Origin of the sequence: Aestuariivita sp. (assembly GCF_049276915.1) — a bacterium.
Lineage (GTDB): Bacteria > Pseudomonadota > Alphaproteobacteria > Rhodobacterales > Rhodobacteraceae > Aestuariivita.
Genome location: NZ_JBASXK010000134.1, coordinates 1 through 55,305, shown reverse-complemented (window position 1 = coordinate 55,305; position 55,305 = coordinate 1). Strand labels below are relative to the sequence as shown.

The window sequence follows — 55,305 nt, the reverse complement described above, 5'->3', positions numbered from 1 at the left end:
ATTGTCGGCCCTGGATGCCGTCGGCCCGGATGAATTGCGCATCCCCCGCCTGCGGGACCGCGTCGCGACAGAAGGGATCACCGAAGTCATCCTTGCGCTGAATGCAACTGTGGATGGGCTGACCACGGCGCATTACATCGCCGATCAGTTGAATGGTCAGTGTCGCCTCACGTCTCTGGCGCAGGGCGTACCCATCGGTGGCGAACTTGACTACCTTGATGATGGCACGATCAGCGCCGCCCTGCGCGCGCGCAAGGACTTGTGACACGGGCTGAGACCATGACCGCCCTGCGCGCAGGGCTTTCATATTTTGCGCTGATCTTTGCTGCAGGCTTTATGCTTGGCACGCTGCGCGTGCTGGTGCTGGAACCCGCCCTTGGCCGCCAGATCGCGGTTGTGATCGAACTGCCGGTCATGCTGGCTTTGTCCTGGTGGGCGGCCGGTTTTCTGACCCGCGGAAAGGACAGGCTTGGCACGCCGACCGCGCGCCTGAAAATGGGCGCGACCGGGTTCGTGTTGCTGATTGCCGGGGAAATCGGGCTGACCCTCATACTGGGGGGAACACTGTCATCCTTCGCCTCGGAGCTTTTTACCCCGCCGGGGCTGACAGGTCTGAGCGGACAGGTGGTGTTCGCCCTGACGCCATGGCTGCGTCTGCTCATCACGCGCCGCCAGACCGGCTGATCCCGGTCATTTCAGCCTCCGTCGCCTGCCCCTCCCAAAGCAGGCGACGTGCCTTCAACTCACAGAACGATGACGTCCAGTGGTGGAAAGCCATTGAAGCCCACAGAGGCATAGGTCGTGGTGTAGGCTCCGCAGTTGCGGATCACGATCCTGTCCCCGGCGCGCAGGTTCAGCGGCAGATTCACCGGGCGCTTTTCGTAAAGCACATCGGCACTGTCACAGGACGGGCCTGCCAGGATGCAGGGGCCCGTATCCCCTCCGTCATGGGCGGTATCAAAGCGATAGCGGATCGCCTCATCCATGGTTTCCGCCAGCCCCGAGAACTTGCCAATGTCCAGATAGACCCAGCGATGCAGATCATCGTCCGATTTGCGCGACACCAGCAGAACTTCGGCGGCAATATGTCCGGCCTCTGCCACCATCCCGCGCCCCGGCTCGGCCATCACGTCGATCCCGCTAAAACGCGCGCGCACCTGCGCCATGACCCCGGCCGCATAGGCCCGTGGCGCTTCGACCGGCTGGTCGTAAAACGCCGGGAACCCACCACCAATATTGAGCAGCGTCAGATCGTGACCTGACGCGCGCGCGCGGTCCCAAAGCTGTACCATCTGGTCCAGAACCGGGGCCCAGAATGCCGACTCGCGGGTCTGGCTTCCCACATGAAACGACAGCCCCACGGGACGCAGCCCCAAGGCGACGGACATGTCCAGCAACTCGGGCAGCATCGAGGGCGCGCATCCGAATTTGCGTGACAGCGGCCAGTCTGCCAGCTGGCTTTCCACCAGCACGCGCAGATAGACCTGAGCACCCGGCGCATGCGCTGCGATCTTCTCAAGCTCGGCAGCGGCATCCGCCGCGAACAGGCGCACACCCATTGCCCAGGCAAAGGCGATATCGCTGGGTTTTTTCACCGTGTTGCCAAAGGAAATCTTTTCCGGGCGGGCACCTTGGGCCAGGCACAGCTCGATCTCGGCGCGGCTTGCGGCATCAAAGCCAGACCCGCGCTGGACCAGCAGGCGGATGATCTCGGGTGCCGGGTTGGCTTTGACCGCATAGTGAATATGCGCATCGGCCAGACCCGCACTGAGCGCGTCATACTGCTCGCCAACCCGAGCGCTATCGATCACCAGCGTCGGGCGCTCAAAGCTGTTCTGAGCGATGTAATCAAGGGCAGAGTCACGGGAAGGCACCGCGCTGAAAGCGCCGCCAGCAAAAGCGTTCATGGTCATCTCCAAAAGAACCGCCCATCAAAGGGTAGGGTTAAACAATCAGAGACGTTACCGTCGCTACATAAACGCGAAGACCGAAGGCTTGGCCAGAGGCGCGTGCGTTGGCGTCTGTGAGGCGCCATTTGGGCTCAAACGATGAGTCGTGCAAGAGTTAATTTCAACGTGATGAAAAATTTGCAACGCCGGCCAACAAGCGTCATTTTGATCACAGATGGCAGACCCGTTTCACCCAGAGCTGATCGTGCAAAACGCGCCCCTGGCACCCGGTTTTTTCGACGGGTTCCAGGAGCGATTGATCGCGCTCGACCAAGGCGAAATATTCTGCCGCATCGCCGGCTCGGGTCCGCCCCTGCTCCTGCTTCATGGCTATCCGCAAACCAGTGCCATGTGGCACCGCCTGGCACCTGCCCTTGCGCAGGAGTTCACGGTGATCGCAGCCGATCTGCGTGGCTATGGCCGGTCGTTCAAACCCGAAAGCACTCCTGATCACGCCCCCTATTCCAAACGCGCCATGGCAACCGACATGGTCGAGGTGATGGCAGCCCTTGGATACCCGCGCTTTGTGATCGGTGCCCATGATCGCGGCGCGCGCGTGGCCCATCGCCTTGCCGCCGATCACCCCGAACGGGTCGCCGCGCTCGCCATTCTGGATATCGCACCCACGCGTGAGATGTACGCGCAAGCAGGCACCGCCTTTGCCACGGCCTATTGGCACTGGTACTGGCTGATCCAGCCCGCGCCCTTTCCCGAAAAGCTGATCCAGGCCGACCCGGATTGGTTCTGGTGCAAGAAATGCTGTTCGGGCTTGGCAGGCGCGACGCCCTTCGCCAGACAGGCGCTGGAGGAATATCTTTCTGCCTTCCGCGACCCTGCCAGCATACATGCCACATGCGAAGACTACAGGGCCGCGGCCAGCATGGATATCGCGCAGGATGATGCGGACCCGTCAAAGCTCAGCATGCCCCTTCTTGCCCTCTGGGGCCGGAACGGCGCGATCGAGGCGCATTTTGACTGTCTTGCGCTCTGGCGCTTGCGGGCAAGCAAGGTGGACGGACACGCATTGCCCGGAGGGCACTACCTTGCCGAAGAATGCCCCGAGCAGGTGCTGTCCGAGTGGTTGCCGTTCTTGCGGACCCACGCAGCCGCTGTTTGAGCGACACAGGCCGGATCACACATGATACCGCGCGGTCACAAAAAACCCCGGCGCTGCCACTGGCAGGCCGGGGTCAAACCGGTCAATGAACCGACAGGTCAAATGTCGTCATCATCCTCGTCATCATGCCTGCCACCCTTGGGCAGGTTAAAGAGGCTCTCAGCATCCGCAATCGCCGCTTCAGGCTCGGGCTCATAGTCGGTCGAGCCACTCAACGTGAAGGTTTCCAGCCCTTCGATCGCGCTTGGAATCTTGGGTTCCGTATCCATGCCAAGGCTCTGCTCGGTCGAGACCAGCATGCGGCGTTCGTCATCGCTCATGACCACGCCTTCCTTGGCTTTCTTGGCCGCGGCCTTCTGCACGGCCGCATCCAGCTCGGATTGTTTGCACAGGCCCAGAGCCACAGGATCGATCGGCTGAATGTTCGAGATGTTCCAATGCGTGCGTTCGCGGATCGCCTGGATCGTCGGCTTGGTCGTCCCGACCAGCTTCGAGATCTGGGCATCCGTCAGCTCGGGATGGAACTTGACCAGCCAGAGGATCGATGCAGGGCGGTCCTGACGCTTGGACAGGGGCGTATAGCGCGGACCGCGACGCTTTTCCTCACCAACAGCCGATGCATTGAACTTCAGCTTGAGAACATGAAGAGGATCGGCCTCGGCCGCATCAATCTCGTCCTGCGTAAGCTGGTTGTTGGCGATCGGGTCAAACCCTTTCACGCCAACGGCAACATCGCCATCGGCAATGCCCTGGATCTCCAGCTCATGCATTTCGACGAAATCCGCGATCTGTTTGAAACTCAGAGTCGTGTTGTCCACCAGCCAAACAGCAGTTGCCTTGGCCATCAACGGTTTTGCCATGTCGCGTCTCCTTTGCGCAAATCTCTCCCGTCGCCTGGAATTGGCTGTCCTGCGAGGCAGAACGGTTTCCATTGTCGGGGAACTTGGCCGCTGTATAGTCAGCCAGACGCCAGAAGGAAAGAGAGAATGCGCGCCGCGGTACTGACACTCTGGGCAAGCCTGTTGATCGCCCTGCCCCTTGGCGGGCGCGCGGATGATACCGCGGGGCAGTTCGACTACTATGTGCTGGCGCTCAGCTGGTCACCCAACTGGTGCGCCCTTGAAGGTGACGCGCGCGGCTCGGATCAATGCGACGCGCGCCACGATCACGGCTGGATCCTGCATGGGCTCTGGCCTCAATATCACCGCGGCTGGCCGGCCTTCTGCCAAACCGCCGAGCGCCCGCCCCCCCGCGCCATGACGGCAGCGATGGCCGATATCATGGGCACCGCCGGTCTTGCCTGGTACCAGTGGAAAAAGCACGGCAGCTGCTCGGGACTGTCGGCGGCGGAATACTATGCCCTGTCACGCGAAGCCTACGGTCGGGTCACCCGCCCCGAAATCTTCCGCCGGCTTGATCGCACCGTAAAACTCCCGGCCTCTGTCGTCGAAGAGGCGTTCCTCAAGGAAAACACCGGGATGGAACCAGACGGCATCACCATCACCTGCAAAGACGGGCACATACAAGAGGCCCGCCTCTGCTTGTCACGTGATCTCGACCCGGTCCCTTGCGGACAGGACGTGGTGCGCGACTGCACCCTCAGGGATGCGGTGTTCACCCCGGTGCGTTAAGGCAAAAGCACCGTCGATCCGGTGGTCTGACGCCCTTCCAAGGCGCGATGCGCGTCGGCCACCTGATCCAGCGCAAAACGCTGATCTATGCGGATCGTCACATCCCCTTTCAGCACCTTGTCAAACAGATGCCGCGCCATCGCCTGGCAATCCTCGTGCTTGGCAATATGCGTGAACAGCGTCGGACGGGTGACCTTCAACGAGCCCTTCCCCCCCAGAATACCCAGGTTGAACGGTGCCACCGGGCCGGATGCGTTGCCAAAGGAAATCAACATCCCCAGAGGCTTGAGGCAATCCAGAGACCCGTCGAACGTATCCGCACCAACGGCATCCATCACCACATCAACGCCCGCACCATCGGTGAGTTCGCGCACCCGCGCGACAAAATCCTCACTGCGATAATTGATGCAATGCGTGGCACCATGTTCCAGTGCCAACCGGCATTTCTCGTCCGTTCCCGCCGTCCCGATCAGCGTGATCCCTTCCGAGCGCGCCCATTGGCAGGCGATCAGGCCAACACCACCGGCGGCTGCATGAAACAGAACCGTATCTCCGGCTTTCAAGGGGGTCGTGCGGTGAAACAGATATTCCACCGTCATCCCCTTGAGCATCATCGCCGCCGCGGTCTCCAGGGCGATCCCGTCCGGCACCGGGCAGACCTGCGCGGCGGGCATCACGCGCGCCTCGCAGTAAGCTCCCGGAGGGGTCGCCGCATAGGCCGCGCGATCCCCTGCCTTCAGATGGGTCACACCGTCCCCCACGGCCTCGACGATCCCCGCGGCTTCCATGCCAAGGGCATGGGGAAACTGCATCGGATACAGGCCGCTGCGCTGATAGACATCGATATAGTTCAGCCCCACGGCTTCATGGCGAATCCGAAGCTCGCCGGGCCCCGGCTCTCCAACCTCACGATCCACCAGCTTGAACGCCTCCGGCCCACCGGCCGCTTCAATGATTGCTGTCTTGGCCATTCTCGCTCTCCCCTGCTTCTTTCTGGTTCAAAATACCCAAATTCACCCGCCAGCCACTTCGAGAACGATCTTCCCGATATGACCCGAACCTTCCATGCGCGCATGCGCCGCTGACGCCTCGGCCAGCGGGAACTCGGAATCCATGATCGGGCGCACCCGTCCCGCCTCCAGCAGAGGCCAGACCGCCTCGCGCAGATCCTGCGCAATACGCGCCTTGGCCAGGTCCGACTGGGGCCGCAATGTACTGCCCGTCATTGTCAGGCGGCGCATCATCAGCTGGGCAAAGTTCAACTCGACCTTGGGCCCCTGCAGGAATGCGATCTGCACCAGCCGCCCGTCATCGGCCAGGGCATTGATATTGCGCGGGATATAGTCTGCGCCAACCATATCGAGGATCAGATCGGCACCGCCCTCGGCCTTCAGCACCTCGACGAAATCCTCATCACGGTAATTGATGGCCCGCTCGGCCCCGAGCGCCAGGCAGGCGGCGCATTTTTCATCCGACCCGGCGGTGACGAACACACGCGCACCGAAGGCATGGGCCAGTTGAATCGCCGTGGTGCCGATGCCGCTGGATCCGCCATGGATCAGGAACCGCTCTCCGGCTTTCAGACCGCCCCGGGTGAACACGTTGGAAAACACGGTGAAGCAGGTCTCGGGCAGACAGGCCGCCTCTTTCAGCGACAGGCCCTTGGGCACCGGCAGACAATGGCTGGCCGTTGTCGCCACATATTCGGCATATCCTCCACCGGGCAGAAGCGCGCAGACATGATCGCCCACCGCCCAGTCCGAGACGCCGGCCCCGAGGGCGACGATCTCGCCCGCGGCCTCGAGACCCGGCAGATCACTGGCCCCCGGTGGGGGCGCATAGGCCCCTGCGCGTTGCAACGCATCGGGTCGGTTCACCCCGGCCCAGGCCACCTTGATGACCACCTGGCCGAATGCCGGCTTTGGAATCGGGCGCCGGGTCAGCTGCAAAACATCCGGTCCACCCGGTTTGGTGATTTCGACGGCGTGCATCATCTCGGTCATGTCATGTTCCTTATCTTCCGGCTCTGCGTATCACCGTAAAACCCGCACGAAAAGCACCCTGTGCGGTTATGCGAATATCTCTGCATTGTCGCTCTATCGGTGATGAAACGGCCCAATCCCCGGCCAAGCTCAGAGCTGGCCTGCCAAGCGGGCTCGAAACTGTCCCGACCGGGCAAGATGCGCGGCAGATGATTCAGTCGCGCGGCGCGGCCCAGCTTCCGGGCAAGTCGGATGGCGGCCTGCGCCCCGGTGCCTTGACCCGACTCGCCAGCCAGGTCGGACCGGCCAGTATCTTCGAGAGAACCGGCGATTTGCGCACCTGCGCCTTGATCTGTTCGATCTGCATCACGTTGTCGATCCGGCGATCCAGAAAGTCCCAGGTCGCCTGATGATCCACGCTGTCATCGCCCAGCCAGTACAGCACCGTCGAAGAATACACCCCCGACAGGGTGGCCCGTTTAGTGTACCAGTTTATGTCATCCGAACTGTCACCAAGAGCTGTCCAGATGGCATCGCACGTGCCCCAGATCAGCTTGGCCCCCTCGGGCGCATGATGGGGCAGCGAGAACAGCGTTGTGCCCCGTCGCACCGCTTCCTTGTCGTCGATGGCCTGCAGACGAAACCGCACAGCCGCCGCGATCTTGTCGCGAAACCGCATGCCCGACATGTCTTCGGTGGCGATGCGTTCCAGCATCCAGGCATCACCGCGCTTGTGATAGGCCACCGCAAGATCCAGCGCGCCGCGCGGGCACGCAGCGCGGGCGGCGGTCATGTCCGCGCCCAGATCCGCCACAGCCGCACGAAACGCCGCCTCGGACCAGCCGTCGAACGGGACATGCATCAGCGCCGCGTCCAAAAGCTGTGTTTTCAGTTCGGTCATGTCTGGCTCCAATTTCTGCAACGCGTCATACTAGACAACATAGGGGACCTTTGCTATACGGCCACTTCCTGCAAATCCTTGCAACCCAACTTAGAAAGGTGGTGAAAACCACATGCAGGTTAGTGTTCGCGACAACAATGTCGATCAGGCCCTTCGGGCTCTGAAGAAAAAGCTGCAGCGTGAAGGCGTCTTCCGCGAAATGAAGCTCAAGCAACATTTCGAGAAGCCGTCCGTGAAGAAAGCACGCGAGAAAGCCGAAGCGGTTCGGCGTGCCCGCAAGCTGGCTCGCAAAAAAGCGCAACGCGAAGGGATGATGTAAGTCACCTTTCCCGGCTTTGCCGACACGAAAACAGATCGACCCCCGAGGCCTTGCCTGCGGGGGTTTTTCTTTGCGGTTTGGAAGGCGTGGCGTCTGCGTGTCGCGGTTTGGGTAAGCCCGTCACCTCCCTCAGAGGTGTCAAATGGCAGATGGGTCAACGAGGTCAGCTTTCGCCAACCAAGGTTTATCGCGCGAAGCGCGGCGGCGCTAATCTGGATCAACGCGCAAAACTGCCAGCATGGTAAGCAAAGAACAAGTTGAGGGCGATTTGGCTGATCGCCCTCAGGAGTCTTTCCTGAGCACAACGCATAGAGGTCAGAATGAGAAACTACTTTCCCTCGATGCCAGAAGGGTCCGCACGCGTTTACAGCGTGATCGCCGGTGGTGCGGCCACGGCCAAAGACCATGAATCCGCCACCCCGGCACCGCCCGGAGCGACGGCGCCCGATACGATCCAGTGCCGGTTTGGCGGCTTTCCGCACAAAGCGTCTTGGAGAACCAGCTCGTCCATATCCATGCCGACGCAGAGATAACCGCGACCTACGACATTCCTGTCCTCGATCGCTGCAAACGGCACGAGATGTTGCAGCTTTGATTTCAAAGATCAGCCACGTCCTGGCCCCGCCTTGGACGTTCGAGAGCCAGGATCAAATCGCCTTTCGAAATGGGGCCACCAAACGGAGATGAAAATGAGAAATCTTTTGAGTACAGCCGCTGTTTTCACAGCGATGGTAACGACAACAGCCCCGGCATTTGCCGGCAATCTGAACGAGGCTGTGGTTGAACCTGCGCCTGCTGTGGCGGTAGCGGCACCCGTCCGAACCGGTGGCGACTGGACCGGTTTTTATGCGGGTGGTCAGTTTGGATACTTGGACGTGACAGGCAAAAGTCTTGCGACTGGCACCGATGGCGATGACTACACCTACGGTGTGCATGCAGGTTACAACTATGACTTTGGCCTCTGGGTGATCGGTGCCGAGCTTGACTATGATTGGACAATCACCGACCTGGTGGCCGCTGGTGTAACGGTCGGGTCACTCGATTCCGTCTGGCGCGCCAAGCTGCGTGGTGGTTACGATTTCGGCAACACGCTTCTCTATGCCACAGTCGGTTATGCTGAACTCGACTCGTCATTGGGTGGTGCATCGGGCGATTTCTGGGGTCTTGGTCTATCCTACAAACTGACAGATCAGTTCATATTGAGCGGCGAATACCTGATGCACAGCTTTGATGACATTGGCAACGCAGCCGGTGTGGATGCGGATGCGGATACCTTCACGATCCGTGCATCCTATCAATTCTGATTTGGATTTCTGACGTAACGGGCCTGGCAGAGTTCAACCTCTCTGCCGGGCTTTTCGTCAAACTGCGGCGCTACCTTAACCTCGCCAACAGTCGATACGGCCAGCCCGCCTGCCTGGCTTGGTGATTGGCTGACCGGCACCCTGGCCCAGAGGGCGCGACAGCGCAGGGTTTGCACTCCGGTTTTGACGGCAGCGCCAAGAAACGTCCGGCTGGCAGACCGGGCGTTTGCGCCCTTCGCATGCGAAAATCGCTGGCCGCTCAGCCCTGCGCGAATACGCCGCCGGCGGCAGTGGAACTCATGGTCATGGGCAAATCGTCAGCCGCCTTGGCCCGGATTTCCGCGATCCTGTCTTGGGCCGCATTTGCAGCGGCTTCGTCCGCGTATTCGGTTATGACGCTGAAGCTGTGGCCGCCCGTACGGACCATCTGCACCCGCGAAGCACCGACACCCATGATGAGCGGGACGAACTTGTCTCGCGCGATAGCTTCCAGTTCATCATTCCACTCAGTCGTGGTCCAATTCGAGATACTCGAATAAGTCATCAGTTCCTCCGATTTTTATTGTTGTAAGGTCAGCTACAATAGCAGGCCCGGCTTGGATGGCGCTGACCCAGATCAGCCAGGCACTGCGACACCTGCTTTGGCCCCGAACACGCCATTGCGTCTGATGCGGTTTCGCGCAAACAGGCTTGGCCGGGCTTCTGTGCAGCCGGTGACTGTCGCATTTTTCTGCCCGAAAGGATTGTCCCGCGTCGTCACGCCTACACTTCCCGGCGCAAGGCTTTATGTTGCCATCCAACGCAAGCCCTTAAGGAACACCAAAATGAGCGATACATACACGCCCCCCAAAGTCTGGACATGGGATCAAAGCAGCGGCGGCAGGTTCGCCTCGATCAACCGTCCCATTGCGGGCGCGACCAGCGAGAAAGAGCTGTCGGTCGGCAAACACCCACTTCAGCTTTATTCGCTGGCCACGCCCAACGGGGTCAAGGTGACCGTGATGCTGGAAGAGCTTCTGGCGCTGGGACATGGCGGCGCGGAATACGACGCCTGGCTGATCAATATTGGCGATGGAGATCAGTTCGGCTCGGGGTTTGTGGCGGCCAATCCAAACTCCAAGATCCCGGCGTTGATGGATCATTCGACCACGCCGCCCACCCGCGTGTTCGAAAGCGGTTCGATCCTGCTTTATCTGGCCGAGAAGTTCGGAGCCTTCCTGCCTGTAGATCAACCGGCGCGCACCGAATGCATGAACTGGTTGTTCTGGCAGATGGGCAGCGCGCCCTATCTGGGCGGCGGCTTTGGTCATTTCTATGCCTATGCTCCGGAAAAATGGGAGTATCCGATCAACCGCTTTGCGATGGAAACCAAGCGCCAGCTTGACGTTCTTGACCGGCACCTGGCCGAAAACCGGATGATGGCTGGGGATGAATATTCGATCGCGGATATGGCGATCTGGGCCTGGTATGGCCAGCTGGTGCTGGGTCGTCTTTATGAGGCGGCCGAATTCCTTGACGTGAAAAGCTATGAGAATGTCATGCGCTGGGCCAAGGAGATCGATGCCCGCCCCGCCGTCAGCCGGGGCCGGATGGTGAACCGTGCCTTTGGCGAGTTGCACACGCAGCTGCGCGAGCGCCATGACGCGTCGGACTTTGAGACCCGCACGCAAGACAAGCTGGAAGGCGACGCATCCTGACACCGGATCCGGGCGGTTTTCCCGGATGACCGCCCTCCCCTGCACCTGCGATTTTTCCAAAAATCGCGGGTGTTGAGGGCCAAGACCTAGGAAATCTGGCGCGACTGCCCCTCCCAGAACGGTTTGCGCAATTCGGTCTTGAGCACCTTGTTCGCCCCTGACAGCGGGAATGGCTGGGTGCGAAACTCGATGCTGCGCGGGCATTTGTAACCTGCGATCAGCGTGTGACAATGCGCCTGCAACGCCTCGGCCGTCACCTCGGCACCGGGGTGCAGGATGACGATGGCGTGCACGCTTTCGCCCCATTGATCGCTTGGAATGCCGATGACCGCGCTGGTTGCCACGGCGGGGTGTTGACCAATCGCATTCTCGACCTCGGCGGAATAGACATTCTCTCCGCCCGACACGATCATGTCCTTCACCCGGTCCATCAGAAAAACAAACCCGTCCGCGTCCATGTAGCCTGCATCGCCGGTCAGAACCCAACCGTTGCGGATCGTCTCGGCCGTCGCCTCGGGCTTGTTCCAATAGCCCAGCATCGTGATCGGCCCCTTGACTGCGATCTGGCCAACCTCACCGCGCGGCAGCTCGACGCAGTTTTCGTCGACCACGCGGATCTCACAGACCCGCGTCGGTCGCCCTGCGGCGCGCAGCTTGCCTGCCTTTGGCCCGTCCAGAACATGATAATCCGTGGGCAGGAAGGTCGCGACCGGGCTCAGCTCGGTCTGCCCGAAGGCCTGAATGAACGAGACGTTGGGGAATTTCTCGAACGCATCGATCAATACCGCTTCGGTGACCGGGGAGGCACCATAGGCAATCTGGCGCAAGGACGAGATATCGGTGCTGGCCAGCTTGTCGCTCTGCAACACCATTTGCAACATGACCGGCACCAGCAAGGTCTGGCGCGGGCGATGGGACTCGATCGCGGCCAGCGTCCCATCAGGCGTGAACATCGGGATCACCACATGGGTACCTGCCATGAAGGTGATCGCACTGAACCAGATCAGATCCGCGATATGGAACATCGGGGCGGCGTGCAGATAGATCTCGCCGTCCTTCATGTTCAGCTCATGCGCATTGGAAATCCCGCCGACATAGAAATTCGTATGCGACAGCATCACGCCCTTGGGAAAGCCCGTGGTCCCGCCGGTGTAAAAGATGCCCGCCAGATCATCGCCACCGCGCCCTGCATCCTCGACCCCCTCGGCGGCGGCCAGAATCTCTTCGTAATTCAGCATGGCTTCGGGCGTGTCTCCATCACCGCAATAGATCAGCGTTTTCAGCCCCGCGACCTGAGATTTCACGTCAAGTGCAATGCCCTTGAAGGCCTCATCCACGATCAGGATCTCTGCTCCGGCATCGCTGAGCGCATAGGCGCATTCCGGCGCTGCCCAGCGAATGTTCATCGGCATCATCGCACCGCCGCCCCAGACGACCGCAAAGAAATACTCGATGAACCGGTCGGAATTCAGCGACAGCAAGGCCACGCGATCCCCCGGCTTCATTCCAAGTGCCTGAAGTGCGCCTGCCAGCCGCGCAACCCGGTCCAGCATCTGGCTCCAGCTTTGCTGGCGATCCTGAAAGATCGTTGCGACCCCGTTCGGATTTATCTGAGCGGCCCGTCTGAGCATGGCGGATATCTGCATGGAGAAGACCCTTTCGCGATTGTCCTGTCTCAATGTCGATATAGGAGCGTTCCGCCTTGGGCTGTCAACTGCGCGACCGGTGCCGCGATTGCCTGTCAGCTTTCTGCGGTTTTGGCCAGGTTTGCCATTGGGTCCGGGTCAGCATCGAGCGGTTTCAGGCGTGACGCCCCCAGACGCGGATGCAGTTGCCCCGCAAGCCCCCAGGCCAGAAGACAGGCGACCCCGGTGGCGGCAAAGATGCCCGAGATCGGCGCGACCAGCAGAACCAGCCATGCGATCCCCGGTGTGGCGATCCCGGAAACATCGCGGAACGAGGAATAGATCGCCGACATCTCGGTACGCTCGGAGGGTTTCACCGCCATCAGAAACGGCAGCCCGCCACAGATATCCAGCAGGATCAGAAAGAAGCTTGCGACAAACAAAGCGGCAATCGCAGGCCATGGCGCAATCTCTCCGACACCGGCGAAGGTGAACAGGACGGCGCAGGCCAGAAAGCCGATCCTGACCGAATAGCGGATCGAACTGGCCTGAATGAAGCGCAACATCACCGGCGACAGGAACAAGGCCGCGTTGGTGATCGACAACAACACGCCGCCCAGTTGTTCGCCAAAGCCGTTTTCAACGGCGAAGATCGGCAGATAGACGACATAGGCCCACCACCCGCAAGACCGGATCACCGCAAACAGCCAGCCCGCCACCAGCCGCGGTTGCTGGAAGAACCGGCCCAGAAAGGCAATCGGATTGGGCGGAGGTGCCTTGGCCCGCGTGATCAGCTTGCCATTGCCAAGCCGCAGATAGAGGAACACGACAAGCATGATCGCCGCTGAAAAGGCCGAGACGAGAAACGGGGCCGGGGGCCACCAGGTCCAGAGAGACACGCCCAGAACCGGGCCGACCGTCCAGCCCGCCGCCGAATAGACCATGCGCAGGGTTTCGCATTTCCCCAGTTCGATCCGGGCGATGTAGTCCAGAACATAGGCGTTGAAACACACGAAGGTGGTCACCGTCGCCATCGAGTTCAACAGCAGCGCCAGAACCAGCGTTTCGGGGGTTCCGATCATGGCGCATGTGCAGCCGGTGACAAATCCCAAAGCGCCGAACGAATAAAGCCAGCGCCGGGGCACATAGCGCGCCAGAAACGGGATCAGCAATCCGGTGATCAGGGACAGGATGCCGATGATGAAATAGATGAAACTGATCCGGGCGGCGTCCTGAAGCGCTTGGTACATGGCGACGGGAAAGACCGAAATCAGCATCCCCCGGGTGATCGCTTCGAACCCGGCCATAGTGGCAAAACCCCTTACAGAGGGGGCGGGCGCATGGCGCAGCCATTCGGGGATACGACGTTCAAACATATTGGGTCGCCAGATACTTCGGGGGCACTCTTACGCGGCTTTGATTGCCGGTCCACTCAACGCGCGGCACGCAAAGTGCGAATGCGACACGGGTTTATTGCCAAGCGGTGAGGGGCAGGGTTGCGCTCTGGCGCGGTTCAGCGCGCACCGGCGAGCGTGGCAAGCATGCTAGCCGCGCGCATCCTCAAGGATCATGTCCGAGGCCTTTTCGGCAATCATGATCGTCGGTGAGTTGGTGTTGCCGCTGGTGATGCGCGGCATCACGCTTGCATCAACCACGCGCAGCCCGCCCAGCCCCTTCAGTCGCAAGGCAGCGTCCAGCGGAGCGCCATCATCCATGCCCATCCGCACTGTGCAGGTCGGATGGAAGATCGTCGTGCCGATATCTCCTGCGGCCTGCGTCAGCGCCTCGTCGCTGTCTCCCACCGGGCCGGGCAGGATCTCTTGCGGGGCGTAGCGCTGCATCGCGCCTTGCGCCATGATCGCGCGGGCCTGACGGATGGCCTGAACCGCGACACGGCGGTCGGCGGGATGTTCGAGGTAGTTCGGAGAAATGTCGGGGGCCTCGCGCGGGTCGCGCGACGTGATGCGCACTGACCCACGGCTTTGCGGGCGCAGGTTGCACACACTGGCGGTGATGGCGGGAAAATCATGCAGCGGCTGGCCGAAGGCATCCAGCGACAGCGGCTGAACATGATATTGCAGATCCGGCGTGTCGACATCCTGAGACGAGCGCGCAAAGGCCCCCAGCTGCGAGGGTGACATCGACATCGGCCCCGAGCGCGTCAGCGCGTATTCCAATCCGATGCGCGCCTTGCCCCAGAAGGAATTCGCCAGGGTGTTGAGCGTCTTTGCCCCCGTCAGGCGCCACGCGCAGCGCAGTTGCAGATGATCCTGCAGGTTCTGGCCGATGGCGGGACAGTCACGGATCACGTCGATACCCAGATCCCGCAGATGTTCTGGATCGCCGATCCCGGAGAGCTGCAGCAGTTGCGGGCTGCCGATCGCTCCGGCGCAGAGGATCACCTCGCGTCTTGCCCGCGCCGTCTTGCGGTTGTTCCCGACGTGGTCATATTCGACCCCGACCGCGCGGCCTTGCTCGATGATCACCCGACGGGCCAGGGCCTGTGTTTCGACCTTGAGACCCGGTGCCCTGGCCGTGCGCAAGAACGCCTTGGCGGTGTTCATCCGCCAGCCGTTCTTCTGGTTCACACGGAAATATCCGACACCCTCGTTGTCGCCGGTGTTGAAATCCCTGGTTGCGGGCAGACCCCAGGCCTGTGCGGCATCTGCCCAATGGTCCAGAACGTCCCAGTGCAGGCGCTGGTTGTCCACGCGCCACTCACCTCCGGCACCATGCATCTCGGATGGGCCGTCGACGTAATCCTCGGACTTCATGAAATAGGGCAGCACGTCGTCCCAGCCCCAGCCGGTCAGACCCATCTGCCGCCACCCGTCGTAATCCGCCGCCTGCCCCCTGATATAGAGCATCCCGTTGATCGACGAGCACCCACCCAGAACCTTGCCGCGCGGATAGAGCAGAGAGCGCCCGTTCAGACCCGATTGGGCCGTGGTGCGAAACATCCAGTCGGTGCGCGGATTGCCGATGCAATAGAGATAGCCCATCGGGATATGCACCCAATGATACCGGTCCGCGCCGCCAAATTCGAGCAGCAGCACCTTGTGCCCCGCTTCTCCCAACCGCTTGGCCAGAACGCAGCCCGCGCTGCCCGCACCGACGATGATGTAATCCCAATCCATGCCCGGACATTCGTTGACGCGGCCGGACTGTGCAAGCCGGTAAAGCGATCCGGGCGGCAGGCGGCGCTCAGACCGGCAGGGCCGTGGTCTTGAATACCGTGCGCAAGGCAAAGGACGACTGCATCTGGGCCACACCGGGCAGGCGCGACAGGTGCTGGCGATGGATGCGGGCGAAATCATCGGTATTCTCGGCCACGATCTTCAGAATGTAATCCGCCGCCCCCGCCATGAGGTGACATTCCAGAACATCCGGTATCCGTGCCACTGCCTTTTCGAAGGCATCCAGAACTTCGTCGGTCTGACCCTGCAACGTGATCTCGACGAAAACGGTTGTCGGCACCCGCATCTTGCGCGCATCCAGCAGCGCCACATAGTCGCGAATATAGCCATCCGCCTCGAGCCGCTGCACGCGCCGATGGCAGGCCGAGGGGGAGAGGTTCACCTGATCGGACAGCTCGGCATTGGACATCCGCCCGCTTTTCTGCAGAGCAGCCAGAATCCGACGATCTATGGCATCAAGGCTCATACGCGCACATCCTTTGCGTTCAAATGCAGAAACTTCGAATTTTCTTTCAATATGTCAACCTTCTGCAGTGCACAATATCAAGCACATTGCACATTCATTTCGCCATGCTGGGGCCAGCCCAAGGAGGACATGCGTCATGAAAATCGGTTGCCCCACAGAGATCAAACCCCAGGAGTTCCGCGTCGGCCTGACACCCAACGCCGCCCGCGAAGCCACCGCACATGGCCATACCGTTCTTGTTCAGGCCGGTGCCGGGGCAGGGGCGGGCTTTGACGATGCCGCCTATGTCGAGGCTGGTGCCCGGATCATCGACACGGCTGCGGAAATCTTTGCCAGCGCGGATATGATCGTGAAGGTGAAAGAGCCTCAGTCCGTTGAACGCAAGATGCTGCGCGAGGGGCAGGTCCTGTTCACCTATCTCCACCTGGCCCCCGACCCCGAGCAGACCCGCGACCTGATCGCCTCGGGTTGCACGGCGATTGCCTATGAAACCGTGACCGACGCGCAGGGCGGCCTGCCCCTTCTTGCGCCCATGTCCGAGGTTGCCGGCCGCCTTGCCCCGCAGGTCGGTGCCTGGACGCTGCAAAAGGCCAATGGCGGGCGCGGCGTTCTGATGGGCGGCGTACCCGGCGTTGGCCCGGCCCGCGTTCTGGTGATCGGCGGCGGTGTGGTCGGCACCCATGCGGCGCGCATCGCGGCAGGCATGGGCGCTGAGGTAGCCGTTCTAGACCGGTCCCTGCCCCGCTTGCGCTATCTTGACGATGTGTTCGGACAACAGTTCCGCACGGGCTATTCCTCGGCCGGGTTGCTGGCGGAACATCTGGGAAGTGCCGATATGGTCATTGGTGCCGTGCTGATCCCCGGTGCCGAAGCGCCAAAGCTGGTGAAACGGGCGCAGTTTGCGGACATGAAGCCCGGGGCCGCGCTTGTGGATGTGGCGATTGATCAGGGCGGCTGCTTTGAGACATCGCGCGCCACCACCCATGCCGATCCGATCTATGAGGTGGATGGGATCATGCATTATTGCGTGGCCAACATGCCGGGGGCCGTGGCGCGCACCTCGACCATTGCTTTGGGCAATGCGACGATGCCCTTCATGCTGGCTCTGGCTGACAAGGGCTGGCGTGCGGCCTGCGAGGCAGATCCGCATCTTCTGAACGGTCTGAACGTACATGCCGGAAAGCTGACCTATTATGCGGTCGGCAAGGCGCTTGGCATTGACGTGATGTCACCCACTCTGGCCCTGAAGGCCTGACAAAAGGGACGGTCACACCGGCGCGGCGCGGCGCATCTGCGCGCGGCTCAGACCGGATAGGTCAGGTCACAGAAGGCCCGCGCATCCACGGGCCTTCAAGCGATCAGGATGCGTTCTGACGCTGCATCGCATCGCGGATTTCCATCAGGATATCCAGCTCGGTCGGGCCGGCGGGTGCTTCTGGGGCGGCGGCGGCTTCTTCCTTGGCCAGGGCCGCGTCTTTCACGCGGTTAACCATCTTGACGAGCATGAACACCACGAATGCGATGATCAGAAAGTTGATCACAGCCATGATGAACGCCCCATACGCAAAGATCGACGCTCCCGCTTCGCGCGCGGCGTCCAGGCTGGCTCCAGCAGGCACTTCGCCACCAAGAACAGCATAGTTATTGGTGAAATCGACGCCGCCGCTGACCAGTCCGATCAACGGGTTGATCAGGTCACCCACCAGAGATGTGACGATCGCGGTGAAGGCCGCACCGATGATGATGCCGACGGCCATGTCCATGACATTGCCTTTGGCGATAAAATCCTTGAACTCTTGAATCATGCCATTTCCCTTACATTTGGCTACTCGGACTGCGCGGTTCTTGTTCTATGCGCAGCCCGATACTCGTTAACATATGAGCTAACCCAGCGCCGACTGTTTTTTTGAGAGCCTGCGCGGTGCGTTGCGGACAGGCATCTGTCGCGCTCAAAGACGGGACAGACCTGTGAGGCCCATCGCCTCCCGCAATCGCAAGAACAGGTCTAGGCCGGGGTCTGGCCAAGGGTCGATCCGCGCATCCCGGCTGCGATCTTTTCGGCCATCATGATCGTCGGAGCATTGGTGTTTCCCCCGATCAGGCGGGGCATCAGCGAGGCATCGACAACACGCAGGTTCTGCACACCGTGCACACGCCCCCGGGGGTCGGTCACGGACATCTCATCCCGCCCCATCGCACAGGTTCCGACCGGGTGATAGATCGTGTCGGCGCGATTGCGGATATCGGCCTCGAGCCCGGCGTCACTGCCGTCATGCGGATAAAGCCGCTTGGCGCGCCACGGGTTCAGGGGTTCGCCCTGCAGGATCGTCTCCATTCTGCGCGCACCTGTCATCAGCAGGTCAAGATCGCGCGGATCAGACAGATAGCCCGGATCAATGCGCGGCGGCTTGTCCGGGCGCGCCGAGTGCAACCCGACATGGCCGCGACTGTGCGGGCGCAAGACGCAGACATGGCAGGAATAGCCGAACTTGAGATGAATCTTGCGCATATGGTCATCCACGATGCCCACCACGAAATGCAACTGAAGATCTGGCTTGTCCACTTCCGGTGCGGATTTCAGGAACGCGCCCCCTTCGGCAAATGGTGAGGCGAACAGGCCCGAGCCATCCTTGCGCCAACGCAACCCGGCCCGCGCAAGGTTTGCCAGCCCCTTTGGTCCAAGCCCGACAACGTCGTCGCGTTTCGAATGATAGGTCAGGATATAGTCCAGATGATCCTGCAGGTTCTGCCCCACGCCGGGCAATTCATGCACCACATTGATCTTGTGAGCCGCCAGTTCTTCGCGCGGACCGATCCCCGAAAGCAGCAGCATATGCGGAGAACCGAAAGCCCCGGCCGACAGGATCACCTCGCGGTTGGCCTCGACGATCATCCGCTTGCCCTTGTGCTGGATTTCAACGCCTGTCGCGCGTGTGCCGTCCATGACCACACGGCGCGCCTGGGTCTTGGTCATGATCATCAGGTTCGAGCGCTTCATTGCCCCAAAAAGATAAGCCTCGGCCGCAGAACATCTTTCGCCTTTGCGGGCACCCTTGTGGAATTGGGTCACCTGATAAAGACCCACCCCCTCTTGTTCGGGGCCATTGAAATCCGTGGTCTGGCGGATCTGCTGCCGGGTCGCGGCCTCGACAAATGCATGGGTGATCGGGCGGGGCTCGGATTGTTCGGCCACCTGCAAGGGGCCATCATCGCCATGCAGCGCATCGCCCCCCCGCACATTGCCTTCAGAGGCTTTGAAATAGGGCAGAACGCTCTGCCAGTCCCACCCATCGCAGCCAAGATTGGCCCATTCGTCATAATCCGACGGATGTCCGCGCACATAGAGCATCGCGTTGATCGCACTGGAGCCGCCCAGCGCCTTGCCGCGTGGCTGAAACCCGCGCCGCCCGTTCAGCCCCGGTTGGGGTTCGGTGTGAAAGGCCCAGTTGTTGATCTTGGGTCGCCCCGAGATCATGCCCGCCACCAGAGCCGGCGCACGGATGAACAGGTCACGACCGCTGCCGCCTGCTTCGATCAGGCAGACGCTGACCGTCGGATCCTCGCTCAGACGCGCGGCCATCACACAGCCCGACGATCCTCCGCCGACAATCACATAGTCGAATGCCATGTCCTCAGCCCCCCTGTCCCCTGCTGCACGCTAGGGCCTGCAGGGCGGATCGGGCAAGAGTTTCGTGACAACAAATGGTATCAGGCGGGAAGCTGCCCGGTCAGGACATAGCGCAGAACCTGCACCACCTGTGCCGGCTCCTGAGCCACGGCCAATGCGGCGGCATGCACTTCCTTGAGCGCATGCTGATGCTCGGGCGGATTGAGCACGATCAGCGATTTTCCAAGCGCAGCGGCATAGCCCGCGTCGAATGCGGCATTCCACTGCTTGTACTTGTCGCCGAAACGGACCACGACGATATCGGCATCCGACAGCCCCTTGCGTGTGCGGATCGCGTTGACCATCGCGCCCTTGTGGTCATGCCAGAACTTGTCGGGTTCCTGCCCCAGAATGGTGACACCGCAATCATCACTGGCCTCGTGATCCGTCACAGGGCTGTTGAAGGTGACATCCAGCCCCTTGGCGCCTTCAATGATCTGCTCACGCCAATCCGTGTGAATTTCTCCTGAGAGATATACGCTGAGTGTCATCTTTCGTCCTTCCTGCATGTTCAAACCGAGGTGGGCGCGACCGGAAAACCCTTCGCTCAGCCTCTGAGCGTACCGCCCGTGGCCTTGGCCACCTTGTCGACGATCTTTGCGCTCACAGCTTCGATATCGGCCTCTTTCAAGGTGGCATCACGGGGTTGCAGACGCACGGTCACGGCGATGGATTTCTTGCCCTTTCCCAGACTGCCGCCAATGAATTCGTCAAACACGCGCACGTCCTCGATCAGCGCCTTGTCGGCCCCTGCGGCGGCATTCACCAGCGTCAGCGCCTCGACACCGGCATCCACCACAAAGGCGAAGTCGCGTTCCACCGCCTGCAGATCGCTGATGTCGAGCGCGGGGCGCGTGGCACCGGATTTGCGCGGCATCGGCACTTCGTCTGGCCAGATGGTAAAGGCCATGGCGGGCCCTTTGATGTCCATCGCGCTCAGGATCTTCGGGTGCAACTCACCGAAAATGCCAAGCACCTTCTTGGGGCCAAGGCAGATCTTGCCGTGACGCCCCGGGTGCCACCATGCTTCGGCGTCGCGCAGGATCTGCACCTTGGCAGGTGCGCCGATGGCGGCCAGAACCGCTTCGGCATCCGCCTTGACGTCAAACACATCCACACCGCGCGATGATCCGTGCACATCCTTGGCAGCGGTGCGCCCCACCAGCAGGCCGGTCACGAGATTATGCTGTTCGCCCGGCTCGCCGCCATGGAAGGCAGGACCGACTTCGAACAGGGCCAGATCCATGAATCCCCGCGCCTGGTTGCGGGCCGCCGCCTGCAAGAGACCCGGCAACAGAGCCGGGCGCATATGGCTCATCTCGGACGAGATCGGGTTTTCCAGCATCGTCGCATCATCACCGCCGCCAAACAGAGCAGCCGAGGCCTGATCGATGAAGGAATAGGTCACGCATTCATTATATCCCAGCGCCGCACAGGTCCGGCGCGCTGCCGCCTCGCGCAGTTGTTTGGGCGTCATGACCGGTTTGGGCACGCCATCGGTCAGCCGCGGCAGCGGGCGGCCTTTCAGCTTGGTCAGCGATGCGATGCGCGCGACTTCCTCGACCAGATCCGCGTCGCCCTGCACGTCCGGCCGCCAGCTTGGCACATGGGCAAGCGAGCCTTCCAGCCGAAAGCCCAGCGCCGTGAGCGTCTGGCGCTGTTCGCTTTCGGGAATATCCATGCCGACAAGGGATTGCACCCGCGCCGGGTCCAGTTTGAAAGCACGGGCGTGATCGGGCACCGCACCGGCGATCACGACCTCGGATGCTTCGCCGCCGCACAGATCAAGGATCATCTGGGTTGCCGCTTCCAGTCCGGGCAATGTGAACTCGGGATCCACGCCGCGCTCGAACCGGTAGCGCGCGTCGGAATTGATCCTGAGCGCGCGCCCGGCCAATGCGATCTGGACATGATCCCAATAGGCGCTTTCGAGGAAGACGTTGACCGTCTCGTCGCTGACCCCGGTGGGATCGCCCCCCATGATACCGGCGATGCTTTCGGGTCCGCTCTCATCCGAGATCACCATCATTCCGGGCTGGAACGTGTATTCCTTGTCATCCAGAGCCAGAAGGGTCTCCCCACCCAACGCGCGGTGGATGCGCAGCCCGCCCTTGACCTTGTCCGCGTCAAACACGTGCAGGGGGCGGTTCTGATCATAGGTGAAGAAGTTGGTGATATCGACCAGCGCCGAGATCGGCCGCAACCCGATCGCGCGCAGTTGATCCTGCAGCCACTGCGGAGAATGCCCGTTCTTCACACCCCGGATCACACGGCCCGCGAACAGGGGGCAGCCATCCAGCGTATCCTCGTCGATCTGCACCGAAATCGGGCAGGCGAAGCTGCCGGGGACCGGCGTGATCTCGACCGGTTTCAGCCGGCCCAGGCCGCGTGCCGCCAGATCCCGCGCGATCCCTGCCACGGCCAGCGCATCGGGGCGGTTGGGGGTGATCGCAATCTCGATCACCGGGTCCACCTTGGACGGATCATTTTCCGCCAGCCAGTCGATGAACCGATCGCCGACCTCGCCCGAGGGCAGTTCGATGATGCCGTCATGTTCCTCGGACAGCTCCATCTCGCGTTCGGAAGCCATCATGCCAAAGCTTTCGATGCCGCGGATCTTGCCCACGCCAATGGTGGTATCAATGCCCGGCACGTAAACGCCCGGCTTGGCCACGACCACGGTAATGCCTGCGCGCGCATTGGGCGCACCGCAGATGATCTGCTTGGTGCCTTCATCGGTTGCGACCTGGCAGACGCGCAAACGGTCCGCATCCGGATGCGGTTCGGCGCTCAGCACCTTGCCGATGACAAATTCTGAAAGACGCGCGGCGGGGTTCGAGATCTCTTCGACCTCGAGTCCCAGATCGGTCAATGCCTCGGCAATCTCATCGACGCTTGCGGTCGTATCGAGATGGTCTTTCAGCCAGGAAAACGTGAACTTCATCGGCGCGGCCTTTGGTTTGAACTGTCGCACAGAGGCAATGGCAAAGATTGCGCCAAGGTTCAAGCACACAAGGGCGCGGGAATGGGCCCGGCCGTGCAGGTGAACCGCGTCCGCGACCTCGCGCAGCACGAAGGCCGCGCGCAGAGGTGGCGGGAAGCATCGCATTTTCAAGTGATCGCCTGTTCATCTGTTTCAGGCGGTAAGTTGGCGCGACCCAACCTGTCCGAACAAAGCCGGGGTCCGCTGTGCAATCCGCAGGCCGAAGGCCGATCACTCCTCGCGATTGCGCCTCCTGGTGGAGTCAAGCCAGCGGTTCACCAGAAAGATCGGCGCGAACACGATGGTCCAGCCGATGGCATTGAGGGTCGTGAAGGTCAGTTTCGCCTCGGTCGGCATGGCCGAACGCCACAAAAACACGTGGGCGACGACGATCAAGCCGATCATTCCAGCCACCAGCCATTTGGTCATCCGCCACCTCCACAACGGGAGATAGGCCGCAAGCATGGGTTTGAAAGCTCTGAACGCCTGCGCCGCGCCTAAACAGGAAGCGTCAGACGCAATCGTTTGAAGATGGCCAGCACGTCTTCGGCCGATGCCGCCTCGGCTTTGCCCTGGGCGACCATCTCACGCGACCACATCCAGGATCGTGCGGGATCATCGCGCATGGCCCATTCGGGAAACAGCCGCTCCTTGATGTCGCTCCGGCGCACGGCGCGGATGTCCGTATGGCGATCATCGCGCCGGATACGTTGATAGGTCGCCTCGACCAGCTTTGCCGGCCCTTCAAGCAACTGAAGATAGATGTCCTGTCGCACGATCAGCGCCCCGGTCACGCCGTCGCGCGCGTTGCAGCGGCGCGCATCCAGCAAAATTCCGGACAGCATCGGATCGTCGAACCCGAACGGATGAGAGGCATAGGTAAGTTGTATCAGGGACAAGCGGGAAGCTCCTTTCGGGTCAGCCTATCGGAAATCACCCGGTCTGTCGCAAAAATAGCTGCGCTTGCGGCGATTTCGGCGCGCAACATCGCGATTCGGGATGAAATCAGATGCAGATGGCATCAGCCCTGAATCATCCGCGCCATGATCCACTTGTGAAAGCCGTGGATTTCGAACTCCTGTGGCATCAACCGGGCGGTCGTGAACTTTGATGAGCGCAAACCGCGCTGGTTCATTTCACAGGCCGCACCATCCTGAAACAGCACAGTTTGCGCAAAGTCCGTGACGGACGTCAGATCGAAACCGGGCTGGGCCAGCGTTTCGGGCAGGAACAGCCATTCCGCGCGCAGCCGTGTGCGCTCGGGGCCAAGCGGGATCAGCCGGACCGAGCGGACGTAATCGACATGCGCAACGACAAACATCGACGGGTAGACCGTCACGAAATTATGCGCGGTATCGCGCTCGGCCTGTGTCAGGTTCGGAAACTCCGGACCACAGGGCTGGCCCGTCACCGACCAGGTCCGCGCCCCCTCTTTGAGGCTATGCCCGGCAGGATCGCCCGGAGACCAGCCCGGTGCCTCGGGCGGTGACATGATGCCCTTGCGATAGACCGGCACCAGATCGCTGAGTTCGGGATGAATGCCGGGGCAGTGCAGGCATTCGTTGTAGTTTTCCCAGAATATCTTCCAGTTGCAGGCCAGTTCGGTCTCGACCACATGGCCCGGCACAAGATCGCGCATCGGCCAGTTGTCAAGCGCGCCCTCGCCCATATCCGGTTCAAAGGCCAGGGGCGTGTCGGCCAGACAGAGATACACGAACCCGTTCCAGTCCCTGAGATGAACCGGAAACAGCCCATGATCACGTTTGTCGAAATCATCGGTCGGCGTGGCATGCCCGGTCGAGACAAGCTGGCCCCGCAGGTCATAGGCCCAGGCGTGATAGGGGCAGGTGATCAGCCGCCCGTTAAAGCTCTGTTCATTCTGCGCACAGAGTTCGGCACCACGGTGACGACACGTGTTGTGAAATGCCGAAAGGCTTCCATCCGCCCCCCGCACCAGAATCACAGGGTCTCCGGCCAGTTCGATGCGGCGCATGGTTCCCGGTTCAAGCTGGTCATATCGCCCGACACAGATCCAGCTTTTTGCCCAGATGTTCTTTTGCTCGCGCGCAAACCAGTCGGGATCGTAATAGGCTTCAGACGGCAATCCTTCGGGACAATGATCCAACAGGGGGGAGTGGAGCGGGGCAACAAATGTCATGGCATGTCCTTACCGGGGGGCCCTGACAGGGCCAGTCTGAAGGAATGCTACTCCACTTGCCAGCGACGCTCCAAGCCAGAATCGCTGTAGGTCCTAGCGCGACAGCCCGCCATGCAGATTGGGCATATCCAAAGCCGCAAATCCGTAATGGCGCAGCCACCTCAGGTCACTGTCGAAAAACGCGCGCAGGTCGGGGATGCCGTATTTCAGCATGGCGATCCGATCGATGCCCATACCAAAGGCAAAGCCCTGATAGACATCCGGGTCGATACCGCCCGCGGCAATGACCGATGGGTGCACCATGCCCGAGCCCAGGATTTCCAGCCAATCATCTCCCTCGCCCACCTTCAGCTGACCGCCTTCCCACGAGCAGCGGATGTCGACTTCGGCGGACGGCTCGGTGAAGGGGAAATGCGAGGCGCGGAAGCGCAGCTCGACGTCGTCGACCTCGAAATAGGCTTTCACGAACTCTTCCAGCACCCATTTCAGGTTCGCCATCGAGATATCGGTGTCCAGCGCCAGCCCTTCGACCTGATGGAACATCGGCGTGTGCGTCTGGTCATAATCCGCGCGATAGACCCCGCCGGGGCAAATGATGCGCAAGGGCGCGCCCATGGCTTCCATCGAGCGGATCTGAACCGGCGAGGTATGGGTGCGCAGAACATGGGGCGGGCGCGCATCACCATCGGCGCGGTGCATGTAGAACGTGTCCATCTCGGCACGCGCCGGGTGATGGCCGGGAATGTTCAACGCGTCGAAATTATACCAGTCGGTGTCGATGCGCGGACCTTCCGCAACCGAAAATCCCATCTCGGCGAAAATCGCCGTGACCTCTTCCGAGACCTGGCTGATCGGATGCAGGCTTCCGACGCGCCGCGTGCGCGCAGGCAGCGTCACGTCCAGCCATTCGGTGCGCAACCTCTCATCCAGGGCGGCATCGCCCAGCGCGGATTTCTTGGCGGCAAGCGCCGAGTTGATCTCGTCCTTGAGCGCATTCAGAGCCGGACCGGCAACCTGGCGTTCCTCGGGAGACATCTTTCCCAGTTCCCGCATTTTCAGGCTGATCTCGCCCTTTTTGCCAACCGCCTGCACACGCAGGTCTTCCAGTGCGGCTTCGTCCGCCGCATCGGCAATCAGACCCAGATATTTGGCTTTCAGATCGTCCATGAATGATCCCCGAATTAAAGCCCTGCCCTGCTAGCTGCCAAGCTGCGCGATTGCAAGCCGCCAGACGATGTGATGGACAGATCGCAGAATCCGCAGATAGGGTCTGAACAGGCAAATCAGAACCGGGAGGAACGACATGTCAAACCTAGACAAGGTGCTTGAGGCGGCGGTCGCAGCACAGGACGTGCCCTTTGTTGTCGCCATGACAGGCAATGCGGCAGGAATAACCTATTCCGGGGCGGCGGGCGAAACCGCGGGCCGCATGGCTGACGAAGGCACGGCTTTCCGGATCTTTTCCATGACCAAAGCCATAGGCTCGCTTGCCGCAATGATCCTGATTGATCGCGGCAAGCTGTCCATGGACACGCCGGTGGCAGATGTGCTGCCCGAGTGGAACACGCTTCAGGTTCTCGACGGCTGGAATGGCGATGAGCCGATCCTGCGCGCCCCCAAGACCGTTGCCACCACCCGGCATCTGGCCACCCATACCAGCGGCATGGAATACGAATTCTGGAATGCCGATGTGCCAAGATATCTTCAGCACACAAACCACCCGACGGTATTGTCGGGGCTGAAATCCTCGCTGATGTATCCCCTGACCAGCGATCCGGGCACGCGCTGGGGCTATGGCCCCAGCATCGATTGGCTGGGCCAGATGGTCGAGGCCATAGACGGGCGGCGCATAGACGCGTTCTGCCGCGAGGAAATCTTTGAACCGCTTGGCATGCCGGACACCGTCTTTGAACCCGACAGCCTGACGGACCGCTTGTCGGAGGTGTCGATGCGCAATGAAGACGGCGGCTTTGACATCTATCCGCTTGCTCCGCCCGCAAACCCCGAAGTCTATGGGATGGGACATGCGCTTTATTCCACCGCGCCGGATTACATGCGTTTCCTGCGCATGGTGCTGAACAAGGGCCAGCTGGACGGCAACCGGGTGCTGTCAGAAGCGGCCATGGCTGAGATGTGCGCCGACCAGATGCGAGGCCTTGAAGTGGAAAAAATGATCACCGTCGCGCCGCCCCTGTCGGCTGACGTCGAGCTTTACGGCGGCACCAGGGCGACCCATTCCTTTGCCTTCGTGCGCAACGAGGTGGACCAGCCGGGCGCACGCAGCGCAGGATCTCTCAGCTGGGCGGGCGTGTGCAACACCCATTACTGGATCGACCCGACACGCGACATTTGCGCCGTGATCATGACCCAAAGCCTGCCCTTCCTCGAATCGCCCCTGGTGAAGACCTATCAGGCTTATGAAACTGCCGTCTACGCAAGCCTCTAGGTGAACCCCGCGACTCGCAACTGGCTGATCCTGGCCGGGCTGACGCTGGGTGTCTGCGTCACCAACGGCTTTGCGCGCTTTGCCTACGGATTGCTGTTGCCTGCCATGCGTGCCGAACTGGGCTGGAGCTATACGCAGGCCGGGTGGCTGAACACGGCAAATGCGCTGGGATATGTGGTGGGGGCTGTGCTGACGCTGGTGTTGCTGCGACGGCTGCCGCCCGCGCCGCTGTTTGCCTTCGGGGTCTGGACCACGGCGATCACCTTGTTCGCCACGGGTCTGAACGAGGCGCTTTGGGCGCAATCCCTCTGGCGCTTTGCGGCCGGGCTTCTGGGCGCGATGAGCTTTGCGACCGGCGGGGCACTGGCTGCGGCGCTGTTCACCGACAACCCGCGCCGCAATGCCTTGTCGATCGCCATCTATTTCGGCGTGGGCGGCGGCATGGGCATCGTGCTGAGCGGCCTGAGCCTGCCTTTGGTGCTGGCGCTTTATGGCACCTCCGCCTGGGCCTGGGGCTGGATCGTGATCGGTGTGGTCAGTTTTGCCTTCTGCCCCTTTTCCCTGTGGGCTGCACGGCAATTGCGCCCGGCCACCGGGGGCGCTCCGCGCCCGGCCCCGGTGCCTTTGCGCCGGATGCTGGGAGAATTCGGCGGCTATGCCGGGTTCGGTCTTGGATACATCGTCTACCTGACCTTCATCGCGGCCTGGATGACTGCGCAGGACGCGCCAGCGTGGCAGATTGCCGGTGTCTGGACCTTGGTGGGGCTGTGCATTTCAGCCTCTCCCTTCCTCTGGCGAGGGGTGTTCGCGCGCTTCGCCAATGGCGTACCCCTCGCGTTGATCCTGGTGAATATCGCCATCGGATCCAGCCTGCCGGTGTTGTGGCCCGGCCCTGTGGGGTTGATCATCTCGGCGATCGTTTTCGGGCTGTCCGTCTTCATGGCTCCGGGTGCAATCACCAATTTCACCCGCCAGAACCTGCCGCAGGAAAGTTGGGGTGCCGCGATCAGCCTGTTCACGGTGACCTTTGCCGTGGCCCAGACCCTGGGGCCGGTGGGCGCTGGCCTGATCGGGGATGCGACGGGCGATATCGGTGCCAGCCTTCTGGCGGCCTCCGGCATTCTGCTCATCGGCGCTTTGGCGGCGATATCGCAAAAACGCTTGCCCTCCGACTAGGCCTCCCGACTAGGCTCCCAACACGAAGATCACCAAGGGAATCGGCGACACGCCGATGGCAATCGCAAGAAAGGTCGGCAGCGGCGCAAAAAGCCCGCTGAGGCCGGCCAGGATCATGATGCCACCACCCCCCCCGACAATCGAATTTCCCGGCACATTGATGGCCAGAGCCAACGCCACGTACCGGTGGCGCAGCACCAGGGACAGCGCACGGGGCGGGGCGCTTTCCAGAAGCAGGTTGAGCCTGTCTTCGCGCTCGAGTTCCGCGGCGCGGGTCACCAGATCAGAGGCGCGGCGCATCCTGAAGAACCGCAATATCCGTGCCAATACGGTGACCGGCAAAAGGCTTCCGATGGCATAGGCCAGAAGCATCGCCAGCACCGTAGCGCCATAGACCAGGGGCACAATCGCGGCACCAAAGGCGGTCAGCATGGCAAGGCCGACCTCGGCCCCCGGCACGAACGGCATGGCCAGCAACAAAACATAGGCCGCAATGGCGACCATCAGCATGCTGTGCACCTTCTGTTCGTTTCCGGGCATGATCTGGAGATCCAGCGCCTCTTTCAGCGCATGCGCGGCCCATGTGCCCAACACTACGGCACCCAGCAACGCAACCACGCGCAGTCCAATGGCAAAAAGGCTGCGCCCAGGCGGCAAAGGATCAGCGGTCACCCGGTTGGTGCCTCGCCCGCTGGTGGTGTCACGGACCCGGATCCGATGGCGTTGATCTGGTGGGTCCAGTACCAGCGGCGTGTGGTCCATGTGGCTTCAAAGCTGACCTCGTCCCCTGTCACCGCACCGTGCCAGACAACCCTGTGCGGAGCATCCGGACAAGTGGTTGTGGCTGTGAAATGCACCGTGTCGCCCTCGGACCAGGTCTGATACGGGGTCCAGCCGAAATCACAGTATTTCTGACACATTGCGGATTGGAAGGTGCCGTCCTTGAAGATCAACTGATCTTCCAGCACTTCACCGGTTTGTTGCACGATATCCACTGTGTAGAATGTCCGCCCATCCAAGGCTGTGCTGAGTGCCCAAGGCGCGTCGGGAATGACGGGCTCGACCACATCGCCCTTTATCGCAGTCACGGTGGCCGCTCCTGTGCCAAGAACGATCGCACAAACGGCTGCGGCCTGGGCCAGTGGTGTCATTGGGATCTCCATATCCGACGCTGTCAAACCTAACCCTGGACACGCAACAGGGGGAGTCACTTTTGACCTTTCCTGGCGCATATCAGTCCCGGGTGCCGCATGTTTCAGCAGATGCCATGCGCGGGTCGGCTCGCCACGGCAGGCCGATAACGAAAAAGGCGCCCGGTAGCGGGCACCTTCATGTCGGTTTCGGCTGTTGCGCGGTTTATGCGCTCAGCGCGCCTTTGGCCTGCGCGACAATCGCGCCGAAGGCTTCGGGCTCATGCACGGCCAGATCGGCCAGAACCTTGCGGTCCACTTCGATACCGGCAAGCGCCAGACCGTTGATGAAGCGGCTGTATGTCAGCGCCTCGTCATGGCTGCGCACGGCGGCGTTGATCCGCTGGATCCACAGCGCGCGGAAGTTCCGCTTGCGCGTGCGACGGTCGCGCGTGGCGTATTGGTTGGCCTTGTCGACGGCCTGTTTGGCCACCTTGAAGGTATTCTTGCGACGGCCGTAATAGCCTTTTGCGGCCTTGACGACTTTCTTGTGACGGGCGTGGGTTGTGGTACCACCTTTGACGCGGGACATATCTCTGGCCTCCTATCAGCGGTCGTAGGGCATGAAGCCCTTGACGATTTTTGCATCGGGAGCGCTGAGCGTCGTGGTGCCGCGTGCGTCACGGATGAATTTCCGGGTTCTTTTGATCATGCCGTGGCGTTTGCCTGCCTGACCTGACAGCACCTTACCGGTAGCTGTGACTTTGAAGCGCTTCTTGGCGCTCGACTTTGTCTTCATCTTGGGCATTTCCGTCTCCTTGGTCGATCGGTTCTAGCGCGACTCGGCATGCCACTTTGGCCGGTCGCGCAACTGGAAGCAGGCGTATAGGCGCAGCGCGGCTTTAAGGCAAGGGGGTTTAGCCACACAAATCCCGGACACGCCGCCCTCTGCGACCGGCGCAGTGGCACGGCATGCGGACCAGACGAAGATGGCCCGCCCCGTGTTCAGGATCAGACCGCGACCCGGCTTGGCCCCTTCAGGGCAGAAGCCGCGCCACAACGCTGAAAAAAACGTCCGGAATCTGGGCCATCGCATATCCGCCGGGCTTGGTCGTGAGCGCATAGATCACAAGCCCCCCCGCGATCAGAACACTGACGGCCGAGGCACGTGGTCCGCGCCCGTCGCTGATCGCGCTCAGCATGCCAACGACAGACAATCCACCCAGGATCAGTCCGAAGATAAGCGCCATGTCCGGATCCATATCCCGTTCCCTTTCCATGTCCGCACTCTTGTCAGGCCGAGGTTATTCCGGATCAGTGTTGAAAATCAAACGTTCGTCACACGGGGCCACGCGCAGGATGTTGGTCGAGCCGGGCACGTTGAACGGCACCCCGGCTGTCACGACGATCTGATCTTTTTCGGAGGCAAAGCCTTCGGCGCGCGCGGCCTTTGCGGCACTGACCACGGCGAGTTTGAAGCGTTCCAACTCGCCGGTCAGCACGCAGTTGCATCCCCAGCTGAGCGCCAGACGTCGAGCGGTGCGCTTGAGAGGCGTCAGCGCGATGATCGGCACGCCGGGACGCTCGCGCGCGGTCAACAGAGCGGTAGTACCGGACTGGGTGAAACAGCAGATCGCCTTGATATCCGTAGTCTCGGCGATCTCACGCGCGGCGGCCACGATGGCATGGGCAATCGTATGGCCCTTGACGCTGCGCGAGGCGGCAATGATCTGGGTGTAGGTCGGATCCGCCTCGACTTCGATGGCCACCTTGTCCATGGTGCGCACCGCCTCGATCGGATACTTGCCCGCAGCGCTTTCGGCCGACAGCATGATCGCGTCCGTTCCCTCATAGATGGCGGTTGCCACATCCGAGACTTCGGCCCGCGTCGGCATCGGGCTTTCAATCATGCTTTCCAGCATCTGGGTGGCCACGATCACCGGCTTGGCCGCGGCGCGGCATTTGCGTGTCAGCCGCTTCTGAATGGGCGGAACCGCCTGAACCGGCAGTTCCACACCCAGATCGCCGCGCGCCACCATGATTCCGTCCGACACCGCAAGGATGTCATCAAAGCGGTCCACGGCGGCCGGCTTTTCGATCTTGGACAGAATCGCCGCGCGCCCGCGCGCCAGTTCGCGCGCTTCGGTCACGTCCTCGGGACGTTGCACGAAGGACAGAGCCAGCCAATCCACGCCCAACTCGCAAACGAACTCAAGATCGGCGCGATCCTTCTCGCTGAGGGCGGCCAGCGGCAGCACAACGTCAGGGACGTTCACACCCTTGCGGTTCGAGATCGTTCCGCCGTTCTTCACGATGCAATCGGCAAAATCCGCGCCACAGGTAGTGACCTGAAGGCGGATCTTGCCGTCATTGACCAGCAAGGACGCACCCGGTTCCAGAACCGCGAAAATCTCGGGGTGCGGCAGGCAGACGCGGGTGGCATCCCCCTCAGCCGGATCAAGGTCCAGACGAAAGCTTTCCCCTTCCACCAGGTCTTCAGCCTCATTGGCGAAAGTTCCCACGCGCAGCTTGGGGCCCTGCAGATCCGCAAGGATCGCGATGGTGCCATCGACATCCTTTTCCACCTGGCGGATGATCGCATGTTTGGCACGGATATCCGCGTGGCTGCCATGGGACATGTTCAAACGAAACACATCTGCGCCTGCGTCGTGCAGCGCGCGGATCATCTCATAGGCTTCGGATGCCGGGCCGAGGGTGGCCACGATCTTGACGTTTCTCAACCGTCGCATGTCTGAATGTCTGCCTTTCTGATGTCTGAAGCAATGTTATCGCAAACAGTGCTTTTCCCGCTTATCGCCCAATTCCCATTCCTGAGCAACTCGCCTAAACCTGCAGTGAGAGCCATGAACATCCCATGACATACACACCTTTTTTCCTTCACGGCGAAACCCGCCCCGGACCCTGGCTGATCACCTGCGATCACGCGACCAATGTTGTCCCGCCCGATGTGGCCGGCGGTGATCTGGGTTTGCACCGCACGGATATGGAGCGCCATATCGCCTATGATCCCGGGGCCTATGGTGTCGCTCGGGAATTGGGTGTGTTGCTGGACGGACCGGTTCTGGCGGCCAATTTCTCGCGCCTTGTGATTGATCCCAATCGCGGCCCGGACGATCCCACCCTGCTGATGAAGCTTTATGACGGCTCGATCATCCCGGCAAACCGCCATGCAGATGACATAGAAATCGAGAGGCGGATGGACATGTGCTATCGCCCCTATGACGCCGAGCTTGCGCGGATGACGGCTCTGCCGCACACGGTGGTTGTGTCGATGCACAGCTTCACGCGACAGCTGCGCGGACGTGATCCGAGGCCTTGGGACATTGGTGTGCTTTACGCAGAGGATGATCGGCTTGCCCGTCCCCTGATCACCCTGTTGCAGGCCGAGGGCGATCTTTGTGTCGGAGATAACGCGCCCTACTCGGGGCACCTGCCCGGCGACGCGATTCACCGCCATGCCACGCGGTTGGGCCGACCCAATGTCCTGATCGAGATCCGCAACGATCTGATCGCCGATACCGAGGGGCAAAACCACTGGGCCAGACGGCTTGCGCCGGCCCTGAAGCAGGCGCTGGAACTCTCGGCGCTCTGAGGTGCCACCGTGGGGGCCGTGAAAATTGCCCGGGTGACAGAAGAGGGCATGGCCCCTACATCATGCACCACAAGCGAAAGGAATCCCTGATGGACGATCAAACCCGTATCGAGCTGGAAGCCGCAGCCTTCCGCCGTCTGCGCCAGCATCTGATGCAAGACCGCACGGATGTTCAGAACATAGACATGATGAACCTGACCGGGTTCTGTCGCAATTGCCTGAGCCGTTGGTACCAGGAAGCCGCCAATGAAAAGGGCATCGACATGGGCAAGGACGAGGCGCGCGAGATTTTCTACGGCATGACCATGGACGCGTGGAAATCCACCTATCAGACCGAAGCCAATGCGGATAAGCAGAAGGCCTTCGAAAAGGCCTTCTCCGAGAATGTCACCGCAAAGGACGCCTAGGCATCAGTTCAGTTGCTTCCACGAGATTTCCCGCGAGTCCGCGCCGGGGCCCATCTTGTCGCGTCTGACCAGCAACCGGTTCAGTGCGCTGACATAGGCCATGGCTGAGGCCACGACGGTATCCGTATTGGCAGATTGTCCGGTGGCGATAACCCCGTCCTCTTCCAGCCTGACCGATACGGTGGCTTGCGCATCCGTCCCCTCTGTCACCGCATTGACCTGATAAAGCTGAAGCCGGGCGTCGTTCGGGTGCAGCGCGCGCACTGCCTTGAACGTGGCGTCGACCGGCCCGTCGCCCGATGCCGTGGCGATGGCATCGCGACCGTCTATCTCCATTTCCAGCGTCGCTTCGGCAGGCCCGCCGGTGCCGCAAACGACTTTCAGCGAAACGATCTGCAACCTGTCGGCTCCGGAATCCGTCGTTGCCGAGACCAGTGCGACGATGTCGTCGTCATAGACTTCCTTCTTGCGGTCGGCGAGTTCCTTGAAGCGCACGAAGACATCCTTGAGCTGGTTGTCGCCAACCTCATAGCCCAGTTCGCCCAGTTTGGCCCGCAAGGCTGCCCGACCCGAATGCTTGCCCAAGGGCAGCGAGGTGCCGGACAGGCCCACGTCTTCGGGGCGCATGATCTCGAATGTTTCGGCGTTTTTCAGCATGCCATCCTGGTGGATGCCGGATTCATGGGCAAAGGCGTTCTTGCCGACAATGGCCTTGTTGAACTGAACCGGGAAACCCGACACGGTCGAAACCCGCCGCGAGATATGCATGATCTTCCTGGTATCGATATCGGTGTAGAACGGCATGATGTCGCCGCGCACCTTCAGCGCCATGACCACTTCTTCAAGCGCCGTGTTGCCCGCGCGTTCCCCCAGACCGTTGATCGTGCATTCGATCTGCCGCGCGCCACCTTCGACGGCGGCCAGCGAATTCGCCGTCGCCATGCCCAGATCATTGTGGCAATGGGTGGCAAAGATCACGTCATGGGCCCCGGGCACCTCGGCGATGAGACGGCGGATCAGATCCGCCGATTCAACAGGTGCCGTATAGCCCACCGTGTCGGGGATGTTGATCGTCGAGGCCCCGGCCTTGATCGCGATTTCCACCACACGGGCAAGATAATCCCATTCGGTGCGGGTGGCATCCATGGGCGACCATTGCACATCCTCGCAGAGGTTGCGGGCATGGGTGACGGTTTGATGGATACGCTCGGCCATTTCATCCATGGTCAGGTTCGGGATCGCCCGATGCAGCGGCGACGTGCCGATGAATGTGTGAATACGCGGTTTGGCCGCATGTCTCACCGCGTCCCAGCAGCGGTCGATGTCACCGATCTGTGCGCGTGCCAGCCCGCAGATCACAGCATTTCTGGACCGCTCGGCGATCTCGGAAACGGCGGCGAAATCGCCCTCGGATGCAATCGGAAAACCGGCCTCGATGATATCGACACCCATGTCGTCCAGCAGCTCGGCAATCTCGAGCTTTTCGGCATGTGTCATGGTTGCGCCGGGGCTTTGCTCGCCGTCGCGCAAGGTGGTGTCAAAGATCCACACGCGATCTTTTTGTGTCTTGTCAGTCATGTCGGGTCTCTTTTTCGTCTGTTCCTGAAGCCATGTGGCGCGCATGCGGTCTCCTCTGAGCGGACGCGCCGGATGGCACGCTCAGAGGCGCATTAGGAGCAGCAGCCCACGCAGGCACGAAACGCTGGATGCGTTCTGAGCGATGATATGCGTGGCGTTGTTCATGACTCCAAGGTTATACGCAGCCATCCGGAAATGGGAAGGGATTTCTTGCCCCCTCTTGCGTTGAACATTCCCGCAGTCCGGCTAGGTCACGTCGCATGAGCACGACATTGATTTTGGGAAGCTCGGGCGGGATAGGGTCAGCCCTGTCGCATGCGCTACGGGCACAGGGCGAGCAGGTCACAGGCCTGTCGCGCTCGGCGGATGGGATTGACATCACGGATGAGGCCAGCGTGGCGCGGCATCTGAAGGGGCTGGGACCGTTTGACCGGGTGATCGTCGCGACCGGCGCGCTTGAGATCAACGGGGCGGAACCTGAAAAAACGATCAAAGCCCTGAATGCGCAGGACATGATGGCCCAATTCCAGCTCAACACGCTGGGCCCCGCTCTGGTGCTGTCGCATGCGCACCGCCTGCTTCCCCGCGCACAGCGCTGCGTGTTCGCCGTCCTGTCCGCCCGTGTCGGGTCGATATCGGACAACCGCATTGGCGGCTGGGTCAGTTATCGCAGCGCCAAGGCCGCCGTGAACCAGGTGGTGCATACCGCCGCCATCGAGCTTGCGCGCACCCACAAACAGGCCATCTGCGTCGCCCTTCACCCCGGCACCGTGGCCACGCCCTTTACCGCAAGATACCTCGGACGCCACCCCGCCGTCCCCGCATCCGAGGCCGCCGCCAACCTGATCAACGTGATGAACGGCCTCAGCCCGCAGGACAGCGGCCAGTTCTTTGACTGGGCGGGCAAACAGATCCCATGGTAAGCCGCCTGATCCTGATCCTGGGCGATCAGCTGTCCCCCGATCTGAGCGCGCTGCGCAACGCCAACCCGGACAACGATATCGTGGTCATGGCCGAAGTTGGCGATGAGGCCAGCTATGTCCCGCATCACCCCAAGAAGATCGCCTTCGTCTTTGCGGCCATGCGCAAATTCGCGCAACAGCTGCGCGCCCAAGGGTGGAACGTCCTTTATGCCCAGCTTGACGACACCAAAAACGCAGGATCGATCGTCGGCGAGCTGCTGCGCCGCGCGCAGGACACCGGGATCAGCCGGGTGCGTGCGACCGAGCCGGGTGAATGGCGGCTGATCGAAGCGCTGCAACAGGCACCGCTTCAGGTCGAGATACTGGAAGACGACCGTTTCCTGGCCTCGCACAAGGACTTCCAGGACTGGGCCGCGGGGCGCAAGCAACTGCGCATGGAGTATTTCTATCGCGAGATGCGCCGCAAGACCGGGCTGCTGATGGACGGCGATCAGCCTGAGGGCGGCAAATGGAACTATGACCACGACAACCGCAAACCGGCCCCCGATGACGTGAGTTACCCCGGACCGATGCAGTTCACGCCAGATGCGGTGGTCGAGGACGTCCTTGATCTGGTCGACGCTCGCTTCGGCGAGCACTTCGGCACCCTGCGCCCGTTTCATTATGCCACGGACCGCGCAGGTGCCCATCGCGCGCTGATGCAGTTCATCCGCAACGCCCTACCCAGGTTCGGAGATTTTCAGGATGCGATGCTGGATCAGAACCGGTTTCTCTATCACGCGGTGATCTCGCCCTATCTGAACGCAGGGCTACTGAGCCCGCTTGAAATCTGCCGGGCCGCCGAAGACGCCTACAAATCAGGCAAGGCGCCGCTGAACGCGGTCGAAGGCTTTATCCGCCAGATCATCGGCTGGCGCGAATATGTGCGCGGGATCTATTTCCTGGAAGGCGCGGATTATGCCAGCCGCAATGCACTGGGCCATACCCGTAGCCTGCCCGCCTTCTATTGGGGCTCTGACACGCGGATGCGCTGCATCTCGAAAGCGGTGGAACAGACCCGCGATGAGGCCTATGCCCACCACATCCAGCGCCTGATGGTCACCGGCAATTTCGGCCTGCTGGCCGGGATTGATCCGCACCAGGTGCATGAATGGTATCTGTCGGTCTACATCGACGCCTATGAATGGGTCGAAGCGCCCAACACCGTGGGCATGAGCCTGTTTGCAGATGGCGGGATCATCGCATCCAAACCCTATGTCTCGTCCGGGGCCTATATCAATCGCATGTCGGATTACTGCAAGAATTGCGCCTATTCCGTCAGCGCCAAGACCGGTGAAGACGCCTGCCCCTTCAACCTGCTCTACTGGCATTTCCTGGCGCGCCACCGCGACAGGTTCGCAGGCAACCCGCGCATGGCCAACATGTACCGCACCTGGGATCGCATGGACGAAACCAGACGTGACACCGTGTTGCGCGACGCCGACCTTTTTCTAAACAAAATGGACAGGGGCGAGCGCGTTTGAACCGGGCCGGATGTCCCCGAAAGGCAAACCGCCCGCGGCCTCAAAGCAGATAGACGACGCGCCAATCAGCCGTGAGCGCGGGTTTGTCCTGCCCCTCGATTTCAACCACAACGCCCACGCAGGCCATCAGTTGACCGGCCTTGCGTTCTTCGGTGTTCAACAGGGTAAAGCGGGCGCGCAACCGCGATCCACCGGGCACCGGAGCCACGAAACGCAGCCGGTCAAACCCGTAATTGACCGAAGCTTTCATGCCTTCCAGCGCAGGCAGGGCATCATAGGCCATGGCCGACAGCATCGACAGCGTCAGCATGCCATGCGCGACGGTCCCGCCAAAGATCGTCCCGGCGGCGCGCACGGGATCGACATGAATGAACTGCTGATCCTCGGTCACTTCGGCAAAGGCATCGATACGCGCCTGATCCATATCGAACCAGCGCGAACAGCCGATCTCCTGACCCACCTGCGCCTCGAACGCCGCGCGCGGGATCAGGGTGCGAAACGGGATATCGCCGCTCAAATCGCGGCCTTCCGACTTTCGTCGAGATAGATCTCGCGCAGACGCGTCGCAACAGACCCCGGGGTGCCATCTCCAAGCTTCGTGCCGTCAATCTCGACCACCGGCATCACAAAGGTCGAAGCCGAGGTGATGAACGCCTCATCCGCCTCCTGGGCCTCATCGATGCTGAAGTTGCGTTCCTCGACCTCCATCTGCGCTTCGGCCGCACAGCGCAACACGGCCGCCCGCGTGATCCCGTGCAGAATATCATTGGAAAGCGCGCGCGTGATGATCTTGTTGCCCTTCACGATATAGGCGTTGTTGCTGGTGCCTTCGGTCACGAAGCCGTCCTGCACCATCCAGGCATCGTCAGCCCCGGCCTTCTTGGCCATCATCTTGCCCATGCTCGGATAGAGCAACTGCACGGTCTTGATGTCCCTGCGCCCCCAGCGCATGTCCTCGATGCTGATCACCCGCATGCCTTTTCTGGCCGCCGGATTGTCAGCCAGCCCGGGCTTGTTCTGCGTGAACAGCACGATCGTCGAGGGCGTGGTCTCGGCATCCGGAAACACGAAATCCCGGTCACTGGGTGCGCCGCGGGTGATCTGCAGATAGATCATCCCTTCATTGACATCGTTCAGACGCACCAACTCGCGATGGATCTCCAGCAACTCCTCCCGGGTCACCGGAGACGCCATCTCCAACTCCCCCAAGGACCGCTCCAGCCGCACCGCATGACCGTCAAAGTCAATCAGCTTGCCATCCAGAACACTGGTTACCTCATAGACGCCATCGGCCATCAGAAATCCGCGATCAAAGATCGACACCCTTGCCTGATCTTCCGGCAGATACTCGCCATTCACGTAAACGGTGCGCATGAACGCCTCTCCTATCCCCAAAGTGCCGCCTCAGGCGGATGAACACCCGCCGCGTCGAAAATCAGCGGCTGATCCCGGTCTTCGACCAACAACAACGGCCCGTCAAGATCAACAACCGCCACACCCTGCGCAACCAGTGTCGCCGGAGCCATCGCCAGAGACGAACCGACCATGCAGCCCACCATGATACCATAGCCTGCTGCCTCGGCCGCCTGGCGCAGGGCCAGCGCCTCGGTCAGACCTCCGGTCTTGTCCAGCTTGATATTGACAAGGTCATACTTGCCCTTCAGGTCCGCCAAAGACGCGCGATCGTGGCAACTCTCGTCTGCGCAAACCGGCAAGGGTCGGGCAATCTCGCCCAGCATGTCATCCTGCCCCGCAGGCAAGGGCTGTTCGACCATCAGAACGCCCAGGCGCACCAGATGCGGAGCCAGATCGGCATAGACATCCGCGCTCCAGCCCTCATTAGCGTCCACGATGATCCTGGCATCCGGTGCCCCCCGGCGCACCGCCTCCAGACGTCCCATGTCATCGGCCGTGCCAAGCTTGATCTTCAACAGCGGGCGATCGGCATTCAGCTCTGCCTGCGCCTGCATCTTCTCAGGGGTGTCCAGCGAGAGAGTATAGGCCGTGATCTGTGGTGCCGGCTCAGCCAGACCCGCCAGTTCCCAGACCCGCTTGCCGGCCTGCTTGGCCTCCAGATCCCACAGGGCGCAATCCAGCGCATTGCGTGCCGCACTGGCAGGCAAGGCCTGCGTCAGATCCATACGGCTTACCCCTTGCGGCAAGCCGGTGATCTGCGCCTCGACACTGTCAAGTGTCTCACCATAGCGCGCATAGGGCACGCATTCGCCCCAGCCCACGGCACCATCCCGCTCCACGCGCACGGTGAGAACCTGCGCCTCGGTGCGAGACCCGCGCGCAATGGTGAAGACCTGCGCCAGTTGAAACACATCCCGCGTCACGCTGATGGTCATGCCCGCTCCTTCATCTTGCCCAAAATATCCTCCCCGAAGGGACGGCCCGCCACGGGGCCGCTCAGGTCATCGCGTGCAAGGCATCCGCCAGTTTCTCGGCTCCATGACGGAACGGATCCACCGCCGGCAATCCAAGCCGCGTCTCGACCTCGGCCAGGTAGGCATCCGCCTCGGCGTCGCTCATATGCTGCGTGTTTATCGAAATTGCGATCACCTGACAGGCTGGATTGGCAATCCGCGCCAGGGGCAGCGCCATGTCGCGCACCTGTTCAAGACTGGGCAGGGTATAGTCCGGCAAACCGCGCATGGTCTTGCGCGTCGGCTCGTGGCACAGGATCAGCGCGTCAGGCTGGCCGCCATGAATAAGCGCCATGGTCACACCCGAGTAAGACACATGATAAAGGCTGCCCTGTCCCTCGATGATATCCCAGTGGTCGGCATCATTATCCGGCGTCAGGTATTCCACCGCACCGGCCATGAAATCCGCGATCACCGCATCCAGCGGCACGCCATGCCCCGTGATCAGGATTCCGGTCTGCCCGGTCGCACGAAAGGTCGACTTCATGCCTTTGCGGCGCATCGCTTCATCCAGCGCAAGCGCGGTATACATCTTGCCGACCGAGCAATCCGTACCCACGGCAAGCACACGTTTGCCGCTGCGTTTCTTGCCATTGGCAATCGGATAGGCGTCCGTGGGCACGCGCACATCATGCAGCGTGCCACCGTGCATCTGGGCGCAAGAGGACAGATCCCTCTCATCGCGCAGCAGGTTGTGCAGGCCCGAGGCCAGATCATACCCCATCTCGAGCGCTTCGATCAAAACGTCTTTCCACGCCTGGGAAATCATGCCCCCACGGTTTGCCACGCCGATCACAAGGGTCTTGGCCCCCGCGTCGCGCGCCTCGGCCAGCGTCATGTCGGTCAACCCCACATCCGCGCCGCATCCCGTCATGCGATACTGACCTATAGCATTCTCGGGACGCCAATCCTTGATACCTTGTGCGACCTTCGCGGCCAGTTGATCCGGCGCATCGCCCAGAAACAAAAGATAGGGTGTTTCGATCATGGTAAATCTCCGCTGTTTGCGCTCGACAATACCTCAAACAGGGCTAATCCGGTCGCGTTTTGAGCGTGCTCACGGCAAAGCGCTGCAACATTCTTCCATGAATTGCAAAATTTGCCGAAGAATCTTGCAGGAGATTCCAAAGGCCATCGAATCCGGCGCGTCTGGTCGCGCTGCAGTGCCGCAACCATGCTGCGCACGCAGAATCGACCTTGCGCCGTTCGGCGCAATTAAATACCAGCGATCCCCATAACATCCGCAACACAAGGTCTCGGACCCCTCATGAGCTTTCGCATCCAGCCAACACCGGTCGCCCGCCTCAATCGCTGCCAGCTTTTCGGCCCGGGCTCACGGCCTGCGATCTTCGAGAAAATGGCAGGTTCGGCCGCGGATGTCGTCAATATCGACCTCGAAGATTCGGTGGCACCGTCTGACAAGGACCGGGCGCGAAAGAACGTGATCGAGGCCATCGGCGATGTGGATTGGGGCAGCAAGACACTCAGCGTGCGGATCAACGGCCTGGATACACCCTATTGGTATCGCGATGTTGTGGACCTGCTGGAACAGGCGTCCGAGCGGCTTGACCAGATCATGATCCCAAAGGTCGGCTGCGCTGCGGATCTCTATGCGGTGGATGCGCTGGTGAGCGCCGTCGAGGCGGCCAGGGGACGCAAAAAGCGGATCGCCTTCGAGGTGATCATCGAATCCGCCGCCGGCATCTCGCATGTCGAGGAGATCGCCGCCGCCACCCCGCGCCTGCAGGCCATGAGCCTGGGAGCGGCTGACTTTGCCGCCTCGATGGGCATGAACACAACCGGGATCGGTGGCACGCAGGAAGGCTATTACATGCTCCATGAGGGCCAAAAACACTGGTCCGATCCCTGGCACTGGGCGCAGACGGCGATCGTCGCAGCCTGCCGCACCCATGGTGTATTGCCGGTCGACGGACCATTTGGCGACTTCTCGGACGAAGAAGGTTTCCGCGCACAGGCCCGCCGGTCGGCAACGCTGGGTATGGTCGGCAAATGGGCAATCCACCCCAAGCAGGTGGCCCTGTCCAACGAGATCTTCACCCCGACAGAAGCCGCGGTCACCGAAGCGCGCGAGATCCTTGCCGCGATGGAAGCGGCCAAGGCAAATGGTGAAGGGGCCACCGTGTACAAGGGCCGTCTGGTCGATATCGCTTCGATCAAACAGGCCGAAGTCATCGTGCGCCAAACCGAGATGATCGCAAAAGGCTGACCGGCACCGCTGCGCAAGACGGCTCGGACAGACGGGACAGGTGTCTGTGAAGGCTCGGTTATTCCTGTGCGCGCGCTCTTATCTGCGAGTGTCCTTGGGTGAGCCCATGACCACATAGGACGTGATCGCATTCACATGCTGCACCGTGCCCAGAACATCGGTGTGAAACGTCTTGTAGGCCGCCAGATCGGCGCATTCGACGCGCAGCAGATACTCGATCGTTCCAGTGATGTTGTGACATTCCACAACCTCCGGCGCGCGCGCCATCGCGCGTTCAAACTTCAGCTGCGCCTGTTTTGAGTGCTCGTTCAGACCGACACCGACATAGGCGGCAAAGCCAACACCCCGCGCCGCCGGATTGACCACCGCGCGATATCCCAGGATCACGCCCGAACGTTCCAGGTCCTGCACCCGGCGCAGACAGGCCGAGGGCGACAGGCCAACGCGTTCAGCAAGCTCAAGGTTGCTGATCCGCCCATCGCGCGACAGCTCTTGCAATATTTGTTCGTTTATTCTGTCTGTTTTCGCCATTAATTGCAAAAATAGTCAAGTATCGCCGCAAAACGCAAGCACATGGCGATAAAGACACGTCAAACTGTTCATCATGACATATGAGATTCTGATTGCCCTGGCGGTCTTCGCCTTTGTCTCGTCCATCACGCCGGGGCCCAACAATCTGATGCTGATGGCGTCGGGTGCCAATTTCGGGTTTCGGCGCACTATCCCGCATATGTTGGGAGTGGGCTTTGGCTTTGTCTTCATGATCCTGCTGGTGGGCGCAGGGCTGATCCAGATCTTTGACGCCTATCCGATCAGCTACAGTATTCTGAAAACCTGCAGTGTCGCCTATCTGCTGTATCTGGCATGGAAAATCGCCAATGCGGTGCCCGCCCGAACCGGCGCGTCCACCGGCACGCCGATGACGTTCCTGCAGGCGGCGGCCTTTCAATGGGTCAACCCCAAGGCCTGGACGATGGCCCTGACCGCGATCAGCGCCTACACCCCCGAGCGCAGCCTCTATGCGATCCTGATCGTCGGGCTGATCTTTGGGCTTATCAACCTTCCCTCGGTCGGTTCATGGACGCTTTTGGGTCAGCAGATGGCACGGTTGTTGCAAAGCCCGGCGCGCCTCAGGGCGTTCAACTGGATCATGGCGGGGCTTCTGGTGGCCTCTCTCTATCCGGTGATCTGGCCCTGAATGCGCCCGGCATTGCATCTGCGCGCCCCTCCGGCCATATAGACGCACAGGCAAGGGACGAGTGATATGACCCAATATCTCGATTTTGAAAAACCGCTGGCCGAGATCGAAGGCAAGGCAGAAGAACTGCGCGCGCTTGCCCGTCAAAACGCCGAGATGGATATCGATGACGAAGCCAAGGCACTGGATGCCAAGGCCGCCAAGATTCTGCAGGATCTGTACAAAGACCTCACGCCCTGGCGCAAATGCCAGGTGGCGCGTCACGCCGAACGCCCCCATTGCCAGGACTATATCAAGGTGTTGTTTCAGGAATACACACCGCTGGCGGGCGATCGCAACTTTGCCGATGATCACGCGGTCATGGGAGGCCTTGCCCGGTTTGAAGACCGTCCCGTCATGGTGATCGGTCATGAAAAGGGCACCGACACCAAAAGCCGGATCGAGCGCAACTTTGGCATGGCGCGCCCCGAAGGATACCGCAAGGCCGTCCGCCTGATGGAGATGGCCCACAAGTTCGGCCTGCCCGTGATTACTCTGGTCGACACACCGGGTGCATATCCCGGAAAAGGTGCCGAGGAACGCGGTCAGTCCGAAGCGATTGCCCGTGCGACCGAGACCTGCCTGCAGATCGGCGTTCCGCTGGTATCCGTCATCACCGGCGAAGGCGGCTCAGGCGGTGCGGTGGCCTTTGCAACGGCCAACCGGGTCGCGATGCTTGAGCATTCGGTCTATTCCGTGATCAGCCCGGAGGGCTGTGCGTCGATCCTTTGGAAAGACGCCGAGAAGATGCGCGAAGCCGCCGAAGCGTTGCGGCTGACGGCGCAGGACCTCAAGAAACTGGGTGTGATCGACCGGATCATCCAGGAACCTCTGGGTGGGGCGCACCGTGCCAAACCGCAAACCATCGAGGCTGTCGGCAAGGCGATTTCCGCAATGCTGGATGAGCTGAAAGGCAAAGACGCCAAGGCGCTGGTTGCAGATCGGCGCCGCAAGTTCCTGGATATCGGATCAAAGGGCCTCGCCGCCTGATCGAAACCTCTCAGGAGCGCCAGCGCAGCAGACGTTTCTCGGCGCGCCCGATCAGCCAGCTTGTCAGCACGCCCATCACCGACAGAATGACCACGCCGGCAAACAGCCGTTCCAGATCGTAAAGCGATCCGGCCTGCAGGATATAGGCACCCACGCCAAACTCCGCGCCCAGCATTTCGGCGGCCACCAGCAGGATGATCCCGATGGCCACGCTGACGCGCAGGCCAGACAGGATTCCGGGCAAAGCGCCCGGCAACACGATCTTGCGCACGATGGACATCCAGCTCAGGCCAAAGCTTTGGCCCATCCGGATCAACGTACGATCCACGTTATCAACCGCGCCATATGTGGCCACCACCGTCGGGGTGAATGTGCCCAAAGCGATCAGCGCGTATTTCGAGGCCTCATCAATGCCGAACCAGATCACGAACAAAGGCAGAAGCGCGATCTTTGGGATCGGAAAGATCGCCGCGACCAAGGGGATCAACCCGGCGCGCACATAGCTGAACAGGCCGATGACCACCCCGACCAGAATACCGGCGGTAATCCCCATCAGCCCGCCCACGATCAGGCGCGTCACCGAGGGGACCAGATGCTGTAACAGCATCCCGCTGTTCCAGAGTTCGACGAAGGTCTGCGCCACATCCGAGGGGCGCGGCAGCGTCAGGTTGGAAATCCAGCCCGCCCGCGTGCCCCATTCGATGACGGCAATCAGCACCACGAAGACCAGAAGGCCCATACCGCGCCGTGCCGTGGGGCGGAACCCGCCGCCGCGAAAGGGAACGGGACGTTGTTGGCTGGCGTCAGACATCTGCCAGCTCCTGATCTGCCGCAAGGGCCTCGTCGCGCATCATGTTCCAGAGCCGGGATTGCATCTGTTCCAGTTCAGCCATGCCGGGGCGGCGGTCGGTCAGATCCATGGGCACCTCGATCACTTCGCGCACCCGACCGGGGCGCCGCGACAGCACGGCAATGCGATGGCCCAGCCGCACCGCTTCGGCAAGATTATGGGTGACATAGACTCCGGTGAAAGGCTGGCGCGACCAGAGACCGATAAGATCGTCCATCAACAGCTCACGCGTCTGTGCATCCAGCGCGGAAAGGGGTTCATCCAGAAGCATCACGGCGGGGTTGACCGCAAGTGCGCGCGCAATGGCAACGCGCTGCTTCATGCCACCCGACAGCTGGCGCGGCAAAGCCGCCTTGAAATCCGACAGCTTCGTGCGCGCCAGAACGTCGTCGATAATGGCGTCCGATGCATGTCGCTCAAGGCCATGATCCTCAAGCACAAGCGAGACATTGCCCTGCACGCTGCGCCAAGGCAGCAAGGCGAAATCCTGAAACACATAGGTCAGCGGGTTGAGACATCCCGCAGGCGGAGCGCCCAGTTGCAGGACCTGTCCCGCAGTTGGTTTCTCCAGACCGCCCAGCAGGCGCAACAGCGTGGATTTCCCACAGCCCGAAGGGCCGATGATGCACAGGATCTCGCCCGCCGGAATATCCAGCGACACATCTTCCAGCACCGTCATGTCGCCATAGCGGTGGGTTATATGATCGGCGCGCAAATCCATGGTGACAGCGAAAGGCCGGGCCTGAGCCCGGCCTGTTGCTTAGCTCATCGTCTCGACATAGGACGTATCGACAACCGTCTCTGTCGTGATCGTCTCTTTCACCAGACCTTCGGATTTGAACCAGTCCAACTGGTCATTGACCGAAGCCATGTTCAGCGAAGCATTTGCATTGATGCGCATCGCACCGTTGCGGATGGATGGGGCGGCCTTGTCGAACGGGCGATCCGTATAGACATATTTGTGGATCAGCTTGACCATCTCTTCATCCGCTTCTGCACCGGCGGTTTTGTCCACCAAGGCTGCGTTGAAATCTGCGGCACCTTTCGAGAACGCACGCAGGAAGCTTTCCGTCTTGGCCCGCTCGTTCGCGGCATTCTCGGCCGAGGTGAACACGGTCGTGACCTGATAGCCCGGCAGATAGTCAGAGACATTGCCGATGATCTTCATGGCACCTGACGCCGCCATGGGCTTGGCGATGTGAGGCACGATGGTCCAGGCATCGACCTGCCCCGACTTCATCGCGCCGATGATCGCTCCGACCTTCTGAAGCGGCTTGAAGCTGACCGTTGCGCCTTCGGCGCTGCTGATCTTGGACCCCATATAGTGGAAAGATGATCCCGGCTGGGTCACCGCAAAGCTTTTGCCATCCAGCATGGAGGGGCTGGTTAAACCGGCGTCATAGGCCGCGTTTGACGCCATGACCTTCTGGCCATCAATGCCTTGCTCTTCGATCAGAGCGCCGCCGATCACTTTGGCGGCACCCTTTTCGGCCAGGCTGATCAGCCCGCCCGAGATCGCGGTGACGGCGTAATCCGCATCCCCCGAGGCGATCGCAACCGCCATCGGTTGTGCGGCTTCGAAAAAGCGGAATTCGACGTCGAGGCCTTCTTCGGCGAAATAGCCCCGCTCAAGCGCGACAAAGCTTGCCGCGTGGCTGGTAAAGCGCAATGCGCCCACGGTCATTTTTGTGTTCGCGAACGCAGGCGCGCCCAGCATCGGCAGTGTGGCGGCACCGCCAAGCAGACCCAGCGCACCGCGCCTTGTGAAATCAGACATAGATATTCCTCCCGTTTATGACACCCACGATAGGGGCGGGAGGGTCAGGGGTGCAATACACAATGCATGTTGAAACCTGCCGGGTCAGGTCGTCAGCAAGCGCAGACCTTGCGTGACGTCCGAACGCACGGCAAGCCGCAGCCCAGGCTCATCCCCGGCCTTGAGCGCGGCGATGATCATGCGGTGAAACTGCGGCGGTTCGGTGCGGCGCAACCGGCCATAGAGCGCGCGCATTGTCGGGCCCAGCTGCAGCCAGACGGTCTCGGCCATGGCCAGCATCGCCGGGGCCTGTGCGCGCAGGTACAGCGTGCGGTGAAACTCGAGATTCGTTCGGATATAGGTGACTGCGTCGCGCTGCGCGACGGCCTCGGCTGTCACGGCGTTGATGCTCTGGAGCCGTTCGATCAGCGCGATATGCGCACGCGGCAGGGCGCGACTGGCCAATTCAACTTCGATCAGGGCTCGCAGGGCGGCCAGTTCCTCGATTCGCTCGCTGGACAGCTCTGGCGTGGACACACGACCCGAACTCGACAGAAACAGCGCCCCTTCTGCCGCCAGGCGACGCAGCGCTTCACGCGCCGGGGTCATCGAGACATCGAACTCCTTGCCGATTCCGCGCAATGTGAGCGCCTGGCCTGGAGCCATCTCTCCGTGCATGATACGCGTGCGCAACGCGCGATAGACCCGGTCATGAGCGGAGCTGGTGTCAGCAGGGCGGGGATTTATCAGCATGGAACCAGTTTGTGATCACATATGCAGGCCCGGTCAAGCGGTGAACTGAAACCTGTGCAGATCGCCGCCCTGCTCGTGCAGCCAGCGGCGCTGGATATCGAAAGGGCCATGTATGCGCAGCAGCCCATCCCAATAGGCCCGCGAGTGGTTCATCTGGGCCAGATGGGCCACCTCGTGGGCCGCCACGTAACGAAGCACCTCTGGCGGTGCCATGACCAGCCGCCAGGAATACATCAGCGTGCCGCGCGATGAGCATGATCCCCAGCGTGATCGCGTGTCACGCAGGCTGATCCGCTGAAAGCTTTTGCCCAGACGCGCAGCATAGTCATCCGAAGCCGCTGCCAATCGGTCACGTGCCAGCGTTTTCAGATAGCTTTCGAGCCGCTTGCCTACCGTCTCAGGCGATCCCGGTACCGCGATCTCGAAAGGGGCCAGCTCGATGCGCCGGCCCTGCGTCTGCACGACGCGGCGCAGCTGGCCTTCGATCGGCAGCTCGGTTTCAATCCCGACGCGCACGCTCAGCGGCACATCCGTCACGTGACCGCGCAACCAGTCCGCGCGCTCATGGGCGAAATCCAAGGCCTCTCCCGCAGGTACGCTTGCGGGATGGGTCAAGGTCACCTTCCCATCCAGCCGGGAAACCCTCAGACTTATCCGGCGCGCACGGGCGGATCGGCGCAAATGCACGCGCACAGGGGGATCGCCCTGAATGACATACTCGCTCACCCACGCCTCCTGAACCGATCTGCCCGATGCCAAAGCCTTTGACACTGACCATGTCATATGGCACGTGACCTGAATCGTCGATACGACACAGCAGTTTTTGAAGGGGACGTCATATGCCCAAAGATGAATGGGGCGTAAAACGCCTTTGCCCGGTTACGGGTAAACGGTTTTACGACATGAACAAAAGTCCGATCATCAGCCCCTATACGGGTGAGGTGGTCGAAATCGATCTGAACAAGACTCGCATGATCGCTGCAGACGCAGCTGATGCAGCATCTGCAAAGGCAAATGCCGCAGATACCGAGGATGACGCAATCCTCGACGATGATGACACAGTCGATGTGGATCTGGACGATGATCTGCTTGAAGACGACGACGACGATGATGAAGTCTCGCTGGACGAAATCGCCGACGTCGCCGCAGACGACGACGAATAAAAACACGACTCACCGGGCGGGATTTTCTGCTTGATCCCGCCCGGTGTTGCGCCTATTGAGCGGCGCACGATGTGATCTGACGACCACGTCTTCGGGGCCTTAGCTCAGCTGGGAGAGCGCCTGCATGGCATGCAGGAGGTCAGCGGTTCGATCCCGCTAGGCTCCACCAAACCTCGCACCGATTCGAATAGCGCATTGGTGGATCCGCTCGATCATGCAGGCGGGTGCCCTCAAACAGCGATTCGCTGACTGCTTCGCCCCGAAACCGCGGCATTCCCTTGTTCGGCCCGGTTTTCGGCCTGGAACCGCGTGTCCTTGTGCAAGCTATTAGCAGAGCTGCGAAATCGACATTGATCCACCGATTTTCCACAAGGATATCAACATCTTATCCACAAGAAAAATTTGCCTAAGGTGCTATTTTTCTTGCTGAAATCCTACGGGCTTGTCACAGTTTTCATATCGCAGCGGTTCTCACGAACCACGGCGGTGGAGCAAAGCACAGCGCGCTTAACGGGCAGGTCCGGCCTTAGGGTCAGACAGGTCAGCGTAAGAAAGCGAAGCTTTACGTCCAGCAGCGGCCTCACGATGCCAATGCGGACCAAGGTCTGGTTTTCGGATCGGACATGGATCGTCAAAGGGATCAGGGATACGTGAGATGAGGATACTCTCTTCGGAGGGGGTCGGACTTTGGCGCAGACCGAGGGTGTTGCGGTCGCGGAGACCTTCACAGGTCATCGTGGCTGAGCCGGAGACCCGTCCGCGGGACTCATGGTTCAGGAAGACGTCAGGAGTGTGGCCCGTGTGGCTGCGTATGCGAAGACCGCGTCTGAGCACCTGGCGTCTTTTCTGATTCCCAACAGCCAAACGAAAACGAGGCCCGTCTACCTGTGTAAACGAGCCCCGCCGTCAGTTTGCATTACCGCGTCTATGCACCTGTGCCACCAGATGTAATGCGCCTTTTCCAAAGATCAACAAAATCTCGCGCGCTTATCCATATCGGGTAGGTATTTTCGCAGCGATGACCAAAACTCCAGCGGTATCAGCCTTTGCCTTTCCAGGGCACAAGGATTCGCTCGGCCCAGCGCATCAGCATGTCGATGCCAAATCCGATCACCCCGATGAGGATGATTCCCATCAAAACGATGTCGGTGTTCTGGAACTTGGACGCGACCATGATCATCATGCCCGCGCCTTGTTCAGCGGCAACCAGTTCAGCCGCGACAACTGTGCCCCAGCAGACCCCCATCGCGACTCGCGCCCCGGTGAAGATCTCGGGCAGGGAGTTCGGGATGATAACGTATCGCATGATCTGCCATTTGCTGGCTCCCAGCGAATAGGCCGCATGCACCTTGGATATCTTGACGCCCGACACGCCAGAGCGCGCTGCGATCGCCATGATCCAAAGCGCGGCAAGAAACAGCAGAATGATCTTTCCGGCTTCTCCGATCCCAGCCCAGATGATCACCAGCGGGATCAGCGCCAAAGGCGGCACGGGGCGCATGAATTCCACAATCGGGTCAAACCAGCCGCGGAACCAGTTGCTCAGGCCCATGGCATAACCCAGCGGAATGCCGATCAGAGCCCCAAAGACAAAGCCGACGATCACGCGAAACAGCGAATAGCCCAGATGCTCGGCCAGGGTTGAACCGCGAAACCCTTCACTGGCGATTTCACCAAGACGCTGCATCACGGCCTCGGGTGAAGGCAGCCAGATCGGCTCCATCTGCCAACCCTTCTCGGGCTGAAAATTGGGCGTTCCCTTGTCCGACAGCGAGACAATCCCGTCTGCAACCGCCACGCGTTCGCCCGGCGCGATCGCAACACCGTTGATCGCAACGACGACTGCGCCCTCGTCACGTCCAAACTCATCATTGCGATCCACCCGTATCAGGCCAGAACGCCACATTCCGATGGCGGCAACATCATTTTTGGCCCAGCCCTCGCCGGGTTCGATCTCGGGCAGGTCGGGTTCCGCGTCGATGGGATGCACGACAATCGTGACAGTCGCGCTGTCGCGCACACCATTCGCCTCTGCGGTGTATTCAAAGCCTGTGGTGCCCTCGAACGGTCCGGGCGCATGGAGGAAAGACGGCAAGAGCGTCGAGCCGGTGAACATCCCCCAAAGCAGGAAGATGGTTGCGATCGACACAAAGCTTGCCACGCGGTTCGGCACAACCGCGCTTTCATCGCCGAATGTGACCGTCTTGAGAGATGTGTAATCCCGTGTCGAGCGACGGTTGACCACAAGCTTCACGAGGTAATAGGAGGCGACGAAAATCGCGATATAGATCAGAAGTGGGATCATTCCGCAGCCTCCGAGCGGCCCATGATTTCTTCTTCCATATCCCAGATCATACCCAGTATTTCTTCGCGCTTGGCCGCGAACTCGGGCTCTTTCTTGACTTCGCGCAGATCGGCATTCACGCCCATCTCGGCAAAGGGCAGACGGTATTCCTTGTGAATGCGCCCCGGTCGCGGGGCCATGACCAGAAGCCGCTCACCCAGCAACAGCGCCTCTTCCACCGAATGGGTGATCAGGATGATCGTCTTTCCGGTCTCTTTCCAAAGCTTGAGAACAAGGCCCTGCATCTTTTCGCGCGTCAGAGCGTCCAGAGCGCCAAGCGGTTCGTCCATCAGGATCACATCCGGGTCATTTGCCAGACACCGCGCCAGCGCGACGCGTTGCTGCATGCCCCCTGACAGTTCATAGACGGCTTTGTCCTTGAAATCCTGCAAGCCGACGACATCCAGCAAATGGTTCACAATCTCGGCTTTGTCGTTCTTTGGCATGCCCTTCATCGAAGGGCCAAAGCCGACATTCTCGCGCACGTTCATCCATTCAAACAACGCACCTTGCTGAAACACCATGCCGCGTTCGGCATCAGGGCCGGTGACGATATGGCCGTTCATCTCGATCTGTCCCTCGGTCGGAGCCAGAAAGCCCGCAAGAATGTTCAAAAGCGTGGTCTTGCCGCAGCCCGAAGGCCCCAGCACGCTCATGAGCTCGCCTTCCTTGAGGTGCAACGTCACATCCTTGAGCGCCTGAACCGACCCGCCACCGGGCAGATCAAAACGCATGGATATGTTGTTGATGGCCAATCCGGTCATTCTGCCCCCGATCACGATCACCCAAAGCCTGAAGACCCCGGTTCAAAATCCCCGAAAAGCTTGCACGCCGCTTCGCATGGCGAAAAAAACGGCGCGCGCCCCGAAAGGCGCGCGCCCTGCCAATCTGGCTTACATGCCCTTTGCAGCAGCAAGAGGCCCGGTGTTGACCGTCGCCGCATAGCTTTCAAGCGCGCTGCCGATCGAGCCGGATTCGACAAACACTTCGGCCACGCCCTTCATGAACTCCTGCGCGCCGCCGCCCAGCCATTTGGCTGACATCTGCTCATCCACAGACGGGAACACGAAACCGGCCAGCGTTGCAGCTGTCGCCGCTTCGTCCATGCCGGCATCCTTGGCGATCACGGGCAGCATCTTTGCGTGATTGGCTTCATCCGCCCACATCGCATTTGCATCCGCGGTGACCTTGAGGAACTTGGCGACCAGTTCGCTTTCTTCGGCCACGAACCCCGCCGGGGCAGAGGTGACGTCGAAAACCAGAATGCCCAGTTGTTCCTTTTCGGCACCCGTCAGCAGCACGTTGCCGCTTTCCTTCATGCGGCGCAGCGCTCCGCCCCAGCCGCAGGCCATGTCAACGGATGACTGGCTGAGTGCCGCCGCACCTTCGGCAGGTGCCATATCGACGACATCGAGGCTTGCCAGATCGACGCCAAAATGGCTCATCTGCTTGAGAAAGCCGTAATGCGCCGCAGTTCCCAGAGGCACGGCGACTTTCTTGCCGGCCAGTTCATCGGCGCTGTCCTTGTCAATTTCGAGATCGCTGCGCACGACGCAGTTGTCATTGTCCGAGTAGGACACGGCCACATCAATGATCTGAAGATCCTGGCCCGCGCTGGTCGCGACAACGAAGGGCGGCACGCCTTGGCTAACGCTCATCTGCACGTCGCCGCTGGCCATGGCGGCGCTCATCGCGGTGCCGGTGTCAAAGCTCACCCAGTTGATCTTGACGCCCATCTCTTCTTCATAGGTGCCGTTCACTTTGGCAAACTGGAACGGCATGGGCCACTCGAGGAAGTATCCCACGGTGATTTCGCCGCCATGGCCCGCCGCAAGGGCTGCCTGCGCTCCGGTCATCATCGCCAATCCAGCGACCGCGCTCATCAGCTTGGTTTTCACAGTCATATTGTTCTCCTGATTGAGCCACCCGGGACGGTGGCGATGTATTCCAGTCGGTTCGAACCGCCCTTTCAGATGCTCCCGCAAGCTTCCGCCGCGCGGTTTGATCCGCGCCTGCATCAATCCGACTGCAAATCTTTTCGCCAATCAATGTTTTTTCCCGCGCACTCCAGACCCGCAGACCCGGCGAAAACAAACGCGAAACACACGCAAACAGCTTGAAAACAGATGGAAATCGGCACTCTGGCGCAGAGCCTGGCCCCAAATCGCGGCCAGACTGGACTTAAACGGAACGTAGGTCTGGTCCTAACTGTGCGATACAAACCGGCTTCATTTTGAGATGCATCTGACTATGGTCCGTTCGCGGGCACCGTATCTTTGCGCGCATTTCGTCTGGAGGGAACATCATGGACGGCACGTTCAACGAAAACGACATCAGCCACGTGGTCGAGGCTGACAAAGCCCATATCTGGCATCACCTGACTCAGCACAAACCCTATGAGACATCGGACCCCCGCATCATTGTCGAAGGCAAGGGGATGAAAGTCTGGGACCAGAAAGGCAAAGAGCATCTGGATGCTGTCTCGGGTGCCGTCTGGACAGTGAATGTGGGCTATGGTCGCGAAAGCATCGCAAATGCAGTGCGCGACCAGTTGATCAAGCTAAACTATTTTGCCGGTGCCGCCGGATCGATCCCGGGCGCGGTTTTTGCCCGCAAGCTGATCGAGAAAATGCCGGGCATGAGCCGGGTCTATTACTGCAACTCAGGCTCGGAGGCCAATGAGAAGGCCTTCAAGATGATCCGCCAGATCGCGCATGCGAAATATGGCGGCAAGAAGCACAAGATCCTGTACCGCGACCGCGACTATCACGGCACCACGATCGGCTGTCTTTCAGCAGGCGGGCAGGACGAACGCAACGCCCAATACGGCCCCTTCGCACCCGGTTTCGTGCGCGTGCCCCACTGCCTTGAATACCGCAAGCACGAGCAGGACGGCGCGCCCGAGGAGAACTATGGCGTTTGGGCCGCAGATCAGATCGAAGCGGTCATCCTGCGCGAAGGCCCCGACACGGTTGGCGGGCTTTGCCTTGAGCCGGTCACGGCAGGCGGCGGCGTGATCGAGCCGCCCGCGGGCTATTGGGAGCGCGTCCAGGAGATTTGCACCAAGTATGACATCCTGCTGCACATTGACGAGGTCGTCTGCGGTGTCGGTCGCACGGGCACATGGTTCGGCTATCAGAACTATGGCGTGAAGCCGGATATGGTGACGATGGCCAAAGGCGTGGCTTCGGGCTATGCGGCGATTGCCTGTCTTGTGACCACCGAAGAGGTGTTCGACAAATTCAAGGACGCCCCCGAAGACAAGCTGAACTACTTCCGCGATATCTCGACCTTTGGCGGCTGTACCGCCGGACCGGCTGCCGCTATCGAAAACATGCGCATCATCGAAGACGAAGGCCTGCTGCAGAATACCCTCAATATGGGTGAGCGCCTGATGGGAAATCTTCATGCCCTGATGGAAAAGCATGCCGTGATCGGCGATGTGCGCGGCAAGGGTCTGTTTTGTGGGGCCGAACTTGTGGCAGATCGCGCCTCGAAGGATCCCGTGGACGAAAAGCTGGCGCAGGCCGTTGTTGGCGACTGCATGGCACAGGGCGTGATCATCGGTGTCACCAACCGGTCGGTGCCGGGCAAGAACAACACGCTGTGTTTCTCGCCTTCGCTGATCGCGACGCCTGATGATATCGACCATATCACCCACGCCGTGGATGGCGCATTGGGACGTGTCTTCGGCTGAAGCACCCGGTTTTGACAGGATGAAAGGCGCGCCTGTCCAGGGCGCGCCTTTTGCATTCGGTCTGCCG

The 55,305-nt window shown here is 61.0% G+C and carries 58 protein-coding genes and 1 tRNA gene (1 of these 59 only partly in view); 20 read left to right on the top strand and 39 right to left on the bottom strand.

The features are described from left to right. Both recR and WAO69_RS14595 read left to right on the top strand, forming a co-directional pair. Positions 1–265, top strand: the end of a protein-coding gene (gene recR, locus WAO69_RS14600) for a recombination mediator RecR (RefSeq protein ID WP_422180407.1). The gene continues 329 nt to the left of window position 1, outside the view; 265 of the gene's 594 nt are visible here — the last part of the coding sequence; the start codon falls outside the window, past its left edge; its stop codon occupies positions 263–265. A gap of 14 nt (positions 266–279) precedes the next feature. Next, complete coding sequence (locus WAO69_RS14595) at positions 280–684, top strand: hypothetical protein (RefSeq protein ID WP_422180405.1); 405 nt, start codon at positions 280–282, stop codon at positions 682–684. A gap of 59 nt (positions 685–743) precedes the next feature. Here WAO69_RS14595 and WAO69_RS14590 read toward each other — a convergent pair whose 3' ends face one another. Beyond that, positions 744–1,907 (bottom strand): type III PLP-dependent enzyme, encoded by a 1,164-nt coding sequence (locus tag WAO69_RS14590; RefSeq protein WP_422180403.1) that lies wholly within the window; start codon positions 1,905–1,907, stop codon positions 744–746. A gap of 217 nt (positions 1,908–2,124) precedes the next feature. On the opposite strand from WAO69_RS14590, the gene WAO69_RS14585 reads away from it, so the two are divergent. Beyond that, positions 2,125–3,066: an alpha/beta fold hydrolase gene (locus tag WAO69_RS14585; RefSeq protein ID WP_422180401.1), complete on the top strand. Its 942-nt coding sequence runs from the start codon at positions 2,125–2,127 to the stop codon at positions 3,064–3,066. 98 nt (positions 3,067–3,164) lie between these two features. On the opposite strand, the gene WAO69_RS14580 is transcribed toward WAO69_RS14585, so the two are convergent. After that, the gene (locus WAO69_RS14580) at positions 3,165–3,926 is read right to left on the bottom strand and encodes a DUF1013 domain-containing protein (RefSeq protein ID WP_422180399.1); all 762 of its coding nucleotides are present in this window, start codon (positions 3,924–3,926) and stop codon (positions 3,165–3,167) included. 126 nt (positions 3,927–4,052) lie between these two features. Between WAO69_RS14580 and WAO69_RS14575 the strand changes: the two genes are divergently transcribed. After that, entirely contained in the window at positions 4,053–4,697 is a 645-nt protein-coding gene (locus WAO69_RS14575) for a ribonuclease T2 family protein (RefSeq protein ID WP_422180397.1), read from the top strand. Here the strand turns inward: WAO69_RS14575 and WAO69_RS14570 are convergent. From WAO69_RS14570 to WAO69_RS14560, 3 genes are all read right to left on the bottom strand, one after another. Beyond that, positions 4,694–5,668: a quinone oxidoreductase family protein gene (locus tag WAO69_RS14570; RefSeq protein WP_422180395.1), complete on the bottom strand. Its 975-nt coding sequence runs from the start codon at positions 5,666–5,668 to the stop codon at positions 4,694–4,696. The genes WAO69_RS14575 and WAO69_RS14570 overlap by 4 nt on opposite strands. A 42-nt stretch (positions 5,669–5,710) precedes the next feature. Beyond that, positions 5,711–6,700, bottom strand: coding sequence for an NAD(P)H-quinone oxidoreductase (locus WAO69_RS14565; protein ID WP_422180393.1), 990 nt, complete (start codon positions 6,698–6,700; stop codon positions 5,711–5,713). Between the two features lie 193 nt (positions 6,701–6,893). Then, positions 6,894–7,580: a COQ9 family protein gene (locus WAO69_RS14560; RefSeq protein ID WP_422180391.1), complete on the bottom strand. Its 687-nt coding sequence runs from the start codon at positions 7,578–7,580 to the stop codon at positions 6,894–6,896. Between the two features lie 112 nt (positions 7,581–7,692). Between WAO69_RS14560 and rpsU the strand changes: the two genes are divergently transcribed. Beyond that, positions 7,693–7,899, top strand: a complete 207-nt coding sequence (rpsU, locus tag WAO69_RS14555; protein WP_422180389.1) for a 30S ribosomal protein S21 — start codon at positions 7,693–7,695, stop codon at positions 7,897–7,899. 364 nt (positions 7,900–8,263) lie between these two features. Here the strand turns inward: rpsU and WAO69_RS14550 are convergent, their stop codons facing one another. Next, on the bottom strand, positions 8,264–8,476 hold the full coding sequence (locus WAO69_RS14550; RefSeq protein ID WP_422180387.1) for a hypothetical protein: 213 nt from the start codon (positions 8,474–8,476) through the stop codon (positions 8,264–8,266). 151 nt (positions 8,477–8,627) lie between these two features. Here WAO69_RS14550 and WAO69_RS14545 point away from each other — a divergent pair, with 151 nt between their 5' ends. Continuing rightward, the gene (locus WAO69_RS14545; RefSeq protein WP_422180385.1) at positions 8,628–9,203 is read left to right on the top strand and encodes an outer membrane protein; all 576 of its coding nucleotides are present in this window, start codon (positions 8,628–8,630) and stop codon (positions 9,201–9,203) included. Between the two features lie 259 nt (positions 9,204–9,462). On the opposite strand, the gene WAO69_RS14540 is transcribed toward WAO69_RS14545, so the two are convergent. Next, positions 9,463–9,747, bottom strand: coding sequence for a hypothetical protein (locus tag WAO69_RS14540; protein ID WP_422180383.1), 285 nt, complete (start codon positions 9,745–9,747; stop codon positions 9,463–9,465). Positions 9,748–10,027: 280 nt separating this feature from the next. On the opposite strand from WAO69_RS14540, the gene yghU reads away from it, so the two are divergent. Continuing rightward, the gene (yghU, locus tag WAO69_RS14535) at positions 10,028–10,900 is read left to right on the top strand and encodes a glutathione-dependent disulfide-bond oxidoreductase (protein ID WP_422180381.1); all 873 of its coding nucleotides are present in this window, start codon (positions 10,028–10,030) and stop codon (positions 10,898–10,900) included. 86 nt (positions 10,901–10,986) lie between these two features. Here the strand turns inward: yghU and WAO69_RS14530 are convergent, their stop codons facing one another. The 4 genes from WAO69_RS14530 to WAO69_RS14515 all read right to left on the bottom strand — a co-directional run bounded on the left by WAO69_RS14530 (position 10,987) and on the right by WAO69_RS14515 (position 16,188). After that, positions 10,987–12,546: an acyl-CoA synthetase gene (locus WAO69_RS14530; protein WP_422180378.1), complete on the bottom strand. Its 1,560-nt coding sequence runs from the start codon at positions 12,544–12,546 to the stop codon at positions 10,987–10,989. 95 nt (positions 12,547–12,641) lie between these two features. After that, positions 12,642–13,901 (bottom strand): MFS transporter, encoded by a 1,260-nt coding sequence (locus WAO69_RS14525; protein ID WP_422180376.1) that lies wholly within the window; start codon positions 13,899–13,901, stop codon positions 12,642–12,644. Between the two features lie 168 nt (positions 13,902–14,069). After that, positions 14,070–15,662: a GMC family oxidoreductase gene (locus WAO69_RS14520; protein ID WP_422180374.1), complete on the bottom strand. Its 1,593-nt coding sequence runs from the start codon at positions 15,660–15,662 to the stop codon at positions 14,070–14,072. Positions 15,663–15,729: 67 nt separating this feature from the next. Further along, positions 15,730–16,188, bottom strand: a complete 459-nt coding sequence (locus WAO69_RS14515) for an Lrp/AsnC family transcriptional regulator (protein WP_422180372.1) — start codon at positions 16,186–16,188, stop codon at positions 15,730–15,732. 136 nt (positions 16,189–16,324) lie between these two features. Between WAO69_RS14515 and ald the strand changes: the two genes are divergently transcribed. After that, positions 16,325–17,443, top strand: a complete 1,119-nt coding sequence (gene ald, locus WAO69_RS14510) for an alanine dehydrogenase (protein ID WP_422180370.1) — start codon at positions 16,325–16,327, stop codon at positions 17,441–17,443. 103 nt (positions 17,444–17,546) lie between these two features. Here ald and mscL read toward each other — a convergent pair whose 3' ends face one another. From mscL to pheS, 8 genes are all read right to left on the bottom strand, one after another. Continuing rightward, on the bottom strand, positions 17,547–17,993 hold the full coding sequence (gene mscL, locus WAO69_RS14505) for a large conductance mechanosensitive channel protein MscL (RefSeq protein ID WP_422180368.1): 447 nt from the start codon (positions 17,991–17,993) through the stop codon (positions 17,547–17,549). Positions 17,994–18,193: 200 nt separating this feature from the next. Continuing rightward, the gene (locus WAO69_RS14500) at positions 18,194–19,816 is read right to left on the bottom strand and encodes a GMC family oxidoreductase (RefSeq protein WP_422180366.1); all 1,623 of its coding nucleotides are present in this window, start codon (positions 19,814–19,816) and stop codon (positions 18,194–18,196) included. 80 nt (positions 19,817–19,896) lie between these two features. Then, positions 19,897–20,346, bottom strand: coding sequence for a YtoQ family protein (locus WAO69_RS14495; protein ID WP_422180364.1), 450 nt, complete (start codon positions 20,344–20,346; stop codon positions 19,897–19,899). A 56-nt stretch (positions 20,347–20,402) separates the two neighbouring features. Beyond that, complete coding sequence (gene pheT / locus WAO69_RS14490) at positions 20,403–22,799, bottom strand: phenylalanine--tRNA ligase subunit beta (RefSeq protein ID WP_422180446.1); 2,397 nt, start codon at positions 22,797–22,799, stop codon at positions 20,403–20,405. Between the two features lie 270 nt (positions 22,800–23,069). Next, entirely contained in the window at positions 23,070–23,267 is a 198-nt protein-coding gene (locus WAO69_RS14485; protein ID WP_422180362.1) for a hypothetical protein, read from the bottom strand. Positions 23,268–23,335: 68 nt separating this feature from the next. After that, the gene (locus tag WAO69_RS14480; protein ID WP_422180360.1) at positions 23,336–23,737 is read right to left on the bottom strand and encodes a BLUF domain-containing protein; all 402 of its coding nucleotides are present in this window, start codon (positions 23,735–23,737) and stop codon (positions 23,336–23,338) included. Between the two features lie 122 nt (positions 23,738–23,859). After that, entirely contained in the window at positions 23,860–24,996 is a 1,137-nt protein-coding gene (locus WAO69_RS14475) for an aromatic ring-hydroxylating oxygenase subunit alpha (RefSeq protein WP_422180357.1), read from the bottom strand. A 93-nt stretch (positions 24,997–25,089) separates the two neighbouring features. After that, entirely contained in the window at positions 25,090–26,163 is a 1,074-nt protein-coding gene (pheS, locus tag WAO69_RS14470) for a phenylalanine--tRNA ligase subunit alpha (RefSeq protein WP_422180355.1), read from the bottom strand. Positions 26,164–26,299: 136 nt separating this feature from the next. Between pheS and WAO69_RS14465 the strand changes: the two genes are divergently transcribed. Next, the gene (locus tag WAO69_RS14465; RefSeq protein WP_422180353.1) at positions 26,300–27,442 is read left to right on the top strand and encodes a serine hydrolase domain-containing protein; all 1,143 of its coding nucleotides are present in this window, start codon (positions 26,300–26,302) and stop codon (positions 27,440–27,442) included. Beyond that, entirely contained in the window at positions 27,443–28,618 is a 1,176-nt protein-coding gene (locus WAO69_RS14460) for a YbfB/YjiJ family MFS transporter (protein WP_422180351.1), read from the top strand. 9 nt (positions 28,619–28,627) lie between these two features. On the opposite strand, the gene WAO69_RS14455 is transcribed toward WAO69_RS14460, so the two are convergent. From WAO69_RS14455 to pyk, 6 genes are all read right to left on the bottom strand, one after another. After that, positions 28,628–29,290, bottom strand: a complete 663-nt coding sequence (locus WAO69_RS14455) for a hypothetical protein (RefSeq protein ID WP_422180349.1) — start codon at positions 29,288–29,290, stop codon at positions 28,628–28,630. Beyond that, on the bottom strand, positions 29,287–29,769 hold the full coding sequence (locus WAO69_RS14450) for a hypothetical protein (RefSeq protein ID WP_422180347.1): 483 nt from the start codon (positions 29,767–29,769) through the stop codon (positions 29,287–29,289). The genes WAO69_RS14455 and WAO69_RS14450 overlap by 4 nt, the downstream gene beginning before the upstream one ends. Before the next feature lie 205 nt (positions 29,770–29,974). Next, positions 29,975–30,340, bottom strand: coding sequence for a 50S ribosomal protein L20 (gene rplT / locus WAO69_RS14445; protein WP_422180345.1), 366 nt, complete (start codon positions 30,338–30,340; stop codon positions 29,975–29,977). A 15-nt stretch (positions 30,341–30,355) separates the two neighbouring features. Then, the gene (rpmI, locus tag WAO69_RS14440) at positions 30,356–30,556 is read right to left on the bottom strand and encodes a 50S ribosomal protein L35 (RefSeq protein ID WP_422180343.1); all 201 of its coding nucleotides are present in this window, start codon (positions 30,554–30,556) and stop codon (positions 30,356–30,358) included. A gap of 229 nt (positions 30,557–30,785) precedes the next feature. Then, on the bottom strand, positions 30,786–31,028 hold the full coding sequence (locus tag WAO69_RS14435; protein ID WP_422180342.1) for a hypothetical protein: 243 nt from the start codon (positions 31,026–31,028) through the stop codon (positions 30,786–30,788). Between the two features lie 24 nt (positions 31,029–31,052). Then, the gene (gene pyk / locus WAO69_RS14430) at positions 31,053–32,498 is read right to left on the bottom strand and encodes a pyruvate kinase (protein WP_422180340.1); all 1,446 of its coding nucleotides are present in this window, start codon (positions 32,496–32,498) and stop codon (positions 31,053–31,055) included. A gap of 125 nt (positions 32,499–32,623) precedes the next feature. Between pyk and WAO69_RS14425 the strand changes: the two genes are divergently transcribed. Together WAO69_RS14425 and WAO69_RS14420 are read left to right on the top strand one after the other, a co-directional pair. Beyond that, complete coding sequence (locus WAO69_RS14425; protein ID WP_422180338.1) at positions 32,624–33,361, top strand: N-formylglutamate amidohydrolase; 738 nt, start codon at positions 32,624–32,626, stop codon at positions 33,359–33,361. An 89-nt stretch (positions 33,362–33,450) separates the two neighbouring features. Beyond that, a complete protein-coding gene (locus tag WAO69_RS14420) occupies positions 33,451–33,768 on the top strand; it encodes a DUF1244 domain-containing protein (protein WP_422180336.1) in 318 nt (105 codons plus the stop codon). A gap of 3 nt (positions 33,769–33,771) precedes the next feature. Here WAO69_RS14420 and WAO69_RS14415 read toward each other — a convergent pair whose 3' ends face one another. Next, positions 33,772–35,346 (bottom strand): 2-isopropylmalate synthase, encoded by a 1,575-nt coding sequence (locus WAO69_RS14415; protein WP_422180334.1) that lies wholly within the window; start codon positions 35,344–35,346, stop codon positions 33,772–33,774. A 260-nt stretch (positions 35,347–35,606) separates the two neighbouring features. Between WAO69_RS14415 and WAO69_RS14410 the strand changes: the two genes are divergently transcribed. Further along, the gene (locus WAO69_RS14410; RefSeq protein WP_422180332.1) at positions 35,607–36,269 is read left to right on the top strand and encodes an SDR family NAD(P)-dependent oxidoreductase; all 663 of its coding nucleotides are present in this window, start codon (positions 35,607–35,609) and stop codon (positions 36,267–36,269) included. Beyond that, on the top strand, positions 36,263–37,792 hold the full coding sequence (locus tag WAO69_RS14405) for a cryptochrome/photolyase family protein (protein WP_422180329.1): 1,530 nt from the start codon (positions 36,263–36,265) through the stop codon (positions 37,790–37,792). The genes WAO69_RS14410 and WAO69_RS14405 overlap by 7 nt, the downstream gene beginning before the upstream one ends. A gap of 40 nt (positions 37,793–37,832) precedes the next feature. On the opposite strand, the gene WAO69_RS14400 is transcribed toward WAO69_RS14405, so the two are convergent. The 4 genes from WAO69_RS14400 to dgcN form a co-directional block, all read right to left on the bottom strand. Further along, positions 37,833–38,309 (bottom strand): MaoC family dehydratase, encoded by a 477-nt coding sequence (locus WAO69_RS14400; RefSeq protein ID WP_422180327.1) that lies wholly within the window; start codon positions 38,307–38,309, stop codon positions 37,833–37,835. Then, positions 38,306–39,166 (bottom strand): D-amino-acid transaminase, encoded by an 861-nt coding sequence (locus WAO69_RS14395; RefSeq protein WP_422180325.1) that lies wholly within the window; start codon positions 39,164–39,166, stop codon positions 38,306–38,308. The genes WAO69_RS14400 and WAO69_RS14395 overlap by 4 nt, the downstream gene beginning before the upstream one ends. 11 nt (positions 39,167–39,177) lie before the next feature. Beyond that, a complete protein-coding gene (gene dgcA / locus WAO69_RS14390; protein WP_422180323.1) occupies positions 39,178–40,143 on the bottom strand; it encodes an N-acetyl-D-Glu racemase DgcA in 966 nt (321 codons plus the stop codon). A 61-nt stretch (positions 40,144–40,204) separates the two neighbouring features. Further along, positions 40,205–41,209 carry an N-acetyltransferase DgcN gene (gene dgcN / locus WAO69_RS14385; RefSeq protein ID WP_422180321.1) on the bottom strand — a complete coding sequence of 335 codons (1,005 nt, stop codon included), beginning with the start codon at positions 41,207–41,209 and terminating at the stop codon, positions 40,205–40,207. Positions 41,210–41,488: 279 nt separating this feature from the next. On the opposite strand from dgcN, the gene WAO69_RS14380 reads away from it, so the two are divergent. Further along, positions 41,489–42,448 (top strand): L-malyl-CoA/beta-methylmalyl-CoA lyase, encoded by a 960-nt coding sequence (locus tag WAO69_RS14380; protein ID WP_422180319.1) that lies wholly within the window; start codon positions 41,489–41,491, stop codon positions 42,446–42,448. A gap of 78 nt (positions 42,449–42,526) precedes the next feature. Here WAO69_RS14380 and WAO69_RS14375 read toward each other — a convergent pair whose 3' ends face one another. Beyond that, positions 42,527–42,979 carry an Lrp/AsnC family transcriptional regulator gene (locus WAO69_RS14375; RefSeq protein ID WP_422180317.1) on the bottom strand — a complete coding sequence of 151 codons (453 nt, stop codon included), beginning with the start codon at positions 42,977–42,979 and terminating at the stop codon, positions 42,527–42,529. A gap of 73 nt (positions 42,980–43,052) precedes the next feature. On the opposite strand from WAO69_RS14375, the gene WAO69_RS14370 reads away from it, so the two are divergent. Together WAO69_RS14370 and WAO69_RS14365 are read left to right on the top strand one after the other, a co-directional pair. Beyond that, positions 43,053–43,646 carry a LysE family translocator gene (locus tag WAO69_RS14370; RefSeq protein ID WP_422180315.1) on the top strand — a complete coding sequence of 198 codons (594 nt, stop codon included), beginning with the start codon at positions 43,053–43,055 and terminating at the stop codon, positions 43,644–43,646. 66 nt (positions 43,647–43,712) lie between these two features. Then, positions 43,713–44,675 carry an acetyl-CoA carboxylase carboxyltransferase subunit alpha gene (locus WAO69_RS14365; protein ID WP_422180313.1) on the top strand — a complete coding sequence of 321 codons (963 nt, stop codon included), beginning with the start codon at positions 43,713–43,715 and terminating at the stop codon, positions 44,673–44,675. Positions 44,676–44,685: 10 nt separating this feature from the next. On the opposite strand, the gene WAO69_RS14360 is transcribed toward WAO69_RS14365, so the two are convergent. The 5 genes from WAO69_RS14360 to WAO69_RS14340 form a co-directional block, all read right to left on the bottom strand. Next, positions 44,686–45,486, bottom strand: coding sequence for an ABC transporter permease (locus tag WAO69_RS14360; RefSeq protein ID WP_422180311.1), 801 nt, complete (start codon positions 45,484–45,486; stop codon positions 44,686–44,688). Then, entirely contained in the window at positions 45,479–46,246 is a 768-nt protein-coding gene (locus WAO69_RS14355; protein ID WP_422180309.1) for an ABC transporter ATP-binding protein, read from the bottom strand. Before WAO69_RS14355 ends, WAO69_RS14360 begins: the two co-directional genes overlap by 8 nt. Before the next feature lie 39 nt (positions 46,247–46,285). Further along, positions 46,286–47,302, bottom strand: coding sequence for an ABC transporter substrate-binding protein (locus WAO69_RS14350; protein ID WP_422180307.1), 1,017 nt, complete (start codon positions 47,300–47,302; stop codon positions 46,286–46,288). A gap of 84 nt (positions 47,303–47,386) precedes the next feature. Next, the gene (locus WAO69_RS14345) at positions 47,387–48,034 is read right to left on the bottom strand and encodes a GntR family transcriptional regulator (RefSeq protein WP_422180305.1); all 648 of its coding nucleotides are present in this window, start codon (positions 48,032–48,034) and stop codon (positions 47,387–47,389) included. Between the two features lie 33 nt (positions 48,035–48,067). Beyond that, the gene (locus tag WAO69_RS14340; protein ID WP_422180303.1) at positions 48,068–48,760 is read right to left on the bottom strand and encodes a M48 family metallopeptidase; all 693 of its coding nucleotides are present in this window, start codon (positions 48,758–48,760) and stop codon (positions 48,068–48,070) included. Between the two features lie 113 nt (positions 48,761–48,873). Between WAO69_RS14340 and WAO69_RS14335 the strand changes: the two genes are divergently transcribed. Next, positions 48,874–49,197, top strand: a complete 324-nt coding sequence (locus WAO69_RS14335) for a TIGR02300 family protein (protein WP_422180301.1) — start codon at positions 48,874–48,876, stop codon at positions 49,195–49,197. A gap of 93 nt (positions 49,198–49,290) precedes the next feature. Beyond that, a tRNA-Ala gene (locus WAO69_RS14330) sits at positions 49,291–49,366 on the top strand. Between the two features lie 870 nt (positions 49,367–50,236). Here WAO69_RS14330 and WAO69_RS14325 read toward each other — a convergent pair. The 3 genes from WAO69_RS14325 to WAO69_RS14315 form a co-directional block, all read right to left on the bottom strand. Continuing rightward, the gene (locus tag WAO69_RS14325) at positions 50,237–51,502 is read right to left on the bottom strand and encodes an ABC transporter permease (protein ID WP_422180299.1); all 1,266 of its coding nucleotides are present in this window, start codon (positions 51,500–51,502) and stop codon (positions 50,237–50,239) included. Further along, a complete protein-coding gene (locus WAO69_RS14320; protein WP_422180297.1) occupies positions 51,499–52,305 on the bottom strand; it encodes a taurine ABC transporter ATP-binding protein in 807 nt (268 codons plus the stop codon). Before WAO69_RS14320 ends, WAO69_RS14325 begins: the two co-directional genes overlap by 4 nt. Before the next feature lie 129 nt (positions 52,306–52,434). Then, the gene (locus tag WAO69_RS14315) at positions 52,435–53,445 is read right to left on the bottom strand and encodes an ABC transporter substrate-binding protein (protein WP_422180295.1); all 1,011 of its coding nucleotides are present in this window, start codon (positions 53,443–53,445) and stop codon (positions 52,435–52,437) included. 401 nt (positions 53,446–53,846) lie between these two features. Between WAO69_RS14315 and WAO69_RS14310 the strand changes: the two genes are divergently transcribed. Further along, entirely contained in the window at positions 53,847–55,238 is a 1,392-nt protein-coding gene (locus WAO69_RS14310) for an aspartate aminotransferase family protein (protein WP_422180293.1), read from the top strand. Positions 55,239–55,305 lie beyond the last annotated feature (67 nt).

Excerpts from the sequence above, each read along its gene's own strand:
- WAO69_RS14310 (WP_422180293.1), top strand. The coding sequence starts at position 53,847 with ATGGACGGCACGTTCAACGAAAACGACATCAGCCACGTGGTCGAGGCT.
- WAO69_RS14450 (WP_422180347.1), bottom strand. The coding sequence starts at position 29,769 with ATGACACCACTGGCCCAGGCCGCAGCCGTTTGTGCGATCGTTCTTGGC.
- WAO69_RS14315 (WP_422180295.1), bottom strand. The coding sequence starts at position 53,445 with ATGACTGTGAAAACCAAGCTGATGAGCGCGGTCGCTGGATTGGCGATG.
- WAO69_RS14345 (WP_422180305.1), bottom strand. The coding sequence starts at position 48,034 with ATGCTGATAAATCCCCGCCCTGCTGACACCAGCTCCGCTCATGACCGG.
- pyk (WP_422180340.1), bottom strand. The coding sequence starts at position 32,498 with ATGCGACGGTTGAGAAACGTCAAGATCGTGGCCACCCTCGGCCCGGCA.
- mscL (WP_422180368.1), bottom strand. The coding sequence starts at position 17,993 with ATGATTCAAGAGTTCAAGGATTTTATCGCCAAAGGCAATGTCATGGAC.
- WAO69_RS14405 (WP_422180329.1), top strand. The coding sequence starts at position 36,263 with ATGGTAAGCCGCCTGATCCTGATCCTGGGCGATCAGCTGTCCCCCGAT.
- WAO69_RS14475 (WP_422180357.1), bottom strand. The coding sequence starts at position 24,996 with ATGACATTTGTTGCCCCGCTCCACTCCCCCCTGTTGGATCATTGTCCC.
- WAO69_RS14560 (WP_422180391.1), bottom strand. The coding sequence starts at position 7,580 with ATGACCGAACTGAAAACACAGCTTTTGGACGCGGCGCTGATGCATGTC.
- WAO69_RS14525 (WP_422180376.1), bottom strand. The coding sequence starts at position 13,901 with ATGTTTGAACGTCGTATCCCCGAATGGCTGCGCCATGCGCCCGCCCCC.
- WAO69_RS14335 (WP_422180301.1), top strand. The coding sequence starts at position 48,874 with ATGCCCAAAGATGAATGGGGCGTAAAACGCCTTTGCCCGGTTACGGGT.
- WAO69_RS14590 (WP_422180403.1), bottom strand. The coding sequence starts at position 1,907 with ATGAACGCTTTTGCTGGCGGCGCTTTCAGCGCGGTGCCTTCCCGTGAC.
- WAO69_RS14485 (WP_422180362.1), bottom strand. The coding sequence starts at position 23,267 with ATGACCAAATGGCTGGTGGCTGGAATGATCGGCTTGATCGTCGTCGCC.
- WAO69_RS14420 (WP_422180336.1), top strand. The coding sequence starts at position 33,451 with ATGGACGATCAAACCCGTATCGAGCTGGAAGCCGCAGCCTTCCGCCGT.
- WAO69_RS14410 (WP_422180332.1), top strand. The coding sequence starts at position 35,607 with ATGAGCACGACATTGATTTTGGGAAGCTCGGGCGGGATAGGGTCAGCC.
- yghU (WP_422180381.1), top strand. The coding sequence starts at position 10,028 with ATGAGCGATACATACACGCCCCCCAAAGTCTGGACATGGGATCAAAGC.
- WAO69_RS14425 (WP_422180338.1), top strand. The coding sequence starts at position 32,624 with ATGACATACACACCTTTTTTCCTTCACGGCGAAACCCGCCCCGGACCC.
- WAO69_RS14325 (WP_422180299.1), bottom strand. The coding sequence starts at position 51,502 with ATGATCCCACTTCTGATCTATATCGCGATTTTCGTCGCCTCCTATTAC.
- WAO69_RS14395 (WP_422180325.1), bottom strand. The coding sequence starts at position 39,166 with ATGCGCACCGTTTACGTGAATGGCGAGTATCTGCCGGAAGATCAGGCA.
- WAO69_RS14355 (WP_422180309.1), bottom strand. The coding sequence starts at position 46,246 with ATGGATTTGCGCGCCGATCATATAACCCACCGCTATGGCGACATGACG.
- dgcA (WP_422180323.1), bottom strand. The coding sequence starts at position 40,143 with ATGACCATCAGCGTGACGCGGGATGTGTTTCAACTGGCGCAGGTCTTC.
- WAO69_RS14415 (WP_422180334.1), bottom strand. The coding sequence starts at position 35,346 with ATGACTGACAAGACACAAAAAGATCGCGTGTGGATCTTTGACACCACC.
- WAO69_RS14515 (WP_422180372.1), bottom strand. The coding sequence starts at position 16,188 with ATGAGCCTTGATGCCATAGATCGTCGGATTCTGGCTGCTCTGCAGAAA.
- WAO69_RS14580 (WP_422180399.1), bottom strand. The coding sequence starts at position 3,926 with ATGGCAAAACCGTTGATGGCCAAGGCAACTGCTGTTTGGCTGGTGGAC.
- WAO69_RS14365 (WP_422180313.1), top strand. The coding sequence starts at position 43,713 with ATGACCCAATATCTCGATTTTGAAAAACCGCTGGCCGAGATCGAAGGC.
- WAO69_RS14465 (WP_422180353.1), top strand. The coding sequence starts at position 26,300 with ATGTCAAACCTAGACAAGGTGCTTGAGGCGGCGGTCGCAGCACAGGAC.
- WAO69_RS14360 (WP_422180311.1), bottom strand. The coding sequence starts at position 45,486 with ATGTCTGACGCCAGCCAACAACGTCCCGTTCCCTTTCGCGGCGGCGGG.
- WAO69_RS14545 (WP_422180385.1), top strand. The coding sequence starts at position 8,628 with ATGGTAACGACAACAGCCCCGGCATTTGCCGGCAATCTGAACGAGGCT.
- rplT (WP_422180345.1), bottom strand. The coding sequence starts at position 30,340 with ATGTCCCGCGTCAAAGGTGGTACCACAACCCACGCCCGTCACAAGAAA.
- WAO69_RS14570 (WP_422180395.1), bottom strand. The coding sequence starts at position 5,668 with ATGGCCAAGACAGCAATCATTGAAGCGGCCGGTGGGCCGGAGGCGTTC.
- WAO69_RS14595 (WP_422180405.1), top strand. The coding sequence starts at position 280 with ATGACCGCCCTGCGCGCAGGGCTTTCATATTTTGCGCTGATCTTTGCT.
- WAO69_RS14575 (WP_422180397.1), top strand. The coding sequence starts at position 4,053 with ATGCGCGCCGCGGTACTGACACTCTGGGCAAGCCTGTTGATCGCCCTG.
- WAO69_RS14530 (WP_422180378.1), bottom strand. The coding sequence starts at position 12,546 with ATGCAGATATCCGCCATGCTCAGACGGGCCGCTCAGATAAATCCGAAC.
- WAO69_RS14565 (WP_422180393.1), bottom strand. The coding sequence starts at position 6,700 with ATGACCGAGATGATGCACGCCGTCGAAATCACCAAACCGGGTGGACCG.
- WAO69_RS14585 (WP_422180401.1), top strand. The coding sequence starts at position 2,125 with ATGGCAGACCCGTTTCACCCAGAGCTGATCGTGCAAAACGCGCCCCTG.
- pheT (WP_422180446.1), bottom strand. The coding sequence starts at position 22,799 with ATGAAGTTCACGTTTTCCTGGCTGAAAGACCATCTCGATACGACCGCA.
- WAO69_RS14435 (WP_422180342.1), bottom strand. The coding sequence starts at position 31,028 with ATGGAAAGGGAACGGGATATGGATCCGGACATGGCGCTTATCTTCGGA.
- WAO69_RS14320 (WP_422180297.1), bottom strand. The coding sequence starts at position 52,305 with ATGACCGGATTGGCCATCAACAACATATCCATGCGTTTTGATCTGCCC.
- WAO69_RS14495 (WP_422180364.1), bottom strand. The coding sequence starts at position 20,346 with ATGACACTCAGCGTATATCTCTCAGGAGAAATTCACACGGATTGGCGT.
- WAO69_RS14375 (WP_422180317.1), bottom strand. The coding sequence starts at position 42,979 with ATGGCGAAAACAGACAGAATAAACGAACAAATATTGCAAGAGCTGTCG.
- WAO69_RS14350 (WP_422180307.1), bottom strand. The coding sequence starts at position 47,302 with ATGTCTGATTTCACAAGGCGCGGTGCGCTGGGTCTGCTTGGCGGTGCC.
- WAO69_RS14500 (WP_422180366.1), bottom strand. The coding sequence starts at position 19,816 with ATGGCATTCGACTATGTGATTGTCGGCGGAGGATCGTCGGGCTGTGTG.
- WAO69_RS14540 (WP_422180383.1), bottom strand. The coding sequence starts at position 9,747 with ATGACTTATTCGAGTATCTCGAATTGGACCACGACTGAGTGGAATGAT.
- WAO69_RS14370 (WP_422180315.1), top strand. The coding sequence starts at position 43,053 with ATGACATATGAGATTCTGATTGCCCTGGCGGTCTTCGCCTTTGTCTCG.
- WAO69_RS14380 (WP_422180319.1), top strand. The coding sequence starts at position 41,489 with ATGAGCTTTCGCATCCAGCCAACACCGGTCGCCCGCCTCAATCGCTGC.
- pheS (WP_422180355.1), bottom strand. The coding sequence starts at position 26,163 with ATGGACGATCTGAAAGCCAAATATCTGGGTCTGATTGCCGATGCGGCG.
- rpsU (WP_422180389.1), top strand. The coding sequence starts at position 7,693 with ATGCAGGTTAGTGTTCGCGACAACAATGTCGATCAGGCCCTTCGGGCT.
- WAO69_RS14520 (WP_422180374.1), bottom strand. The coding sequence starts at position 15,662 with ATGGATTGGGATTACATCATCGTCGGTGCGGGCAGCGCGGGCTGCGTT.
- rpmI (WP_422180343.1), bottom strand. The coding sequence starts at position 30,556 with ATGCCCAAGATGAAGACAAAGTCGAGCGCCAAGAAGCGCTTCAAAGTC.
- ald (WP_422180370.1), top strand. The coding sequence starts at position 16,325 with ATGAAAATCGGTTGCCCCACAGAGATCAAACCCCAGGAGTTCCGCGTC.
- dgcN (WP_422180321.1), bottom strand. The coding sequence starts at position 41,209 with ATGATCGAAACACCCTATCTTTTGTTTCTGGGCGATGCGCCGGATCAA.